This is a genomic window from Cohaesibacter marisflavi, assembly GCF_963665895.2.
GTDB lineage: Bacteria > Pseudomonadota > Alphaproteobacteria > Rhizobiales > Cohaesibacteraceae > Cohaesibacter > Cohaesibacter marisflavi.
Map to the genome: position 1 here is coordinate 57,672 of NZ_OY762534.1, position 57,671 is coordinate 115,342.

The window sequence follows — 57,671 nt, forward strand, 5'->3', positions numbered from 1 at the left end:
GACAAGATTGCGCGCAGATAAACGGGCTGTTTATTGAGACGATATGGCTATTTCATGGTTGGAAAGGGCGCTTGTCCCTTTAGCAGACGATTTGCCATTTGACAGTCCCTGCCGAATGCGGATTGGACTGGTTGATCCTTGCCACAAGACGGTCTTGCTGATCGAGGCTGACAAGGGCATGGCCATGAGCCCGGCCTGATACCATCAGTACATCTTCCTTGCGCCCGTTGCTCTCACGGGTGAGAATGATGGTTGGAGCGTGGCCCTGATGATCCTGATCGCCGAATTGGTTCATTTCCACATGAACAACAATGGTTTTGCTCACCCATTTGAGATCAAGGAGAACAATCTCCTTGTGATGCCAGTTGAGATCCCCGGACTTTTCGAATGGCATAATCAATCCTCCCCACAAGACTATTCAGAAGAAGCTATAATGGTGCAATAGTTTCTGTCGAGCTTAAAAGTGATCCAAGCGGCATTCTTTGTAAACAAGAGGGGTTTTGTGGACGGTGTCCGAATCTGTGCAAGGAGAGGGCGAAGAATCTGCAACCTTTGCTTTATGGTGTGGGCTATTCGCTCCCGAATTTTTTGATCTTTGCTGGCTTTCGACCGCTTTTTCTTTTATTTGGGGCGAAATTATACAGCGGATTTGGAAAATTCAGAGGAATCGCGGGATTCCAGTCACAGGAGTCGTTTTCCCGGTTGACAATGGCAGGCAGGAACCGTATTTTCCGCTCGAATTTGCGCGCCTCGGCGCGCTTTTTGTTTCGCAGATTTTGGCCGAGGCTTGGGACAATGAAAATCAAGAATTCACTGAAAGCACTTGCCAAGCGTCACCGTGATAACCGCATGGTTCGCCGCAAGGGTCGTGTTTACATCATCAACAAAAGAAATCCACGTTTTAAGGCTCGTCAGGGCTAATAGACGTCGGGCCACTTTTGGTTGACGAAACAACAAACGCGCTTGAGATATTATCTCAGGCGCGTTTTTTGTTGCGTTCAAATGAGTGGCTTCGTGTCTAAATTGGTTTCAATTGAAGGTTTTGAACTGAAGTAACAAATACTTTCACGATACGTTTATTTTGTTCATTGTATAATATTACATGTTTATTGGATTGGTTCTTTGTTATATTAGGGATTTTTAACTGGATTCTTATTTTCTTCTTATAAACAAGAATGAAATATCGAGATAAGTAACAAAAATATAATTATTGCATGAAATATTCACCTGAATGTTGCTGGCTTGGCTCAGCGTGAGACTTGTCTCGAAACTCGGTAGGGTGAAACATGAAACTAAAATATCGCATCTGGGGCTTATTGCTGCTTGGCTTGTTTGGTCTTGGGGTGCTTTCGGGTGCCTTCTACTGGGGGGAAAGCAGAAAAGCGCAAGTGACGCGTGCGACAATGCTCGGGGAGGAGAATGTCGCTGCTTTTAACATCGCTGAAGTGGGAATCGGTAAAGTTGCTTCTCTTTCCGAGCAATTTTTGCAGCGGGGCGATATGGCTCTTGTCGGCGCGATGGATGCTGCGGCTGAAAAAAGCCAGGCCGCGTTTGGCGAACTGGGTGATCAGAGCGCCATTCTGACGAGCCTGACGATGGATGCTCTCTCGGGAGCAAAAGAGATCGTTAAGGCGCGCACCGTCGCCGGATTGTCCGAAAATGAGGGCCTGAAGGGTGAGCTGCGGAGCGCAGTCAAGACCGTAGAGGCCAAGCTGAACGAATTGGGTGAGGCTGATGCATCCTTGTCGATCGATGCTGTCATGGTCAAGATGCTGATGCTGCGTCGTCACGAAAAGGACTATATGCTGCGCCAGCAGGACAAGTATGTTGAGAGCTTCAACGCGCGGATCAAGGAGTTCTATACCGTTCTTGCTGCCTCCAACGTGCCACAGGCTGCGCAGAAAGAGATTGTGCCGCTGATGGAAGCCTATCACGACACATTTCTCAAATGGACGGACGCCAACAGTCATGTACTGGAACTGGTTACCGCTTACCGCAACAGGGTCGAGGGTATTTCAGGAGAGCTGTCCGAGTTGAAGGACACGGCAAATGCGCAGTTGGCTGTGGCTCTAATTGAGCGTAAGGCCATTGAAGCGCAGGTGGATGCCATTGCCATTGGGACCATGATCGCGACTGCCATCATTCTTCTGGGCGGCGGAATTCTTGTCATTCGCTCTATCACACATCCGATTCAGAATGTGACAGGTGCAATGAACCAGATTGCCAAAGGTAATCTGAATACGACCATCCCCGTTAGCAAACAGGATGACGAGATCGGTGCGCTTTGCAAGATTGCGTCCTTGTTGCATCAGAATGTGAAGATGCAGAAGGAAATGGAGGCCGAGGAGCAGGCCAAGCAACAGCAGGCCGAGCGCGATAAGCGTGCGATGATGATGCAGTTGGCCGATGAGTTCGACAGTCATGTAAGTGGCATTGTGGACTCTGTTTCCCAGTCTTCTCATCAATTGTCTGCTACCGCCCGCACTATGGCCGAGGTTGCAGAGCTCACCGAGCATCAGGCAACGTCTGCGTCTGCAGCGTCTAGCCAGACCATGAGCAATGTGCAGACGATTGCCTCTGCGACCGAAGAAATGACCGCCTCGATTTCCGAGATCAGCGAACAGATCGGCGTGGCTTCCGGAGCTGCGCAAGAGGCCGTTGGCAAAGTGGGCAGTACCAATCAGCAAATGCAGACCCTTGCAGCGACAGCGAGCAAGATTGGCGAGGTGGTGGAAATGATTTCTTCCATTGCCGAGCAGACCAACCTTCTGGCCCTTAACGCCACGATTGAATCGGCGCGCGCCGGAGAGGCGGGTAAAGGATTTGCCGTTGTGGCTGGTGAGGTGAAGGCTCTGGCGGGGCAAACGAGCAAGGCGACCGAGCAAATCTCACAACAGATTGCCGAGATCCAGTCGGCAACGAGTGAGGCGACCCTGTCGATTGAAGAGGTCAGTCAGGTCATCCAGAATGTGGAAGCTATTTCTTCGGCCATCGCCGGTGCGATTGCCGAGCAGAATGCGACGGCGCAGGAGATTTCCGGCAACATTCATCAGGCTGCTCAAGGTACTGAGCAGGTGAACGAGAATGTGTCTCAGGTTTCCAGTGCTTCCAAGAATGCTGGGCGCACCTCTGACGAGGTTGTCAGTGCGGTCAAGACGCTGGGTGAGCAATCCGATCAGCTGAAGGAAAAGGTGACCAGCTTCATTGCCCGGGTTCGTGCCGTATAAGCTGACCCTTAAGGCAGATAAGCATAAAAAAGGGCCGGTTGTTGAACCGGCCCTTTTTCATTGAGATATATGCTTGGCTTAGATGCCGCCAAGACCATCGCTGCCGACAAAGGCAATGCGCAGCATGTTGGTGGCGCCCGGCGTGCCGAGTGGAACACCTGCGGTGATGATAACGCGCTGACCAGGCTTGGCCAGACCAACCTTGTAGGAGGTGCTGCAGGCACGGTCGACCATTTCATCCAAAATGCCGGTTTCTTCGGAAACCACACAATGCAAGCCCCAAACCAGCGCCAGACGGCGTGCTGTGGCAAGGATCGGGCTGATGGCCACAATCGGTGTCTGCGGACGCTCGCGAGCAGCTCTGAGGCCAGTGGTGCCCGAAGAGGTGTAGCAGACGATCGTTGCCAGATTGAGCGTTTCAGCAATCTGACGGGCTGCTGCAGAAATCGCGTCCGCACCGGTTGCTTCCGGTTCGGCGCGTTGTGCGTAGATGATGTTGGTGTAATATGGATCGCGTTCGGCTTCTTCTGCGATGCGGTTCATCATGGCGACCGCTTCGAACGGATAGTCACCAGCTGCGGACTCGGCAGACAACATCACAGCGTCAGCACCTTCAAACACGGCAGTTGCCACGTCAGAGGCTTCAGCGCGTGTCGGCATCGGCGAGTTGATCATGGATTCCAGCATCTGGGTGGCCACGACAACCGGCTTGCCTGCCTGGCGGGCGGCGCGGGTGATCTGTTTCTGGATGCCGGGAACTTTTTCCAGCGGCATTTCCACGCCAAGGTCACCACGGGCAACCATGATGGCATCGGACAGTTCGATGATCTCGTGAATGCGTTCAACAGCCTGTGGCTTCTCGATCTTGGAGAGAATGCCGGTGCGGCCACGAGACAGCTTGCGTACTTCGGCAACGTCTTCGGGGCGCTGTACGAATGAGAGGGCGATCCAGTCCACGTCGGCGTCAACTGCTGCGTCAAGGTCGGCGCGGTCTTTCGGCGTCAGGGCCGAGAAGGACAGGGTGGAGTCTGGGAAGCTGATGCCCTTGCGGTTGGAAATCGGGCCGCCGGTGACAACTTCGGTGTGGATGGAGTCAGCACTGGTGGAAATCGTTCTGAGGCGAACCTTGCCGTCGTCGAGAAGCAGGATGTCGCCTTCTTTGACGGATCCGAAAATTTCAGGGTGAGGCAACTGCACGCGGGATGTGTCGCCCGGCTTGTCGGAGCTGTCCAGAGAGAAGCGGCTGCCGTTGGTGAGCTCAACCTTGGTGTCAGCGAAAATGCCAAGGCGCAGTTTGGGGCCCTGAAGGTCGGCGAGAATACCGATCGGGCGCCCCACTTCCTTTTCAACTTCGCGGATCAATTTGACACGTGTGTTCAGCGTCTCATGATCGGAGTGGCTCATGTTGATGCGGAAAACATCGGCGCCAGCCAGGAAGAGTTGCTTGATTTGTTCCTTCTTTTCTGAAGCCGGGCCCAATGTGGCCAGGATTTTTACTTTCCGGTTGCGTCTTACAGTCACGACAGTTTCCCTATTCTTGATCGGTCAATTGAACCGTATAGTCTTGTTTCCCGGCCGTATCCACTTCGAAAAAGCCGGTGCGTTCAAATCCTCTTGCAACGCATTCCTGTGTGCCTTTGATCTTGAACTCAAGATCCTGGGTACACATGAATGAATCACCGTTCCACTGACCGCCCTTGTCGTAGTCTATAGCGTGAATGAGATAGCGGGTTTTGACGAGCAGGCCCTTGAGCACCGTCTCGCATTTTTCCGGGTCCAGATTCCACCAGCCTTCGCTGATCCATTCACCTTTTAACTCGTATCCAATAGCCAGTCCGACTGTGCTGCTTGTCTTGTTGCAAACCCGAAGGTCTGCTGCTGCATCAAGGCTGCTTGCTACCAGGAGCATCGTGGTCAGAGCCAATGTCTTGCCCTTGATAGAAGCAAGGCATCGAGCAATCGTCTTTGCTTTTTGTTTCCAGTTAAACATGGGGCTCGGTATCGTCTTTTCTTTTTTTAGGAGAGCCGCCAACTGTTTCGCGTTTCATGCATCTATTGTCAATGTATATATCCTACATTAGTAGAATTTTTTTGACATGATGGAGAGGGAGTTATCCAGCTCTTTGTCTGTTCTTTTTCTTGAGGCCTTTTTGCTTGCATATAGACAGGGGCTGAAACAGAGGCCTGCGGAAATCCGGTCTTTGCGCTTGGTCGCTCTAACGGAGATTTTCACAAGGGCCCTCGCACGAATAGCGGTGTATGTTGACGGTATTATGACCTGAACGGCAGCATTATAGTAGGGTCAAAAAGGGGTAAGCAATCTCGACCTTTCGTCTAATGCACTGACCGCTCCCAAGAGGCCAGTCTGCCTGGGGACTTTGGAGTAATTGGGGCGGTGATTTGGGATTTGCTCAAATTGATGCTTGTTCTGCACATCATGCTGGCTATTATGTGCCCCTGCGAAAGATCGCGCCCTTATGATCTTGGCGGCTCTGTCTACCATGGCTCAGGATGTCGAGCGGACCTCTTCTTAAGGTGCCAAACAGGCCCGGGGCTTTGTTCGGGCGTTCTGGCTTCATATTTCAATCCTGATGTTTTCCAGAGTTGGGGACTGGTATAGGGTCTGGATAGATGTGGCCTTGTTCTCGCCGCGATGGCGCGTGTTAATCTTGTCGCAATAGAATTTGGTTAGAGAGCGGTTAAAAGAAGCTGCTTGTGGGCCATGGCCCGGTAGCAGGCTTCAGAACCCAATATTGGAGTAGGGAATGTCAAATACTGGTGGTGTCGCCGCTGATCAGTTGCGTGCTTTTGTGGAGCGTATCGAGCGACTGGAAGAAGAAAAAAAGGCGATCTCAGACGATATCAAGGACGTGTATGCTGAAGCCAAGGGCAATGGCTATGACGTCAAGGTGATGCGGCAGGTTGTGCGCATGCGCAAACAGGATAGCAACGAGCGGCAGGAAATGGAAGCTTTGCTGGATCTGTATCTGCATGCTTTGGGTATGGCGCCAAGCGAATAATTGATCAAATTCTGTATGGCCGGTCTGTGTGGCCGGCCATATTCTTCAGAAGTCTATTCTTGTCCTGTTCTTTGGCGCCTTTCCCATGAATGATAATCAGAAACAAAAGCCGCGCGTTGCTGTGCTCAGTCTGGTGGTCAGGGGGCGTCATATTCTGCTGGTCAGACGCGCCAATCCGCCTGATGCTGGCAAATGGGGCTTTCCCGGAGGCAAGGTTGAATTCGGGGAAACTCTGGAAATGGCTGCCCAACGGGAGCTGTTTGAAGAAACCGGTATTCGTGCGCGCGCGGATCGCATTCTGACGACGCTTGAAGCTTTCTCCCGCGATCAGTCCGAGCGATTGCAATTCCATTATGTCATGGTGGCTGTTCTGTGCGAGTGGCAGGAAGGGGAGCCGGTGGCCGGGGATGATGCTCTTGAGGCTGAATGGTATCACGCCGATGATCTGCCGTGGTTTGATCTGGCCACCAGCGAAGATGTGCCTCGGGTGGCGGAAATGGCTTTTGAGGCCATGCAAAAGGCTTGATGGGGCAAGGCTCCGATGCTTGATAATCAGGTGATGGCTGATTATCCGAGCCGAAAAATCTTATCCTTCTCACTTTTGATTTTACAAAAATCTTGTTGACGATGTGTGCTTTAGACCTCTGTGCGGTCTGAAATGGTGGATAGCGCATGCCTGTCGCTCTTGTCTTTTGAATTCTTATGTCATAAAGATATCTTTATATCTTTGAGGTGCTGGCATGTTGTCATTGGATGAAATCGTTGGGTTGTTGAAAGCAAGCGGGGAGCCGACCCGTCTGCGCTTGTTGGCGTTGCTTGCTGAAGGGGATCTTTCGGTCAAGGATCTGACAGCCATCCTGCACCAGAGCCAGCCGCGCATTTCGCGCCATCTGAAGCTGCTTTATGAATCCGGATTGGTGGAGCGTTTGCCTGAAGGAGCGTGGGTTTATTATTGCCTGACGCGGGATAAAGCCAAGGGCGATCTCATTTCGGCATCCCTACGTCATCTGGATCAGCAAGACGCGATGATCCTGCGCGACAGAGACAGGCTCAGGCAAATCAAGGAAGCCAACGCCCAACAGGCTACGGACTATTTCAAGCAGAATGCCGATCGCTGGGACGAGTTGCGCGCCATGCATGTTCCTGAAAGTGCGGTTGAGCGGGCTATTCTGGAGGCCCTGGGCGATCAGGAGATCAGTCAGTTGCTTGATCTGGGTACGGGGACGGGCAGCATTCTCTCTTTGCTAGCGGATCGATGCCGCGACGGCCTTGGACTGGATTCCAACCGCTCGATGCTGGCGATCGCCCGCTCGCGGCTGGACGGGCCAAATCATGGTCATCTGCATGTTCAGCAAGGCGACTTGCTCGATCTGGCTACGCTTGATCGCAAGTTTGACCTTATTACCATTCATCAGGTCCTGCATTATCTCGATGACCCGTCGGCAGCCTTGCAGGAAGCGGGACGGGTTTTGCTACCGGGCGGGCGCATTCTCGTTGTTGACTTTGCGCCGCATGACCATGAATTCTTGAGAAAGGATCACGCGCACAGGCGATTGGGCTTCTCCCACGATGCCATGCGCCGCTGGATGCAGGAGGCCGGCTTCTCCGTGACGCTGGCCAGAGATCTTGGATATGAGGGACATGATCCGGCTTTGGCTGGAGAGGCCCTGACCGTTTCGATCTGGCTGGCTGAAAAGACCGACGGCTTGGTTGCCGCAAAAGAAACAGACTGAACAGAGCCTTCTGAAGTCCCAAAGACATTCGACAGTATGAAACAACGCGGCGCTCTGCCTCCCGGAGACAGCCAGCGTGAATGAGAGAAAAATTATGAGCCATAACGCAGAACCCAGCGGTCGCCGCAGCAAGGAAACGCACAAACTCAATGTGTCTTTCGAGTTCTTTCCTCCCAAGACCCCGAAGATGGAAGAGAGCCTGTGGGCCAGTGTCGAGCGCCTTGCTCCCTTGCAGCCGGAATTCGTTTCAGTGACTTACGGGGCCGGCGGCTCCACGCGTGAACGCACCCATGCTACCGTTAAGCGGATCATCAAGGAAGCCGGGATTCCGGCTGCTGCCCATTTGACATGCGTGAGCGCCACGCGTGAAGAAGTGGACGCCGTTGTGCGCTCCTATGCCGAAGTGGGCGTGACCCACATTGTTGCCTTGCGCGGAGATCCTGCCGCCGGAGTGGGTGAGAAATATGTGCCTCATGAGGGCGGCTATATTAATGCTGCAGACCTTGTAGCCGGGATCAAACGCGTCGGAGATTTCGAGGTGTCCGTCTCCGCCTATCCGGAAAAACATCCCGAAAGTCCGGATTTTGCGACAGACATTGAAATGCTACGCCAGAAGGTGGAAGCAGGGGCAACCCGCGCGATCACGCAATTCTTCTTTGATAATGACCATTATGAAGCCTATGTTGAGCGGGTCAGACGCGCCGGTATTTTCATTCCGATCGTGCCGGGCATTCTGCCGATCCATAACTTCGTTCAGATGGCCGGTTTTGCTTCTCGCACTGGCGCAAGTGTGCCGCAATGGTTGGCCAACCGGTTTGAAGGATTGGAAGATGATCCCGAAACCCATCGTCTGGTGGCTGCGGCTGTTGCTGCCGAGCAGGTGGAAAATCTGCGTTCTCGCGGGGTGGACGATTTCCATTTCTACACCATGAACCGGGCGAACCTGTCCTATGCGATCTGCCATATGCTCGGCATGCGTCCGGTTAAGGCATAAGACCTCAGCAATAATTCAGGACTAAGCTATCTTTGAGCTATTCGGGGACCCGTTGAGCGGACAAACCGTCCGCTCCGCCCTTTTGACGTTAAGGAAATTCGATCATGCCGATCTTGCCATTAGCCCCCTCCTATGACCAGCTGACCCAATTGGCCGCTGAGCGTATTCTCATCTTTGATGGCGCCATGGGTACTATGATCCAGCGTCTGGGCCTCACCGAAGAGGATTTCAGAGGTGAGCGTTTCAAGGACTGGAAACAGGACCTTAAGGGCAACAATGATCTGTTGTCCATCACCAAACCTGACGCCATTCGCGACATCCATCGTCAGTATTTAGAGGCGGGTGCGGATTTCGCCGGTACCAACACTTTCTCCTCTACCACCATTGCGCAGGCCGACTATGGCATGGAGCAGCTGGCCTATGAGCTGAATGTGGAGAGTGCAAAGGTGGCCAAAGAAGCTGCCGAGGATGTAGAATCGCGTTTTCCGGGCCGCAAATGCTTTGTGCTTGGGGCCATGGGGCCAACCAACCGAACGGCCTCCATCTCGCCTGACGTGAATAATCCCGGTTACAGGGCTGTCAGCTTTGATGAGCTGAAGGCTGCCTACAGGGAAGCGGCAAAGGGGCTGCTTGATGGCGGGGCGGATGCGCTGACGGTCGAGACCATTTTTGATACGCTGAATGCCAAGGCCGCGCTTTTTGCCATTGAAGAGGAATTCGAAGACCGCGGCATGCGCTGGCCGGTGATCATTTCAGGCACCATTACCGATAAATCGGGCCGCACGCTTTCCGGCCAGACGGCGGAGGCATTCTATCACTCCGTGCGTCATGTAAAGCCGTTTGCCGTGGGGCTTAACTGCGCGCTTGGAGCTGCCGAACTGCGCCAGCATATCGATGCGCTTTCCCGCGTGGCTGAAACGCGGATCTCCACTTATCCGAACGCCGGTCTGCCCAATGAATTTGGCGAGTATGACGAGAGCCCGGAACATATGGCCAGCATCATTGACGGGTTTGCCCGCGATGGTTTGATCAATATTGTCGGCGGTTGTTGTGGCACCACGCCGGACCATATTCGCGCCATTGCCGAAACGGTGAAGAAATATGACGCCCGTGCCATACCGACAATGACGCCCTATATGCGTCTGTCCGGTCTGGAACCCTTCACGCTGACGCCTGAAACCAATTTCGTCAATATTGGCGAACGGACCAATGTGACCGGTTCGGCCAAGTTCAAGCGTTTGATCAAGGAAGGTGACTTCGAAACGGCTCTTGATGTGGCACGCCAGCAGGTGGAAAACGGCGCACAGATCATCGATGTGAATATGGATGAAGGGCTTCTTGATTCAGAAGAAGCGATGGTGACCTTCCTCAATCTCATTGTGTCCGAGCCGGATATCTCCCGCGTGCCTGTGATGGTGGACAGCTCCAAATGGAGCGTGATCGAAGCGGGCCTCAAATGCTTGCAAGGCAAGTCTGTCGTCAACTCGATCTCCATGAAGGAAGGCAAAGAGGCCTTTGTTGACCATGCCAAGACCATTCTGCGCTATGGCGCGGCTGTGGTTGTCATGGCGTTTGATGAAGACGGACAGGCGGATAGCTACGAGCGCAAGATCAACATCTGCAAGAAGAGCTACGATATTCTGGTCAACGAAGTTGGGTTCCCGCCTGAAGACATCATCTTTGATCCGAACGTCTTTGCAGTCGCCACCGGTATCGAGGAACACAACAATTACGGCGTTGATTTCATCAATGCGACCAAGTGGATTCGGGAAAATCTGCCCGGCGCTCATGTGTCTGGTGGCCTGTCGAACCTTTCCTTCTCCTTCCGGGGCAATAATCTTGTCCGTGAGGCGATGCATTCGGTGTTCCTGTATCACGCCATCAAGGTCGGGCTTGATATGTCCATCGTCAATGCCGGTCAGCTGATGGTCTATGATCAGATCGACAAGGAGCTGCTGGAGCGCATTGAAGATGTCGTCATGAACCGGCGCGATGATGCGACGGATCGGCTTCTGGAGATCGCCGAGCGCTATCTCAACCAGAAGGGCGAACACAAGGTGGCTGATCTGGCCTGGCGCGAGCTGCCGGTTGAAAAGCGGCTCGAGCATGCGCTGGTCAAGGGCATCAATGATTATGTCGAGGAAGATGTCGAGGAAGCTCGCCAGAAGTCAACCCGTACGCTTGATGTGATCGAGGGGCCGCTGATGGACGGCATGAATGTGGTCGGCGATCTGTTCGGCGATGGCAAGATGTTCCTGCCGCAGGTGGTCAAGTCGGCACGTGTGATGAAGAAGGCCGTTGCCTATCTGATGCCTTACATGGAAGAAGAACAGGACGGCGATCACCAGAGCGCTGGCAAGGTGCTGATGGCGACCGTGAAGGGCGACGTGCATGACATCGGCAAGAATATCGTCGGCGTTGTGCTGCAGTGTAACGGCTATGAGGTGGTCGATTTGGGTGTCATGGTGCCTGCCAATGATATCCTTGAGGCTGCACGTCGCGAGAAGGTCGATATCATCGGCCTTTCCGGTCTGATCACGCCCTCGCTTGACGAAATGTGCCATGTGGCAGCGGAGTTGCAGCGCGAGGGCTTTGATCAGCCTTTGATGATCGGTGGCGCAACCACCTCGCAGGTGCATACGGCGGTGAAGATCGACCCCAACTATGACAATGGTCAGGCGATTTATGTCACCGATGCAAGTCGTGCGGTTGGTGTGGCCACGCGGCTCCTGTCTCGGGAAAAATCGGAATATGTGGCTGATATCAAGAATACCTATATTCAGGTACGCAGCAAACATGAGGCCGCTCAGGACAAGAAGAACCGTCTAACGATCGATAAAGCGCGTGAGAATGCCTTCAAGATCGACTGGAACACCTATAAGCCTACCAAGCCAAACTTCATTGGCACGAAACGCTTTGAAAGCTATGATCTGGCTGATCTGGTGCCCTTCATCGATTGGACCCCTTTCTTCTCCACCTGGGAGATGAAAGGGCGCTATCCGGCCATTCTCGACGATGATGTCTATGGTGAGGCTGCGACCAGCCTGTTCAGCGATGCGCAAGCCATGCTCAAGAAGATCGTTGACGAAAAATGGCTGACGGCGCGGGCCGTGATCGGGTTGTGGCCTGCCAATAGTGTGGGCGACGATATCGTTGTCTATACCGATGACAACCGGGTGCAGGAAGCGGCTCGCTTCTATGGTTTGCGTCAGCAAATGGCGGGACGGACGGCGCGTGCTCGTGTTGCCATGGGTGATTTTATCGCTCCGGCCGATAGCGGCATTGCGGATTATATCGGTGGCTTTGCCGTATCGTCAGGCTTTGGTGAGGAAGAGCACGCCAAGGCGTTTGACGCGGCGGGCGACGATTATTCCAAGATCCTGTTGCAGGCTCTGGCTGATCGTCTGGCTGAAGCCTTTGCAGAAGCGATGCATGCCAAGGTGCGTAAGGAATTCTGGGGCTATGCAAGCGATGAAAAACTCAGCAATGAGGAGATCATCGAAGAGCGCTATGATGGCATCCGTCCTGCGCCGGGCTATCCTGCCCAGCCGGATCACACTGAAAAGCGGACGCTCTTCAGCCTGCTTGATGCGGAAGCCCAGACCGGGATCAAACTGACTGAAAGCTGTGCCATGATGCCCGGTTCAGCTGTTTCAGGGATCTATATTGCGCATCCGGATAGCTACTATTTCGGCGTTGGCAAGATCGAGAAGGATCAGGTTGCCGACTATGCGGAACGCAAGGGATGGAGCTTGGAAGAAGCCGAAAAATGGCTGGCACCTATCCTGAATTACAGGACCTGATGGCAGGAGGCCTGTTCTCAATTGCAAAGGCAGGTCTCAGATAGGAAAGCGGATTTTTCGCCAAGTATTCACAAAGTAAAAAAGCCGGGCATTGCCCGGCTTTTTTACTCGCGTGCTGGCGAATAAAGTTGCGTCTTTTCAAGGGTATGAGCAAGACAGCCTCACTGCCTAGCGCAATCGTCGTTGCCTCCTCCTCAAATAATGCCAACGACAATAGCAGCGATGAATACAAAGGCCGCACAAACAAATATTATGTTCATAGATTTGACCATATAGCCTCTCCTCCTAGCCTTTCCTTCATGACGTGAAGTCTACGGCAACTTTCAGAATTCGCGAAATGAAAAAGTTGGTGCAGCGCAGAGAAGGGGGGTAACTTTGTTACCAAATTATGAATAAGTCCTTGAGGCGCCTTGGGTTCAAGTGCGACAATCATGTGACAGAAAAACAGGGGAAAGATAACAGATATTGCGCTGCAGCATGCGAAAAATCGTAAAAATTGCCCCTCGTTTTGCTGCTTAGAGAATGGCCATGTGCCTATTTTCTGTTCTTTGAATTGCCTAAATTGCATGCGCATCGGAGAGCCGAATTCGGCTCCGATCCGTTTCTAGCGGGTGATATGCGGCATAGAACTTTGGCCGTTTCGCCTCAGCCCTTTAAATGGCGCAGTATGGCGCCTTCGAGCCAATGGGCGATCTGGAGCGTTGACTGGTCTTCACCCTCCGGTCCGATCACCTGAACTCCAAGTGGCAGGCCGTTCTCTGTCTCAAGCCCGGTAACATTGACGCACGGGGTATGGAGAAGGGTCCAGATACGGTTGAATATGGGGGAGCCGGTGGAGGCTAGGCCTTCCGGAGCAGGGCCGGAAGCGGAAAGACTGAGCAATGCATCCACGTCCTCGAATTGCTCTCTTAATTCTCTTCTCGCCGTGCGGGCGCAAATCAGGGCTTCATCATAATCCGATGGCGTGATGGTCTGGGCAAAATCGAGTGTCTGCCTGAGCAGTGGGCTCAACTGGTCAGCATGGTTCACATATTCCCATGCCAGCGCTTGGGAAGCCTCGTAATCCTGAATGATCTGGTGCGCTTTGAAAGCACTGAGGAAATGCTCGCTTGGTTTCAGCTCGACAACGGGCGTTCCGAAGCGCTTGAGGCTTTCAACCATCATGTCGAAGCGGGCGACATAGTCGGTATCTGCTTCCTGCCATGTGCGGCAGCGAATGATGCCCAGCGTCGGCTGCTTGAAGGGAGCCTCGGGATCAACCTGAAGGTTGCGGCCTGTTATGGCCGAGGCGGCAAAGGCACAATCGGCCACCTTGGCCGCGAACAGCCCGGCCGTATCCAATGTCCAGGAAAAATCCTTGATGCCGACTTTGGGCATGAGGCTGTAGCTTGGCTTGTAGCCGGTAACACCGCAATAGGCAGCCGGGCGAATGATGGAGCCGCCCGTTTGTGTTCCAAAGGCCAGATGGGCCATGCCGGAGGCCACGGCCGCCGCTGAGCCGGAAGAAGAGCCTCCGGGGGTATGATCGAGATTGTGCGGGTTGCGGGTCTGGCCTGGATCCAGAAAGGCAAACTCCGTCGTTATCGACTTTCCGATCACAGTGCTGCCCGCTTTTCTTGCCATGGTCACAAGGGCTGCGTCACGCACCGGTTCGTGGCCCCGGTAGATGGGCGAGTTATATTCTGTCGCCAACGTACGGGTTTCGAAGATGTCCTTGACGGCAAGCGCGATACCGGCAAGAGGGCCTTTCGCTTCTTTCGCTTCGTTCACCGCGTGGCCGTTGATGGAGACAAAGGCGTGGATCTGCTGTTCGATGAGAGCGAGGCGCTGAAGGCAGGCTTCGATAGAGTCTGCAGGGGAGAGGGTTCCTGCGTCGATTGCCTTGAGCGTATCGAGAAGGCTGACCGGGGCGACGAGATCTTTCACTAGCGATGCTTGAACCATTGCGCTGCCTTTATGTTAACCTTTTCTCTTCAGGATGCGCTGAATTGAATGTGGCTGCAAGCGGGAATCAAAATATGATGAAGCTCACGATCACGAAACGCTCCCTTCTTGCATTGTTGGTAGCTCCGGCAACCCTGACCAGCTGCGGTGGATTTCAGGACCTTGAAGAGATTCCGCAATCGGATTTGCAGAGTGAAGCCATCTGGCCAGACAAATCCATTTCTGCTCAAAAATGTCCAATTGTTGAAAAAGGCTATGTGGATGCAAAAGCCCTGCCTGCGATCAATGGAAAGTGGGGATGTGGCAGCAAGGCGCCATTCGCTGTCTCGGCTTTGGGTGGGCGCTATCCTGTTGCGTTCAACAGGGATGCGACGACCAACTGTGTGATGACCTCGCAGCTTTATCGCTATTTTTCAGAGGTCGTTCAACCGATGGCGCGCGACACGTTGGGCCAGCCGGTTGTTGAAATCAGGGTGGCCGCATCCTATTCCTGTCGCCCGCGCAACAACAAGCGTGGGGCCAAGCTCTCCGAGCATGGACGGGCAAATGCAATTGATATCAGTGCCTTCACCCTTGAGGATGGGACGGTGCTGACCGTGGAGGATGATTGGGCCAAACGGAACCGGAAGGGAAAGTTCCTGCGCAGCATCAACCGGCAGGCTTGCCGCTATTTCACAACTGTTATCGGACCGGGCGGCGACAAGTATCACCAGAATCATATCCATCTTGATCATGGCCTGCATGGCAAGGCGGGAACCTGGCGTGTGTGTCAGTAGAACTACGCGGAGTTGCCCCTTAGGTTGAGGTTGTTGGTGTGGCTTTTGTCTCTTAAGCGGGCTTTCCCTATTCTCCTGCGCAGTTTTCGGGCACAAAGCTGCCTCATTGTGGCAAGTCGCCTTTTTTTGGCTAACAATGGCTCGTAATTCCGGCGCTTATCACATAAATTGATCGCAAGCGCAGGAATGATGCTTGCGAGGAATGGGTGTTCAGGAGATCTCATGAGCATTTGGAGCCAGATCGGCAGTTTGATTGAAGACCTCCGTCAGAGTGAAGCGATTTCTCAATTCGTGGAGAAGGTCGCTACCACCGTGCGGGGGCTTGGCAGCGGCATAGATCGCAAACAACTCACCTTTACGGTCGCTGTGATTGCTTTGTCTGCCAAAATGGCCAAGGCTGACGGGGTCGTGACGCAGGATGAAATCAATGCCTTCCAGACACTCTTTTCCATCCCTGAAGGGGAAGAGCGCAATGTGCAGCGCATGTTCAACCTGGCCAAGCAGGATGTTGCTGGTTATGAGGCCTATGCCAAGCAAATCGCCGCTCTTTATGAAGACGACATGGAGCCGCTGGCCGATATTCTGGATGGTCTGTTCATGATTGCTGGCGCTGATGGCGTCATGCACAACAGGGAAATGCTCTATCTGGAGCATGTGGCGGAAATATTCGGCATTCCCGAGCGCTGCTTCGAGCGCATCAAGATGAGCCATGTGAAGCCGGATGAACAGGACCCCTATACCATTCTGGAAGCCGAACGCTCCATGAGCGACAAGGAAATCAAAAGCCACTATCGCAAACTGGTGCGAGAGAATCACCCTGATCGGTTGATTGCCCGAGGTGTGCCCGAAGAATTTGTGCGGATCTCCACCGAAAAGCTGGCTGCCATCAATAACGCATGGTCAATGATTGAGATTGAGCGCGGCTTGCGCTAAGAAACGGTCGGTCTGACGAACCCGCTCAGATCCTTTATCCTATTTGCGGTTTCATGGAGAGTGTCATGCCGTTCGAAGCACAGACAAATTGCCCCTGCGAGGACAAACCTTCCCCCAATTTCGGTGAGCGTAAAGATGGTCGCAAGGTCGATATGCTGTTGCTCCATTATACGGGTATGGAAGATGATGCGCAGGCTCTGGACTGGCTCTGCAATCCCGAGAGTGAAGTCTCTGCCCATTATTTCCTGCATCGTGATGGCACGATTGTGCAGCTGGTTGATGAATCCAAGCGCGCCTGGCATGCCGGCGATGCCTATTGGAAGGGCGAGACAGACATAAATAGCTGCTCGATCGGTATCGAAATTGCTAATGCCGGGCATGAAGAGTTTGGTGAAAAGCAGCTCGACATCCTGCACATGCTCTGTATGGACATTATCGCGCGCAACGAGATTCCCAACTATCGCGTTCTAGGCCACTCTGATGTATCGCCGGGGCGCAAGGTTGATCCGGGCGTGAAATTCCCATGGAAGCAGCTGGCGGCAGCCGGTGCCGGACATTGGGCCGATCCCGAGGTGTCTGGCGGTGGGCGCTTCTTCCAGTTGGGCGACGAGGGGCAACCCATTCAGGCGCTGCAATCAATGTTGGCTATTTATGGCTACAACGCACCGATCACGGGTGTTTTTGATGAGCAGACCGAGAAAGTCGTGCGGGCGTTCCAGCTTCATTTCCGGCCCGAGCTGGTCGACGGCGTGGCAGATACGACCACCATTTCCACGCTTTACAAGCTAAATGCCGGACTGCCTCAACTCTGACCTTCTGGATTGGAGATGAGGGCGACAGCTTTTTGTGAAAAAGGCGCGGGCTTGGGGCTCGCGCCTTTCTTTTTCGCTTCTATTGGCAAGCCTAGATTTCGAGGATCATGTGCGGGCGACCATCAGAGGTTTTCTCTCTGGTCGTGCCATCTGGTCCGATCACCTGTGAGGTGCGGCTTCGATAGTTGCTCATGCCCTCGAAGGTGATGACATCGACCGGCTGGTCAAATTGGAATGTCAGCCGATACGTACCATCTGAGAGCTTTTTGACGGCGATGATCTCTGCTTGAAATGCCTGCGAGAGATAAAGTCCGGATACGCGATCGCCCTGTTGCCACGCGCGGGTGGGGCGGTTGCCAAAGCGGGCGAACATCGTGTTCCAGTCCCGAAAGCCATATTGCTGGGCGATCAGTTCCAGTGATTTGCTGTGTGAGATCTCCAGTCCGTCGTCCTTCAGTTTGGAGCGTAACAGTTTGGCCTGCTTTTTGGCCTCTTCAGCCGTTGTGGGACTATTGCTCATTTTTCCGTCTCCCTTGGGGTTGTGAAGAGGCCCCATCTGCGGTTTGTTCTCTGGGCTGTTTGCATGAGTAAGAGAGTTGTCGTGCCGAGCAGCAGCAATTCTGCAATAGGATTGGCAAGCCAGATACCCCGTTCTCCCAGCAGGAGCGGCAAGGCAAACAGCAGTGGCAGCATGAAGATGTATGACTTCGTCAAGCTGAGCATGGCGGCTCGTTTGGCGTCGCCAATGGCTTGAAAATAGGCCGCAACGATGCGTAGAGGCCCCGCAGCAATGATCATGAGCGTCATCAACGGCATGATCCGCCCCACCTCGGCAATCACGGCCTCTTCATTGACGAAAAGCCCGCCGATGGCTCTTGGCAGAAGCAGGAACAACAGTTCGGCGATGAGGCAATAGACGAGTGCCAACACCAATGCAATGCGCAGACTTGCATCTGACCGGTGCCACTTTTGTGCGCCGAAATTGTTGCCCGTGATGGATTGCATCGCAAAGGACAGACCGAGTAACGGCAGGAAGTAGAAGGTCATGATGCGCGTCGTTATGCCGAAGGCCGAGATTGTCACCGCATAATTGGGGCTTGCCATCCACTGGGTCGCCATGATGGTGGCTGTGGAGACAATGGACATGCCGATAAAGCTGAGGCTTTGTGGCGCGCCGAGGGCCAAAATGGCCTTCCAGTCACTCAACGGCGAATGCCTGACAATCTCCGTCGGGGTGAGTTTGCAAGCTCCCCAATGGCGATAGGCAATTACGATGACAAGGGCCAGTCCCTGCGCTGCTGCCGTGCCATAGGCCGAACCGGCAACGCCCATGTTCATGAGAGCGATCAGGACATAGTTGAACAGGATGTTGGCCAGCGTCACCAACAGGCTCATGGCGGCCATGAGAGGGGCGTGCCCTTCGTTGCGCAGGGCGTCGCCATGCAGCGCCAGAATGAAGACAATCGGAGTGGCCAGTATTGTGATGCGCAAATAGATGTGTCCCATCGTTGAGAGAGCATCATCACCGCTCGCCATGAGCATCGTGATGTGATGGCCAAACAGGAGGAACGCACCGATCAGCAGGATGCTGATAAGAAGGGCGAGCCCGTGGGAGCCGGAAAAGAGCTGTCTCGAGCGGAGCATATCGCCTGCGCCCAGATGCCGGGCAAGCAGCGAGGACATGCCGCTTGAAACCAGCGTGGAGAGCGCCACGACGAGCATATAGATGGGAAACATCAGTGTGACGGCCGCAAGGGCCTCTGCACCGACATAGACACCAAGATAAATGGCATCCACGACAGCCAGAAGACCGTTCATGCTCATCACGAAGATGATGGGTAGGGCATTTTGGGCAAAAAGCGACGCAAGGGAGCCTTGGGTAAAGGAATTGCGCGCAGTTGATTTGCGTGAGGTGTCTGATGACATCTCAGCCTCCTTTAGAACGCATTTCTTGACTTTGGACGGGGCTCGCATTGCCAACCGCATGAAATGCATGTGGGGCTGAAATAATCAGAATTTGATAACAGAGCTTCACCATGACCCGAAGGCCTGCGAGCGGCCGGTGTCTGCAACCGTCCGGGGGATATATCCCTGCACCTTGCTTTTGTCAAGCTGAGGGCGCCGCTCGCCGGGCTGTGTTATCGACGGCTGGTCAGTTTGCGTATGCTTTCGGCGACAGGAATGCCTGCCTTGAGCCGTGCATCGTCGATGGCCGGGCCAAAACTGGTGCTGATGGGAACCACGCCAGCCCAGAAATCGAGGTCATAATCTTCTTCGTCATCGATCGGCATGCCGCCACGGATCTTGGAGGCAGCCTGTTCAATCGTGACGGCAATCACGGTTGTGGCGTTGATTTCCTTCTTGGTTGTTTCCCGTGTCTCATCCCAACGGCCCGGAGCCAGATGATCGGTGATGGCGACCAACGCGTCGTATTTTTCCTTCTCGTCTTCTACCAGACGGGCGGTGCCGTGAATGTTGGCAGAGCGGAAGTTCATGGTGTGGTGAAAGGCTGCGCGACCCAGTACGAGGCCATCCACCAGCGTCACATTGAGGCAGACGGGCAGGCCTTCCTTGAGCTTCTTGAGCATGCGGGCCGCTTTTGCGCCGTGAATATAGATCTGGTCGTCAATGCGGCCATAGGCCATGGGCAGGACAATCGGCTTGTCATCCAGTACGAATCCGACTTGGGCGATGAGGCCTTCGTCCAGAATGGCAAACAGGGTGTCCCTGTCGTAATTGGCGCGCTTGGCAACCCTGATCTTGTTGGTCGGGGTGACGGGAAAACGGTCTTGTGTTGGTTCGGTCATTGGTCTGTCTTTTGATCTATCGGGCGTCTGGTCAAATAGAGCGCAGGTGTGCCTTGAACATGGATGTATAGGCGTATGGCCCATCATTTGGCTTGATTGAAAGACAGGTTTGGCTCTAAATAAAGAGCCATAGTTGTAAATTTAATGGAGCCAAATATGCTGGCGGCGCAGATAGAGCTGGATCGCAGTGACACGGATGGGCTGGCGCGGCAGCTCTTCTTGCGCATTCGGCAGTTGATTGAACAAGGGCGTTTGAAGCCGGGAACGCGCCTGCCAGCCTCACGACAGTTGGCTGCGGACTTGGCTGTCGGGCGCAATACGGTGCTGTTTGCCTATGAACAATTGGGGCTTGAAGGCTATCTGGAAGCGGACGGGCGACGTGGAACGCGCGTGAGTGAAGCATCGCGCGGGTTTCATGGTGGGCATTTTGGTGAAGGAAACGAAGAGGCGGCGCTGTCTTCTGCAAGGCTTTCCCAAAGTGCCGATCGGATGATGGCCGTGCCCCGACGTGATAAGCCCGGCTCTCTCACTTTCCTGACCGGCATGCCGGACGTGAAGGATTTCCCCCATGATGTCTGGGCGCGTTTGTTGCGCCGCGCTGCGAGGCAGGTTGCGCTGCATGAAGAGATGTTGGGCTATGCCCATTATTCCGGTTTGCCAGCGCTTAAAGAAGCGATTATCGAGCATGCCTCGGTGGCGCGCGGAGTTGTTGCGGATGCGGATCAGGTCATGATTCTTTCCTCGGCGCAGGCTGCGCAGGATCTGGTGGCGCGTCTGTTGCTCGATGAGGGGGATGTGGCATTGCATGAGGAGCCCGGCTATGCGGGCATGACGGCGGCTCTGAGCGCCGTGGGGGGCCGCTGCTTGCCCATTCGCATTGACGATGACGCTCCTTATCTGGCCCTTGCAGGCGACGCTGGTTTGTCTTCGTCCCCCCGACTTATCTACAGCTCGCCCTCACATCAGTTCCCGACGGGTCGGACCATGGCGCTGGAAGAGCGGCTGGCTCTTTTGCGCTATGCGCAGAGGAAGGAGTGCTTCATCCTTGAAGATGATTATGACAGCGAGTTTCATTTTTCCGGCGCTCCGATTTCCAGCCTGCAAGGCCTGGATCGGCGCGGTGTCGTTATCTATATGGGCACCTTTTCAAAGGCGCTTAATCCCGGCCTTCGGGTGGCCTATCTTATTGTTCCTAAGAGGCTTGTTGATCCTGTCAAACGCTGTTTGCGCAATGTTGGTGCGGTGCCTCCGGTTATCGTGCAATGGGCCTTGAGCGATTTTCTGCGCGAAGGCTATCTTCGCAGCCACATTACGCGCATGACGCGGGTTTATAAGGGCCGGCGTGATCGTCTGGTGTTGCTGTTGCAAGAGAGGGTCGGGGCATGGTTGCGGCCTGCGCTTCCTGATGGGGGCATACAGCTGCCAGCCTATTTTCATGGAAAGGCAATGGGGCTGGATGATCGCGCGCTGCTGGATGCCATGTTGACAAGGGGTATGGAGGGGGCGGCCTTGTCGTCTCTTTACTGGTCGGGCGAAACCTCGCCAAAGCCTGGCGTGCTTTTAGGCTTTGCGGCCAGTGATGAGGGGGCGCTTGCCAAGGGCGTTGATCAACTGGAACAGCTTCTTTGCCAGATGGCCCCTTGACCTTGAGCCGTTTAGGGCTTAGTTCCCATCGCACCAGTCGGTCGGGCAGCCGCACCGGTCGCGCGAAAGCAATCCGGTGAGGAAAGTCCGGGCTCCATGAAAGCACGGTGCCGGGTAACGCCCGGCGGAGGCGACTCTAGGGAAAGTGCCACAGAAAGCAAACCGCCTGACTACGGTCAGGTTAGGGTGAAAGGGTGAGGTAAGAGCTCACCGCGCCTTCAGTAATGAAGGTGGCAGGGTAAACCCCACCGGGAGCAAAACCGAATAGGAATGATGCGGGCTTCGGCCCAGCCGGCTTTCAGGCCAGTCATTCGGGTGGGTTGCTAGAGGCATTCAGCAATGGGTGCCGCAGATGAATGGTTGCCGCGCAAGGCCTCGGTCTTGCCGTACAAAACCCGGCTTACAGACCGACTGGTATTTCTTTTCTTAACAATTTGGCAACAAAAACCCTCTTTGTGGACGGCTGTCTGCTTTGCAAACCGCTGGCAGATTGATTTTTGCACTTTTCTACATGTGATTTGGAAAGCGTTAGCCAACGCTATTTGTCGTTTTAGCCAAAATACTTATCCCGATATTATTTTTGTTGCGTCTGTTTTTCTGGTTTTTCGCAACTCTTTGTTAACGTTAACTTTCTTAGACTATCTCTCTTAAGAGGTGTGTTCTGAATCCATCAGAATCCATTGACGCCCATAATATCCCATGGTATCCCATTAAGGGTGATGCTCAGACCATGTCGTTAGTAATGACCTAACAAGTAAAAAATCGGTTCAACGACTGTGTCAGCGAGCAGACAAGCGGCGGTGTAGGCTTTCTGAAGGCAGTGCGTATGGACGATTTCGTGTCCAATTATGTGAATCGGCTGGATTCAAAGGGTCGGGTGTCTATCCCGGCGCCTTATCGGCAGATTCTTGCCCGCGAAGGCACTGAAGGACTGTTTTGCAGTCCATCTATGGACCGTGCTGCTGTCGATGCTGGTGGCCATGGTTTGCGCAAGGCAATTGATGAATATCTCGAGCCTTTCGATGTTTTCACCGAAGAGCGCGAGATACTTGCAACGGCTCTGCTGGGTGAAAGCGAGAGCCTGAAGATCGACAAGGATGGACGCGTGGTATTGAGCGAGAAAATCAAGGCGCATACCGGTATCACGGACTCTGTGGTCTTCGTGGGGCATGGCTATAAGTTCCAGATTTGGCAGCCCGAAAAATATGAAGCTTTCAAGGTGGAAGCCGCCAAGGAAGCAATCGCGCTTCGCAAATCCTTGAGCGCGCGCCGTCAGGCGCTGCGGCAGGCAGGGGAAGGAGCGTAATATGACATCTTCCACACAAATGGACCCAGACGGCTCTGGCTCTGCAGCGCGCCATGTGCCTGTTCTGCTCAAGCCTGTGATTGATGCGCTTGCACCCGAGGAAGGGCAGTGGGTTCTGGATGGGACCTTCGGTTTTGGCGGCTATTCGGAAGCTATTCTCAAGTGCGGCGCCAATGTCCTTGGTGTGGATCGTGACCCGGAAGCGGCTGATCGTGCGGCTGTGCTTCAGGCGCAATATGGCGATAAATTGAAATTCGTGGCGGGATGCTTTGGCGAGCTGGCGGACATCGCCGACGAAGCAGGGTGCGCGCCGCTTGATGCTGTCGTGCTGGATATCGGCGTTTCATCCATGCAGTTGGATGAGGCTGAACGCGGCTTTTCCTTTATGAATGACGGGCCTCTGGACATGCGCATGTCCCAGAGCGGACCGACAGCGGCGGATGTCATCAACGACTATTCCGAGGCAGAGCTGGTGCGGATTTTTCGCGAGCTTGGTGAGGAAAAGCAGGCGCGCCGTATTGCTGGGTCCATTGTGGCACGTCGTGGCTCCGTTCCTTTTTTGCGCACGCTGGATCTGGCCAATGTGATCGAGCGTGTCGTGGGCCGTAAACCCCAGCAGAAAATTCACCCAGCAACCCGCGTTTTTCAGGCTCTGCGCATTTTTGTGAATGGTGAGCTGGACGAATTGGTTGATGGGCTCGTCGCCGCTGAGCGCTGCCTGAAGCCGGGCGGCAAGCTGGTTGTTGTTACCTTCCACTCTCTGGAAGACCGGATTGTGAAGCGCTTCTTTCAGGAGCGTTCGAAAACCCATGCAGGCGGATCTCGTCATATGCCGGAGCAGGATCTGGCGGCTCCCAGCTTTGACATGCTGGTGAAGGGCGGGGTTGGGCCTGATGAGGAAGAACTGGAGCGCAATCCGCGTGCACGCTCGGCCAAGATGCGAGCCGGAGTGCGGACAGGTGCGGCTCCTCATATGTTGGATGCGAGCGGGCTTGGATTGCCCCGAATGTTGGCGGAGAGCCGCTCTGGAGGCCTTTCATGAGCAGACTCATCAATTTTCTTCTCGTTCTTTTTGCTCTGATGGGAGCCTTCTGGCTCTTTCAGGTGAAGCATGAGGCCAAAGAGGAGGGGGAGAAAATCGCCATCTTGAAGGGGCAAATCCAGGATGAGAAAGACGCTCTTCTGCTGCTCAAGGCAGAGTGGAGCTATCTCAACCGCCCCCAGCGTATCCAGCGGCTGACGGATGAGTTCTCTGATCAGTTGGGGCTGAAGACGATCGAGCCCTATCAGATCGGTGATATCGGCGATGTGCCTGATCGTTCGGGCGAGGCTACGCTGCCCGGTGCCGTGGTTGATGATCTGGAAGAGCTGCTTGAGCACGCTCATCCCGCATCAGCGAAAAGGCAATAGGGGGCGGTCATGGTTGATACTTCTGGCGAATTCAACATAGCAAGCACGATCGATCACCGTTTCGATTTCGAAGGGGCGAACAAGGAACGATCACGGGCAACGCGCGGGCGTATCCTGATGGCCATGGGGGTCTTCGGTTTGTGCTTCATGGCGATGTTTGCACGTCTTGTCATGCTTGGGCTGGATAGCCCTGCAATGGCGCAAATGGGCTCTGCCCAAGGCGCAATCGCGACGTTCCGCCCTGATTTGGTCGACCGCAATGGCGAAATTCTGGCAACAGACATCAAGACTGCCTCTATTTATGCCGAGCCGAACCGTATTATTGATGTGGAAGAGGCTCTGGATGCGATTACGGGTGTGTTCCCGGATCTGGATTCCCAGTCACTGCGCCGTCGCTTGTCCAACAAGAAGCTTGGCTTTACCTGGATCAAGCGCGAGGTGACACCAAAGCAGCAGCAGGCCATTCACGAGAAGGGTATTCCGGGGCTTGGCTACAAGAGCGAGAATAAGCGCTTTTATCCCGCAGGGCCGACCGCTTCCCATATTCTGGGCATCGTCAATGTCGATAATGTCGGTATTGCCGGTATGGAAAAATATATCGACGCCGCTGGTTTGGCAAAGGCTGATGGCGGGCCTGCCGGGAGCTCGATGGAGCCTGATCCTGTCAAATTGTCCATTGATTTGCGCGTGCAGCACGCTCTGCGTGATGAATTGTACAAGAGCATGACCAAGTTCAAGTCGATTGCGGCTGCGGGCATCGTGCTTGATGTCAAGGATGGGGAAGTGCTGGGCATGGTTTCCCTGCCGGACTTCGATCCCAACAATCCGGTCGATGTCAACAAACCAGATCGTCTGAACCGCATGACCGCAGGTGTTTATGAAATGGGGTCCGTCTTCAAGACCATGACGGTGGCCATGGCGCTGGATTCCGGCTCGGTTCACCTGAATGACAGCTTTGATGCGCGCCAGCCGATCCGTGTGCGGGGCAGCACCATCAGCGACTTCCATGCTAAGAAACGGATTCTGTCGGTTCCTGAGATCTACATCTATTCATCCAACGTCGGGTCAGCCAAAATGGCGCTCAAGGTTGGCAAGGAAGGTCATCGGGACTTCCTGCGTAAAGCACATCTGCTTGATCGCGTGAGAACAGAGCTGCCCGAAACCGCAGCGCCGGTCTATCCATCGGTAAAGCGCTGGACCGATCTTTCCACCATGACGATCAGTTTCGGCCATGGCTTGCAGGTGACGCCTTTGCAGTTTGCTGCTTCTGCTGCGGCTCTTGTAAATGGTGGCTATTATGTCAAACCCACTTTCCTCAAGATGAGTGATCAGGAGAAAGCCGGCGTCGATCATTCGGACCGTGTTGTCAGTGAACAAACGAGCGCCGAGGTGCGTTATTTGATGCGTCTTAATGCGGTCAAGGGATCTGGCAAGCGCAGCCGTGTTGATGGCTATCTGGTTGGTGGCAAAACGGGCACCGCCGAGAAGGTGGTTGACGGCAAGTATGACAATCATAAATTACGCAACTCATTTCTGGCTGCTTTCCCGATCGACAATCCGCGTTACATCGTTCTGGTGATGCTCGATGAGCCCAAAGGCCTCAAGGAAACCTACGGCTATGCGACCGCTGGTGTGAATGCCGCGCCCACTGCAGGGGCAGTTATCCGCAGAGTGGGCTCTATTTTGGGGGTTAAACCACGATTTGGACAAAAGATAGTTCCAACCGTCGAGGCATCCTTTTAAACCTTGGGGTAAGGTTGTCGTGAATCGGGCCGGAGTGCTGTTGGATGAAAGTGGTGGAATTGCTGGGCGGACTTGAAGAGCCCATTGCGGATTTTCTTTTGGTGAATTTGGGCGAGAAGGATGTAACCGGTATTACCGGAGACAGTCGTCTCGTTGAAAAAGGGTTTATCTTTGTCGGGGTGCCTGGCTCGCAGGTCGATGGGGCGCAATTTGTTCCCAAGGCTCTGGAGCAGGGTGCCATATTGGCGATCATCTCTGATCAATCCGCGTTGCCTCGTGATTTTGACCCTAGCGGTAAGCCTATTTTCCGTCTGCAAGATCCGCATCTGGCTCTGGCCAATCTGGCTGGGTCATTCTACAAGGTGGCGCTTGAAAAGGTTGCCGCTGTAACCGGCACCAACGGTAAAACCTCCATCGCTTCCTTCTTGCGTCAGATCTGGGCGGCCAGTGGCCAATGCGCGGCCAATATTGGCACGATCGGCATTGAAGGCCCTTCGGGCAGTTCCTATGGTGGCCTGACGACCCCGGATCCCGTTGGCATGATGCAGAGTGTGAGCGCTCTGGTAGACGAAGGGGTGACCCATCTAGCTCTTGAAGCGTCCAGCCATGGTCTGGAACAAAAGCGCCTTGATTGCCTGCCGGTCGATATCGGCGCTTTCACAAACCTTACCCGCGACCATCTGGACTATCACGGTACCCTTGAGAATTACCGCGATGCCAAAAGTCAGCTCTTTTCCCGTTTGGTCAAAGCTGATGGAACGGCGATCATCAATCTTGATGATGCCAGCGGCGCTCATTTTCTGGCCGTGGCCAAAAAGAGGGGGCTGACATGCCTCACGGTTGGCCATGACAGCAAGGCCGATCTGGTCATTCAGTCCATCTTTGTTGAGGGGCTCGATCAGATTGTCACGCTTTCCGGGCTCTGGGGAGATGTTTCTTGCAAGGTGCCGTTGGTCGGGGCCTTTCAGGTTTCCAACGTGTTGGTTGCCGGCCTGATGGCTCATGCCAGCGGCGTTGAAGCCGCTGATATCCTCAAGGCAATTCCGGAGCTCAAGGGGGCTTGCGGCCGCATGGAGCTGGTTGCTCATGCGGGCGAAGACACCGCCATCTATGTTGATTATTCCCACACGCCGGATTCTCTGGAAGTTGCGCTCAAGGCGTTGCGGCCTTTCGTCAAGGGGCGTTTGATTGTTGTCTTTGGCGCAGGTGGTGATCGGGATACGGGCAAGCGTCCGATGATGGGACAGGTGGCTAATGATTTCGCCGACTATGCCATTGTTACCGACGACAATCCGCGTTCGGAAGATCCTGCCTTTATCCGTGCTGCCGTCATGGAACCCGTTGAAAACGGGGTCGAAATCGGCGGTCGTCAGGATGCCATTTCCTATGGTGTCGACATGATGAAGCCGGGTGACATTCTGCTGGTTGCCGGCAAGGGCCATGAGCGCGGGCAGACCGTTCTGGGCGAAACGCTTCCTTTCTCCGATCATGAGGCCGTTGCCAAGGCTTTGGCAGAGAGTGGCAAGGGAGAGATGGTGTGACTGCACTTTGGGCATCGGGGGAATTTGTTCAGGCCATTGCGCCGCTCGGTCAGCCCGGGGCGATTGACGATGTGTCGGGGATTTCTATCGATAGCCGCACAGTGGGCGCTGGCGATGCCTTCTTTGCCATTAAGGGTGATCGCTTTGACGGGCATGCCTTTGCGCGCGCGGCTCTTGATGGCGGAGCTGCTGTGGTCGTGCTGGAAGAGGCACAAAAGAGCGATTTTTCAGATCTCACTGAACGGGTCTTGTTCGTGGATGATGTGCTCAAGGCGTTGGAGCGCCTTGGTTGCGCTGCGCGGGCGCGTGTGGCTGGCAAGGTTATTGCCATTACCGGCAGTGTGGGTAAGACGAGCACGAAAGATGCTTTGTGGGCTGCCTTGAAGCCGAGCGGCAAGGTGCATGCTGCCGTATCGTCTTTCAATAATCACTGGGGCGTTCCCCTTACGCTTGCGCGCATGCCTCGCGATACAGAATTCGGCATTTTTGAAGTGGGGATGAATCATCCCGGTGAGATTCGTCATCTTATCGGAATGGTGCAACCGGATCTGGCGGTGATCACCACCATCGTTGCTGCGCATATTGGAAACTTTTCCAGCATCGATGACATTGCAGCAGCAAAGGCGGAAATATTCGAGGGCGTGGTTCCCGGCGGAGCTGCGCTTTTTAATGGCGATATTGCGTTTGCCGACTTCCTTGCAGAACGGGCAAAGGCTGAGGGCGTTGCCCATATTTACCGCTTTGGACGGACTGCGGGCGCAGATGTGCAGCTTTCTGCGCTTGATCTTCAGGCGGATGGTTCAGATGTATCTGTTGATCTGCTCGGTAAGATGGTGCAGTGCCATATCGGCGCTCCGGGTGAGCATTTGGCGCATAATGCGCTGGCTGTTCTGGGGGCTGTGTCCTTGGTGGGGGGGGATGTGAAGGCTGCGTCTGAAGCGCTGGCTGGCCATGGGGCCAGCAAGGGGCGCGGGCAGCGTCATACCCTCTGTGTGGAAGGGGGCGACTTGCTTGTAATCGATGAGAGTTACAACGCCAACCCATCCTCTATTGCCGCAGCCCTTGCTGCGCTGGGGCTGATAACGACGTCTGGTCGCAAGATCGCCGTATTGGGCGATATGCTTGAGCTTGGTGACGACAGCAAGGCCATGCATGAAGGTGTGCTTGAGCCTTTGTTGGCCGCAGATGTTGATCTTGTTTTTCTGTGCGGGCCAGAGATGGCCCATCTTTGGGAAAAACTACCTATGACACGGCGCGGTGCCTATGCTAAAGCGTCGGCTGACCTGATTTCCCCTGTTCTTGCTGCTGTCAAAGCAGGGGATTCAGTCATGGTCAAAGGCTCCCTTGGCTCCAGAATGGCCCCGATTGTGGCGGCTTTGTTGGAAGAATTTAAGAAATAAACCGGAAGCTTGAACCGGTAGCGTATGTGAAAGGCCTGTATCTAAGATGCTGATGTATCTTGTCGAAATATCCGATCAGATTTCCGGATTCAACGTGTTCCGCTATCTCACGTTTCGAACCGCCGGTGCCATTATCACTGCGCTTTTGTTCGTGTTTTTGTTTGGCCCGGCCATTATTCGGGGCCTGAGGGTGCGTCAGGGTAAAGGGCAGCCCATTCGTGAGGATGGACCACAAAGCCATCTGTTGACGAAAAAAGGTACGCCGACCATGGGCGGTTTGATGATCCTTACGGGGATGATCATGGCGACCTTGCTTTGGGCAAACTGGGCCAACCCTTATGTCTGGATCGTGCTGTTCGTTACGGTCGGCTTCGCGCTGATCGGCTTTTATGATGACTATCTCAAGGTGTCCCGTTCCTCGCATAAGGGCTTTTCCAGCCGGATGCGGCTGGCGATCGAGGCGGTGATTGCCGGTGTTGCCTGCTTTGCTGTTGCCCAGCTTGGCGAGGATGCTTTCTCCACCTCGGTTACCTTCCCCTTCTTCAAGGATATCCTGCTGGATCTGGGTTGGTTCTTTGTTCCTTTCGGCATGTTCGTGATTGTGGGGGCGGGCAATGCGGTCAACCTTACGGATGGTCTTGATGGGCTGGCCATTGTGCCGGTTATGATTGCCAGCGCCACCTTCGGTGTGATCGCCTATCTTTCCGGTAACGAGATTTTCGCTGAGTATCTGCAGATCCACTATGTGCCGGGCACTGGTGAGTTGCTGGTGCTTTGCGGCGCCATGGTTGGGGCCGGGCTCGGCTTCCTGTGGTTCAATGCGCCTCCGGCTGCCATTTTCATGGGGGATACCGGTTCGCTGGCGCTTGGCGGAATGCTGGGCTCGATTTCCGTTGTCACCAAGCACGAGCTGGTGCTGGCCATTGTTGGCGGTCTGTTCGTTCTGGAAGCTGTGTCCGTGATCATTCAGGTGGCTTCCTTCAAGTTGACCGGCCGACGCGTGTTCCGTATGGCGCCAATTCATCACCATTTTGAGCACAAGGGATGGACAGAAGCCCAGGTGGTGATCCGGTTCTGGATCATTGCTGTTGTGCTGGCCCTGATTGGCCTGTCTACGCTCAAGTTGCGCTAATCAGGCAACGAGCAAATGCGGGGCCCACGCCCCGACTATGATGACGGCATTGGTGCATTCACTCTGTGAGGGAAAGAGACATGATCCCGATTACCATATTTGAAGGCAAAAAAGTTGCGGTATTCGGGCTCGGCGGAAGCGGGTTGGTAACGCTGGAAGCGTTGACGGCTGGCGGCGCAGAGGTCTTTGCCTATGATGACAAGGAAGCCAGTCGCGACAAAGCTGCCCTGATCAAGGGCGTCAAGATTTGCGATCTGCAAATGGCTGACTGGTCAGACTTTGCCGCGCTGGTGCTGGCGCCCGGTGTTCCGCTTACCCATCCCGAACCTCATTGGAGCGTTAAAAAGGCCGAGGCCGCTGGTGTGGAAGTTATCGGTGACATTGAGTTGTTCTGTCGTCAGCGCAGGGCAAGCGGCATTGATGCGCCTTTTATTGCCATCACGGGGACCAACGGCAAGTCGACCACTACGGCGCTGATTTCCCATTTGCTCTCTGTCGAGGGGCTTGATGTGCAGATGGGCGGCAATATCGGCACGCCCATTCTGGCGCTTGACCCCATCGCACCGGATCGCATCTATGTGATCGAGGTCTCCTCCTATCAGATCGATCTTGCGCCAAGCATCGATCCGTCTATCGGGGTGCTGCTGAATATCTCTGCCGATCATCTGGATCGTCATGGGGATCTTCTCAATTATGCCCGCATCAAAAGCCGCATGGTGACGGCGGCGGAACTTTCAGTTGTGGCGCTGGATGATCGTCTCTGCGCCAATGTGGCCTCGAATCTGCGCTTGAAGGGACATCCTGTCGTTACCGTTTCCGGCTTTGGCAATGAACGCGCGATGGTTTCTGCCCCCGATGGCGTGCTGCAAAGCATGGAAGGGGATTTTCTTTTCAATCTGGATCAGGCACGCGCCTTGCGCGGCACACACAATGCGCAGAATGCAGCGGCTGCTGTGGCTGTTGCGCGCCAATTGGATCTTCCGCCTTCGGTTCTTGTGGCTGGACTTAAGTCCTTCGGCGGACTTGAGCATCGTATGGAAGAGGTCGGCGCTGCGGATGGGCTGCTGTTCATCAACGATTCAAAGGCGACCAATGCGGATGCGACCTCGCGCGCGCTGGCGTCTTTTCCCAAGGTGCACTGGATTTTGGGAGGCCTTCCGAAGGCGGGGGGTATCACCTCGCTGGTGGATTATTTCGATCGCATTGAACATGCCTATCTCATCGGTAAAGCCTCGGAAGAATTCGCCGCCACCCTTTCCAAACACGGGGTTGCCTTCAGCTTTTGTGGTCATATGGATGTTGCGCTGGAGCGTGCAGTGGCGGCTAGCAAGGAAAGCGTCGCCAAGGGCAATAAGGCAGAGCAGGTCATTCTGCTGTCACCTGCCTGTGCATCCTTTGATCAGTTCCCCAACTTTACGACGCGGGGCGATGTATTCCGCGATGCTGTGCATCACTACCTCGAAACGGGGCATGTGTCGGTCGATGCTGCGCATGTTGCCGATCAGGACACGGTTTCAGACACTCTGGTTAGTGAGGGGCATTGATGCACCGAACACGGAAAAATATGCTGACAGAATGGTGGTGGACAATCGACCGCCCGATGCTTGTTGCGCTTATTCTGCTGTTGTTCTTCGGTCTGGTGCTTTCCATGGCGGCCAGTCCGGCCATTGCCATGAAGCTCAATCTTGATGCCTTCCATTTTGTCAAACGTCACGCGATGTTCGTTCCCGTGGCATTGGGCATCATGATCGGGGTTACCTTCTTAAGTCCGCGAGGCGCAAGGAGGCTGGCGCTATTCGTGTTGGTCTGCGCATTTTTTGGAATGGTGCTAACGCTTCTGGTGGGCGGCTCGGTGAAAGGAGCGCAACGCTGGATTTCCATCGCCGGATTTTCCCTGCAGCCATCGGAATTCATGAAGCCAGCCTTCGTGGTGATCGTTGCGTGGCTCTTTGCCGAGAATGACCGCAGGCCAGAGATACCGGGAAACCTCTTTTCCATCGTCATCTTCATGATCGCTGTGGCGCTTCTGGTTGCCCAGCCTGATATCGGGCAGACTGTGCTGCTGGCCATGGTCTGGTCGGGGCTGTTCTTTATGGCGGGCATGCCGATTTTCTGGATCTTCCTTTTGATGGGGCTCGGGGTTGGCGGCTTGACGATGGCCTATTTCTTCGTTCCGCACGTAACCGGTCGTATCAACCGCTTTCTCGACCCTGCGTCGGGGGACACCTTTCAGGTGGATACGGCGATGGATGCGATTATCCGTGGTGGCTGGCTGGGCGTCGGTCCGGGTGAGGGGACGGTCAAGCGCACATTGCCTGACTCTCATACGGACTTTATCTTTGCCGTGCTGGCCGAGGAATTCGGCATCATCGCCTGCATGGTGTTGATTTCGGTGTATCTGTTTATCGTGGTGCGGGCTCTGAAGCTGGCGCTGCAAACGCAGGATCTGTTTAAGAGGCTTGCCATTTCCGGTCTAGCGCTGTTGTTTGGGCTGCAGGCTGTTATCAATATTGCGGTGAACCTGAAGCTGATGCCTGCCAAGGGCATGACCTTGCCCTTCATTTCCTATGGTGGATCGTCGCTTCTCTCCGTTGCCCTGACCATGGGGCTGCTTTTGGCCCTGACGCGCAAGCGCCCCGAAATCGGGATGGAAAAAAGGCAGTTTTTCAAACCCTACGATTGAGGTAAGCCTTCTCAAAGTTGACAGACTTTGCGGATAGGACTATGCGGAAGACCCCGCAAAGAGCAGGTATCAGTCCTGCCGGATTTGCCCTGAAGCTGCCTTTGTGCAGCGGCAAGCAAGGAGCCACCCAAGGGGTGGATGAATGAATGACGAAAACTGTTTTGCTTACGGCAGGTGGAACCGGCGGTCATCTGTTTCCGGCCCAGGCTTTGGCCCATGCGCTGATCGCGCGCGGCTGGACGGTGCATCTGGCAACCGATGGACGGGCGACGCGCTATGGGCAGGACTTCCCGGCCGAAAGCATACAGATCATTCCCTCTGCGACGCCATCGGTGAAAAATCCGGTCAAGATGGCCAAGGCCGCGCTCAAGCTGGCCAAAGGCTATATGGCAGCGCGCAAGGTCATCAAGACGCTGAAGCCTGATGTTGTGGTTGGCTTTGGGGGATATCCCACCGTGCCGCCAATGCTCGCTGCCCGCTCACTGGGCGTGCCGACCTGTCTGCATGAGCAGAACGGGGTTATGGGGCGGGCGAACCGCTTTCTGGGCAAGGGGGCAAGTGCCATTGCTGCAAGCTTCCCGATCCTCAAGGGGATTGAGGGGCTTGAGAATAAGGTCGCCTTGTCGGGCAATCCGGTGCGGCCTGCCGTGGCGCTGGCCGCTGAAACGGCTTACACGCCATTTGGTGCGGAAGGTGAATTCCGGCTGGTGGTGTTTGGTGGTTCGCAGGGCGCGCGCTTCTTTTCTGAATATATGCCCGGTGCACTGGGGCGCTTGCCTCAGGAAATCCGTGAACGCATTGTCCTTGTGCAGCAATGCCGCCCTGAAGACCTGATGAAGGTCAAGGTCGGCTATCGTGAGCTCGGGCTTAAAGCCGAGCTGGCGCCCTTCTTCTCTGATATGCCCGCCGAGATTGCCAAGGCGCATCTGGTGATTTGCCGCTCTGGGGCTTCCTCTGTCAGCGAGCTGGCGGCCATTGGTCGCCCTTCTGTTCTCGTGCCGCTGCCCGGTACGCTCGATCAGGACCAGCATGCAAACGCCAAGGTACTGGAAGAGGCGGGCGGCGCTTGGGTCTTGCAACAGCGCGGTATGCGTCCGAATGATATTTCCGATTTGCTTGAAGATTTGATTGCCAATCCCGAAAAGCTCACTGCAGCAGCCGAGGCTGCGCGTGGGCAGGGCAAACTGGACGCTGCCGACAGGCTGGCTGATCTGGTGGAAAAACTGGCAGGTGATACAGGAGTTGCCAAATGAAGATGCCTCAGAATATTGGTCCGGTCCATTTTGTCGGGATCGGCGGGATCGGCATGTCCGGTATTGCCGAAGTGTTGCTCAAACTCGGCTATACGGTGCAGGGCAGTGACATTGCCGAAGGGGCCAATGTGGTGCGTTTGCGCGAGAAGGGCATCAAGGTCATGGTCGGGCATGCCGCCGAGAATATCGGTGATGCGCAGGTGATTGTCGTGTCTTCGGCGATCCAGCCTGATAATCCCGAACTCAAGGAAGCCCGTGCGCGGCTTCTGCCCGTTGTGCGCCGCGCAGAAATGCTGGCCGAGCTGATGCGCTTCAAATCGGCTATTGCTGTTGGCGGCACCCATGGAAAAACGACCACCACCTCGCTGGTTGCGGCTCTGCTTGATGCGGGGGGCATGGACCCGACGGTTATCAATGGCGGCATCATCAATGCTTATGGCACCAACGCCCGCATGGGCGACGGTGACTGGATGGTGGTGGAAGCGGATGAGTCTGACGGTACCTTCGTCAAGCTGCCGGCCGACATTGCCATCGTGACCAATATCGATGCAGAGCATCTGGACCATTATCACACCTATGATGCGGTGAAGGATGCCTTCCGGGCGTTCGTTGAAAATGTGCCTTTCTATGGCTTTGCGGCCATGTGTCTTGATCACCCGGTGGTGCAGACCTTGGTTGGGCAGATTGAAGACCGGCGCATCGTGACCTACGGCACCAACCCGCAGGCGGATGTGCGCTATAAGGATTTGCGCTCTGATGGAGGGATTAGCCGTTTCACCGTCGAGATCCGAGATCGCCGTAGTGGGGCGGTAGAAGAGATTTCCGGTCTCACGCTGCCCATGCCCGGTGAGCATAATGTTGCCAATGCGACAGCGGCGATTGCTGTGGCCCATGAGCTGGAAATTCCAGCTGATGCCATCCGCAAGGGGCTTTCGGCCTTTGGTGGGGTCAAGCGTCGCTTTACCCGTGTCGGCAGCTGGAACGGCATCGAGATTATCGACGATTATGCGCACCACCCGGTGGAAATCGGCGCGGTTATGCGTGCCGCCCGGCAGGCTTCTCAAGGCAAGGTGATTGCTGTCATGCAACCGCATCGCTATTCGCGCCTGCAAAATCATTTCGAAGATTTCTGCACCTGCATGAATATCGCCGACCATGTGTTGGTGGCTGATGTTTATCCGGCAGGGGAAAAGCCCATCGAAGGGGTCAATGCCGAGGCGCTGGTCGAAGGCTTGAAGAGCCATGGCCATCGCGGCGCAGCTTTGCTTGGTCCGTCAGACGGGCTGGCCCAGCGTGTTAAAGATCTGGCTGAGCCTGGCGACTATGTGGTTTGCCTTGGTGCTGGGAGCATCACGACATGGGCCAACGGTCTTGCCGATGCGCTCAAGGCTCTGGCAGGAGAGTAGGCTGTAGGATGTTCAAGGATCTGCTAGAAGAGCTGGGAGGCTGGACGGACAAGGTGCGCGGGCGCCTTTCCAGCAATTTCGATGTCGCGAGCTTCACCTGGTTTCGGGTAGGGGGGCCGGCGCAGCTATTCTTCAATCCGGCCGATGAAGCAGATCTGTCCTATTTTCTCAGAAACCTGCCCGAAGATGTTCCTGTTACCACCATCGGCCTTGGCTCGAACCTGCTGGTGCGGGATGGGGGCATCGAAGGCGTTGTCATTCGGCTTTCCGGGCGGGCTTTCAGCTCTGTTGAGGTTGATGACAATTATGTCGTCAAGGTCGGTGCAGCGATGCCGGACATGCGCTTTGCCCAGCAGATGGCGCGGCAAGGCGTGGCTGGCTTCGCCTTTTATAAGGGCATTCCCGGCTCGATTGGTGGCGCCTTACGCATGAATGCGGGCGCTCATGGGGATGAAACCAAGAGGCGTTTGCTCGGTGCGCGTGCGATGGACCGACAGGGCACTATTCACAAGCTGACCCCGGCAGATCTAGGGCATGGCTATCGCTCTTGTTCCGTGCCGTCGGACTATATCTTCACCGAAGCGACCTATCAGGGCGAGGCGGGTGATCCGGAGGCTCTGAAGGCCGAGATGGATGACGTGTCTGCCTATCGTGAAGAGAACCAGCCAACCAAAGAACGGACCGGCGGCTCCACTTTCCGAAATCCCGAAGGGATGAGTGCGTGGAAGCTGGTGGACGAGGCCGGTTTCAGGGGCTTCAAGCTCGGAGGGGCGCAGGTTTCGCCCAAGCACACCAATTTCCTAATCAATACCGGGGAGGCCTCTGCCGAGGATATCGAGCGGCTCGGCGAGAAGATCCGTGGCAAAGTGCGGGATATGACCGGCCTTGAATTGCATTGGGAAATCAAACGCATTGGCTCCTTTGTTGAAGGCACTCGCGTCGACCCTTTCCAGCAGGACTGATTTGCTCGCTCGTGTTCGCATCTTCTTCATCTAATATTTTTCCGCCTCACGCTTGACGATTTTGCAGGCGGTGTTCTTTTGCACAAAAAATCTGACTGAGAGAGCGCTCTTTTTATGGACGCTGCGGGGGAATAACTTTGTTAACATTTCCCCCCGGAAATTGCCTGCGCTGAGCGGATTCCTGCCCTTTCAAAATGCGAATTTACGCGTCTCGCGCTCCGCTTTGCGTCTGCCAGAAACAAATAAGTGATTTCCGCTTATCATTTGTTAGGAATTTTTAACCATAAATAGATGGATCAAGTGCAAATTGCATGACCTGCAAGAGTGCCAAGCTTTGGCCTCGCTGTCATGCAAGGGTCCAAACCAGAGTAAATACGGCCCTTTAGGCTTTCATTCTGGTAGGAAAGGTGTGGTTAATGACAAAGCATGTAGCAGTGTTGATGGGAGGCTGGTCCTCCGAGCGTCCTGTGTCGCTGAGTTCTGGTAAGGACTGTGCAGATGCATTGGAAGCATCCGGATACAAGGTGACGCGTGTTGATGTGCAAAGAGACATATCCACTGTTTTGTCAGAGCTGAAACCGGACGTCGCCTTCAATGCCTTGCATGGCCCGTTTGGCGAGGATGGATGCATTCAGGGCGTGCTTGAATTTCTCGGAATTCCCTATACACACAGCGGTGTGCTGGCGTCTTCCCTTGCCATGAATAAGGAAAAAGCCAAGGAAATCATGCAGGCTGCGGGCATCCCGGTGGCTGAATCCCGCGTGGTTCACAGGCTGGAAGCAGCCAAGGCGCATGTATTGCCGCCACCCTATGTTATCAAGCCTGTGAATGAAGGATCCAGCTTTGGCGTGCTGATCGTCACAGCAGACCAGCAGCACCCGCCGCAAGAGCTCTATTCGGCAGATTGGCCCTATGGCGACATCGTCATGGTGGAACGCTATGTGGCTGGACGTGAGCTTACCTGCGCCGCAATGGGCGATAAGGCCCTCGATATCATCGATATCGTTTCCAACAACGATACCTTCTATGACTTTGATGCAAAATATGCACCGGGTGGCTCAACCCATATTTTACCGGCAGATCTTAAACCGAATATTTACCAATATATTCAATCGTTAACCATAAAGGCTCATCAAGCACTCGGCTGCAAGGGAATCTCCCGCGCTGATTTCCGCTTTGACGAGACTGCCGGAGAGGATGGCGACCTGATCTGTCTGGAGGTGAATACCCAGCCGGGCATGACGCCGACCTCATTGGTTCCCGATATGGCAAGACATGCGGGCATTGAATTCGAACAACTGGTTAGTTGGATGGTGGAGGACGCTTCGTGCGACCGATAAAGGGCAAAGCAAAGGATAGCAAGAAGGCCGGTGCAGGCAAACGCAGCAAGAAAGCTGCGCTTGATCCGCGCGCCTATGCCTACGAGCAGCGTCGTCTGCCGCTATACCGCCGGATCATTCCTCTCGCAGAGGCATGGATACCGCGTGGTTTCGGCTGGGGCTTGTCCGTTGGCTTTCTTGGTATCACTATCCTTTATGGCGCCTCGATTGGTGGTGAGAACCAGACAACGCTGGAAAAGGCGTCTTCTGTCTTCGGTCTCAAAGTCGAAGCCGTATTGATTTCCGGACAGAAGGAAGTCTCCGAGACAGATATCCTGCGCGTGCTCGGCATCAACGAAGACAGCTCTCTTCTAACCTTTAATGCTTATGATGCCCGCAAGAAACTTGAGAGCATGAGCTGGATCGAAGAAGCGACAGTCCAGAAACTCTATCCGAACAAGCTGCAGGTGGTTATTCGCGAGCAGAAGCCTTTTGCCCTGTGGCAGCGCGGGGAATTTGTGTCTGTCATTTCTTATGATGGCTCTGTGCTGACCGATCACATCACGCCGGAATTTGCCAAACTGCCTCTGGTTGTCGGCCATGGTGCGCAGCGTCAGGCTGCGTCCATGTTCGAGCTATTGGCGCAGTTCCCCTCTATCGCGCGCAAGACACGGGCCGTGGTCTATGTTTCCGAACGCCGCTGGGATCTGTATTTCAAGAATGGCGTGCAGGCCAAACTGCCTGAAGTCGGTGTGGTTGATGCACTGGACAAGCTGCTGGCCTTTGATGAAAAAGGCGCGCTTTCCCGCAAGGATATTACAACTGTCGATATGCGGCTCGCCGACAGGACCTTTGTTCGCATGAGCAAGGATGCCGCAGCCAAAAGGCGCGCAACGCTTAGAACGCTGGGCGCAGATATACCTCAAGAGGTGGAAACATGATGGGTTCTTCCTGGGGTAAACGTGATGCCCGTGGTCTCATTCACAAACGCTCGCAGATCGTGACGATCCTTGATGTTGGGTCGACCAAGATTTGCTGCATGATTGCGCGGCTCGTGCCGCGTCCGCAGAGCGAGGCTCTGCCGCATCGCACCCATACCGTTCAGGTGCTCGGGTTCGGATTGCATCAGGCCCGTGGCATCAAGTCCGGTGTTGTTGTGGATCTTGATCAGGCCGAGAATTCCATTCGTCTGGCCGTTGGTGCTGCTGAAACACAGGCTGACATGACGGTGCAGTCGCTGGTGGTCAATGTGTCCTGTGGGCGCATCAAAAGCGATACGTTGAGTGCTTCGGTGTCTCTCAGTGGACATGAGGTGGATGAGGTCGATATTCGTCGGGTGTTGCAGGCCGGTGCCAGCCATCTGCTGACGATCGACCGCACGGTGGTTCACTCCATGCCGATTGGCTACTCGCTGGATGGCGGCAAGGGTATTCATGACCCGCGCGGCATGGTTGGAGATGATCTGGCCGTCGATATGCATGTGGTGACTGCGCAGACCGCGCCGCTAAAGAATCTGGAGCTTTGCATCAATCGCTGTCATCTGGATGTGGCGGCGATGGTGGCAACGCCATATGCCTCGGGGCTTTCCTGCCTCGTCGATGATGAATCCGAGCTCGGGGTCGCCTGTGTCGATCTGGGTGGCGGAACCACGTCGATTTCGATTTTCGTCAACGGGCAGTTCGTGCATTCGGACGCCGTGGCGATGGGGGGGCATCACGTCACCATGGATCTGGCGCGCGGCCTTTCAACTCGGTTGGCCGACGCAGAGCGGATCAAGACCCTTTATGGCAGTGCGCTTCTGTCCCTGTCTGATGATCAGGAGCTGGTTGCGGTGCCGCCGGTTGGCGATGATGACCGCGATTTGCTCAATCAGGTGCCCAAGGCATCCCTCACGCGCATTATCAAGCCGCGTGTTGAAGAAATTCTGGAAGTCGTTCGGGATCGGATCGAAGCATCCGGTTTCTCCGGTCATGTCGGACGGCGCGTGGTGCTGACCGGCGGGGGAAGCCAGCTTACGGGCATGGCGGAGACCGCAAGACGTGTCATGGGACGCAACGTAAGGCTTGGCCGACCACTTGGCGTGGCCGGTTTGCCCGATATTGGCAAGGGGCCCGCTTTCGCTACAGCAGTTGGCCTGATGATTTATCCGCAGGTTGCCCAGATCGAGCAATTTGAAAAAGTACCGGTCAAACCAAAACTGACCGGAACCGACGGCTATCTGTCCCGAATGGGGCAGTGGTTGAAGGAGAGTTTCTGATTTCGATGGATAGTTGCGTGAAACACGCGTGAATCGTTGATCGGAATCAAGGGGTTGAGGTATATTGGATGAATGATTCGTCTGACTGCCTCGCTTGAGAGAAAAAGACAAGTAATTGGAGCAGTATGGGAATGCGTTGCTCCACAGTTTGACGGATTGAGATCGGTAGCAATTCGATCCATGCAGTGAGATGAGGGTACTATGACCATCAATTTGAAGATGCCCGATATTACCGAATTGAAACCGAGAATCACGGTCTTCGGTGTCGGTGGTGCTGGCGGTAACGCAGTAAACAACATGATTGACACCGGTTTGATGGGCGTCGATTTCGTGGTGGCCAATACGGATGCGCAGGCTTTGAGCCTTTCCAGGGCTGAACGTCTCGTTCAGATGGGCGTGGCCGTAACCGAAGGGCTCGGCGCTGGATCACAGCCCGAAGTCGGACGCGCTGCTGCCGAAGAAGTGATCGATGAAATCAACGACCACCTTGACGGTTCGCACATGGTCTTCATCACTGCCGGCATGGGCGGTGGTACTGGTACCGGTGCTGCTCCTGTGATCGCACGCGCTGCTCGCGAGCAGGGTATACTTACGGTAGGTGTGGTTACCAAGCCGTTCCATTTCGAAGGTCAGCGCCGTATGCGTCTCGCAGAGAGTGGCATCGAGGATCTTCAGAAAAATGTCGATACACTGATCGTCATTCCGAACCAGAATCTGTTCCGTATTGCAAACGAGAAAACGACCTTCGCCGATGCCTTCTCCATGGCCGACGAAGTGCTTTATTCCGGTGTTGCCTGCATTACCGATTTGATGGTCAAGGAAGGTCTCATCAACCTCGATTTTGCTGATGTGCGCTCGGTCATGCGTGCAATGGGCAAAGCGATGATGGGAACCGGCGAAGCCTCTGGCGAAGGCCGTGCATTGGCTGCTGCCGAAGCTGCGATTGCCAACCCGCTTCTGGACGATATCTCCATGAAAGGGGCACAGGGCCTGTTGATCTCCATCACTGGTGGCAAGGATCTCACTCTGTTTGAAGTGGACGAAGCTGCAACCCGTATTCGTGAAGAAGTGGACGAAGACGCCAACATTATTCTTGGTGCGACGTTCGACGAGAATATGGAAGGCATGATCCGCGTATCCGTCGTTGCCACCGGCATCGACCAGCTCCTGACCGAGACGGTTGTGCCTGCTGACCAGCGCATGAAAGAACTCTCAGATCGGTTGCGCACGGCAAATAATCCGGCTCAGTTCGAAGCTGCCCAGCAGGAAGAACAGCAGTACGAGGAACTGCCGGTTGAAGCATTGTCTGCTCCTGAGGCACAGAAGCCGGAAATGCTGTCAACCGAGTTCGAGATGCATGAACAGTCTTACGCGCGTCCTTCCGAGCAGGACCCAGCTGTTTCCATTGCTCCTTTCAAGCCGGAAGCTGCACGTGATCCGGTTATCGAAGAAGAATTTGATGCGCCCAAGGCTGTGGTTGAAGAAACCGTGGATGCTGCAACGCCTTTCATTCCGCCGGCAGCTGAGGTGCCTGAAAATCTGCATCGTCCAATGCCAAATGTCGACGAACTGCCTCCAATGATCCAGCGCGAACTGGCAGCCCTGCGCAACCGTGAAGAAGGCATCGAGCATCATGACGATGACAATCGTCCGATGAGCCTTCTGAAGCGTCTGGCGGCTGTTGGTCTTGGTCGTCGCGAAGACGAGCTGGACGGAGAGCATTACCATGAAGGTCATCATGCTCAGCCCGCTCAGCAGCAGGCGCCACAGCAAGCACGTATGGCTCCTCAACAGCAAGCTCCCCAGCAGCAGATGCATGCGCCTGAAGCGCCTGTCATGCCGCGCATGAGCGCTCCTGCAGCGCCTCAGGCTCCGATGTCTTCAGGGCAGGGCATGCCAGCATCCGGTTCACCGCTGAATGAGTTTGCCCCTCGGCCACAGCAGCAGCGTCCGATGCCGAATGCCGGTTATCAGCCGCAGCAGGGCCAGCTGGATGCACAGGGTCGCGCTGTTCCAAATCAGGGTCAGCAGGCTCCGAGAATCAGCGAAGAAGACCAGGTTGAAATTCCTGCATTTCTGCGCCGCCAGTCTCGGTAACACTTTGTTACAAAGACAGGAATTGTGAATTGATCAAAAGGCCGATACCTTCAGGGTATCGGCCTTAAGTATATGTAATATTGAGATTTATTAAAGTGGAGGAAATTGCGCCTTCCCTGTGCGTTAAGCGTAACAATGGGTAAGAAAGCGTGATTTGGTAAACGGAACCCTGCCAAGTTATGTTGACATCGAAATAAAAGCAAAGCGTACCGGTATTTGCCGGGCGGGCGAAGCGCAAGAGCGCACAGTAGCCGCCAAATCTGGCAATAAGATGGATACGATTAGGGGCAATATAAATGGCCAAACTGCTAAACGCCAAGCAAACCACTCTGAAAGAACGCGTTGTGGTTTCCGGTGTCGGTGTGCATAGCGGCAAACCTGTCGAAATGATCTTGCATCCTGCTGACGCAAACTCTGGCATAACCTTCCTTCGCGTTGATCGCGAAAAGAAGACCGAGTTTGAGATCAAGGGGGACTATTCTTCTGTCATCGACACAAGACTTTGCACCATCGTAGGTCATCCCGAAAAGGGCATGGTAGCGACCATCGAACATCTCATGGCGGCATTCCGCGGGTATGGTGTTGATAATGTGATGGTCGAGATTGATGGCGACGAAGTGCCCGTCATGGACGGTAGCGCGCGGGCCTATATTGATGCGATTGATCAGGTGGGCTTGAAAGAGCTGCCTTTCTCGCGTCGCTACATTCGTGTGCTCAAGCCGGTTCGTGTGCAGAATGGTGATTCTGTTGGAGAGCTTCTGCCTTACGAAGGACAGCGCTTTGACGTGACCATCGACTTCGAGAGCGACGCTATCGGTGTACAGCATTTCGATGATGAGATGACGCCGGATGTCTTCAAGCGCGATATCAGCCTTGCCCGTACCTTTGGCTTCATGTCTGATGTCGAACGCCTTTGGGCGGCTGGTTATGCGCTGGGCTCTTCCCTTGAGAATTCCGTTGTCATCAATGATGAACAGAAAATCGTCAATCCGGACGGTCTGCGCTATAAAGACGAATTCGTCCGTCACAAGACACTGGATGCGGTTGGCGATCTGTCGCTGGCTGGTGCTCCGTTGTTGGCGCATTATCGCTCCTTCAAAGGCGGCCACAAACTCAACTTCAACATGCTTGAAGCCTTGTTCGCGGATGACAGCAATTGGGAGTGGGTAGAAGCCGTGCCAGCCCTTCGCAATGCAGCTCGCGTTGGCTCTGCCGTAGACGCCGCGTCTGTGCGGATCGCATTGGGGCCAGAAACCAGCTAGGTCGCCATGTATGATGGATGAGAAACAGGGTGGCGGTGGTCACCCTTTTTTGTGTCTGCGTTGGGCCTGATTATTTGATTGATCGCGGATTTGCTTGCATTGGCATGTTTGCTGTGTAGATTTGGGTAGGCAATTGGCATTCAGACACAATTTTTCCCCAATTGTGATTTCTGTGATGGTAAGGACGCGCGCTTTATTGTTAAGACAGGGAATTCAACTAGGTTAAACCGGTTCGCTGATTGGATGAACGGTTTGGCTTTGCTGATCATATCGTAAAGTGCTGCTCTGTGATCAGAGTAGAGCTGGTTGTTCGGGGCAATCAGGCAGTGAGTGCCGATAGAGATTTGTTCCAGTTAAAGGATAGTAGTATCGATGGATTTTCTTTTCGCGAAACGGATCTGGTTCGGGCTCGCTCTCATTGCATTGTCCGGTTTGGGCGCATGCGCCAGCAAGGATCCATCGGATCTGGCCTTTGAGGAAGTTCCTGCAGAGAAACTCTATGCCGAAGGGCTCCTCGCGATGGAAAATGGCGATCGCAAGGAAGCGAAGAAGAAGTTTGATGAGTTGGATCGTCAGCATCCCTATTCAAACTATGCACGCCGTTCGATGATCCTGAATGCCTATTCTCAATATAAAAGCGGTCAATATACCGAATGTATCTCTTCGGCCAAGCGCTTTATCACGCTGTTTCCCGGCGACGAAGATGTGCCATATGCCTACTATCTGATTGGCCAATCCTATTTCAATCAGATTCCGGACGTGACCCGCGATCAGGACACGACCAAAAAAGCCCTGCAGGCAATGAACGAACTGATTCAGAACTATCCTGATTCTGAATATACCAGCGATGCGCGCCGCAAAGTTCGTGTGACCATGGATCAACTGGCCGGTAAGGAAATGCAGGTTGGCCGTTATTATCTAGAGCGCAAGGAATATATTGCAGCCATCAACCGGTTCAAGGTTGTTGTGACGGATTATCAGACAACGCGTCAGGTGGAAGAAGCCCTGATGCGTCTGGCTGAAGCCTATCTTGCTCTTGGAATTACCCATGAGGCACAAACCGCCGTTGCCGTTCTGGGCCATAACTATCCTGATAGCAAGTGGTACAAGATGTCCTACAACATGCTGAACAAGGATGGCTATGAACCTGAGATCAACAAAGGTTCCTGGATGGCCAAAATTCTGGGCTAAGGGCTGGCTATTCCTGCCTTGCTGTCTATATTCCTGTTGAAATGATCATGTTTTGTTCATGCCAACCATGCATTGCCCGATTGCTTTTGATGAGGCAATTGGCATAGCATGGCGCGCAAATCGAGTCAGCTTTGCGATTGCCTGATGCTGTCTGCTCTTATGAGGAAACCATGCTCGCCTCGCTTTCAATTCGCGATATTGTTCTGATTGATCGACTGGATCTTGAATTCGGTGACGGTATGACCGTTTTGACCGGGGAGACCGGTGCTGGTAAGTCGATCTTGCTGGATTCCCTCTCGCTGGCTCTTGGCGGGCGTGGAGATGGCAGCTTGGTGCGCGCCGGTCAGAAGCAGGGGCAGATCGTGGCCATGTTTGACATTGCGCCCAGCCATCCTGTGTTTGCCTTTCTGGAAGAGCAGGGGCTTGATCATGATGGCGATCTCATCCTGCGTCGCGTTCAGAATGCTGACGGCAGAACCCGCGCTTATGTGAATGATCAGCCGGTCAGCGCGGGGATGCTGCGCAGGGTTGGCGAAGGGCTCGTCGAAATCCATGGCCAGCATGACGATCGTGCCCTGGTGGATGCGTCAGAGCATCGGGTGCTGCTGGATGCCTTCGGCAGCTTGCAGAGCGAGCTTGAGGGCGTACGCAAGCGCTATAAGGCTTGGCGCAAGGCAGAGCGCGATCTGGCCACCCTGGAAAAGACCATCGAAGAAGCCCGCAAGGAAGCGGACTATCTGACCGCGTCTGTTGAAGAGCTGGGAAGCTTCAATCCCATTGAAGGTGAAGAAGAAGAGCTTGCTGCCAAGCGCACCACGATGATGCAGTCGGAGAAAATTGCGACCGATCTTAATGAGGCTTATGAGGTTCTGGACGGGAATGGCTCGCCCATCCCATCGCTTGCCAGCATGATGCGTAGGTTGGAGCGCAAGACCGAGCAGATGCCGGGCTTGCTAGAACCTACCTTGTCTCATCTGACAATCGCCCTGAATGAACTGGAAGACGCTCGCAGCAGTCTTGAAGAGGCGCAGCGTCAGACCGATTTTGATCCACGTGAGTTGGAGCAGATCGAAGAACGGTTGTTTGCTTTGCGTGCTCTCTGCCGCAAGCACAAGGTGACCGGCGATGAACTGGTTGGCCTGCTCGATCGGATGCGTTCCGAGCTGGATGCGCTGGACCATGGCGAGGAGCGGCTTGTTGCGCTGCATGCAGCAGCGTCCGAGACCAAGGCATCTTATGACAAGGCTGCAGAGTCTCTGAGCCGCAAGCGGGCCAAAGTCGCCAAGGATCTGATCAAGAAGGTGATGGTAGAGCTGCCATCCCTGAAGCTTGAAACAGCCCAGTTCCTTGTCAACCAGACAAGCGACGCTGAGGCACGCAGCGAAGAGGGCATCGACCAGATCGAATTCTGGGTGCAGACCAACCCGGGGACACATCCTGGCCCGATGATGAAAGTTGCGTCCGGCGGTGAACTGTCGCGCTTTCTACTGGCCTTGAAGGTGGCTATGGCGGACAAGGGGTCGGCCCCGACGCTGGTCTTTGACGAAATTGATACAGGCGTTGGTGGTGCTGTGGCAGATGCCATTGGGCGGCGCCTTGCGCGGTTGGCAGAGAATGTTCAGGTGCTCTCGGTCACCCACGCGCCGCAGGTGGCCTCGCGAGCCAACGCCCACATGCGCATTGCCAAGAATGCCGTCAAAGGCGAAGATCGCGTGGCGACGGGCGTGACGGTGATCGATGGGGACCATCGGGAAGAAGAGATTGCCCGCATGTTGGCTGGCGAAGTGATATCGGATGAGGCACGGGCTGCGGCGCGGCATCTCATTTCCGGTAAGACAACAGGAGCATAAGGCGTGGATCGGATTAGTTTGCGCGAGAAGCCGGTTGATCAATTGGAGGCCGACGAGGCGAAGGCGGAGCTTACCTACCTCGCCGAAGAAATTGCCGAGGCCGATAGGCTCTATCACCGCGAAGACGCGCCGGTTCTGACCGATGGGCAATATGATGCTCTGCGCAGGCGCAACAGCGCCCTTGAGCTGCGTTTCCCCACGTTGCGCCGGGAAGACAGCCCGACCTTCCGCGTCGGGGCTGCTCCTTCTGAAAAATTTGCCAAGATCACGCACGTCGTGCCGATGCTGTCGCTGGATAATGCTTTCAGCGATGAGGATGTCTCCGAGTTTGGTGCCCGCGTGCGGCGCTTTCTGGGCCTTGGGCGTGAGGCTGCGCTGTCGATCACGGCAGAGCCGAAGATTGATGGGCTGTCTGCATCCATTCGCTATGAAAATGGCGAACTGGTCTACGGTGTCACCCGTGGCGATGGCACTGTGGGCGAAGACATTACGGCCAATATCAAGACCATTGCCTCCATACCCAATCGCCTCAAGGGTGATAACATTCCTGACGTGGTGGAAGTGCGGGGCGAGGTTTATTTCCCGCGGTCGGAATTTCTGGCGCTGAACGAGCGACAGGCCGAAAGCGGCGGCAAGACCTTTGCCAACCCGCGCAACGCGGCGGCCGGTTCTCTGCGCCAGCTCGACGCCGAGATTACGCGCTCGCGCAATCTGGCCTTCTTTGCCTATGCCTGGGGGGAAGTGAGCGAGCCCTTGGCCGAGACCCAATATGAGGCCGTGCAGCGGATCGGCTCATGGGGCTTCACCGTCAACCCATTGATGCAACGCCATGACAGCATCGAGGGCCTGATCGAGCATTATCATGCCATCGAAGCTCAGCGGTCGGCCCTTGATTATGATATCGACGGGGTGGTCTACAAGGTGGACCGGCTTGATCTTCAGGGGCGGCTGGGCTTTGTTTCGCGGGCGCCTCGCTGGGCCATTGCGCACAAGTTTCCTGCCGAAAAGGCAATCACCCGCTTGCTCGAGATCGACATTCAGGTGGGCCGTACGGGCGCTCTGACGCCGGTTGCCAAACTGGAGCCGGTAACCGTGGGCGGTGTGGTCGTTTCCAACGCGACGTTGCATAACGAGGATGAGATTGTCCGCAAGGATGTGCGGGTGGGCGATATGGTCACCGTGCAGCGGGCAGGGGATGTCATCCCGCAGATTCTCGGGCCGGTACTGGACGAGAATTCAGAGCGCGGCGAGGCTTATGTGTTCCCCACTGTCTGTCCTGTCTGTGGCTCTCATGCGGTACGCGAAAAGAAGGAAAATGGCGAGCTGGATGCTATTCGTCGCTGCACGGGCGGTCTTGTCTGTCGAGCGCAGGCGGTGGAGCAGCTCAAGCATTTCGTTTCGCGCAATGCCATGGATATTGATGGTCTGGGTGAAAAACAGGTCACGGCCTTCTTCGAGCAGGGCATGATACGCAATGCAGCCGATATCTTCCATCTTAGCGAGATGGATGCACAGAAGGGCCGTGGTGAACGGCTGCGTGATATGGATGGCTGGGGGCCGACCTCGGCGCGGAACCTGTTTGCAGCCATTGATGAGCGTCGCGATGTAGAGTTGCATCGGTTCATCTTTGCGCTGGGTATCCGCCATGTAGGTGAGACGACAGCCAAGCTGCTTGGGCGTTATTATGGCAGCTTCGCGGCTCTGAGAGAAGCCATGAAGGCGGCTGGCGACGCGAACAGTGATGCTTGGCAGGACCTCCTCGGTATCGACGGGATCGGGGCGATTGTGGCGCGCAGCATCGTGGAATTCTTCAATGAAGAACATAATGAAGAAGTCATTGATGCGCTCTTGCAAGAGGTGACGCCGCAGGAAGCCGAAGCGGTACAAACCGACAGTTCCGTTTCCGGCAAGACGGTGGTCTTTACCGGCAGCCTTGAACGGCTTTCCCGAACCGAAGCAAAAAATCAGGCCGAAAGCCTCGGTGCCAAGGTGTCTGGCTCGGTTTCCAAGAAGACAGATATTCTGGTGGCTGGGCCGGGCGCAGGCTCCAAGCTGAAGAAGGCGCAGGAGCTGGAGATCACCATCATGACGGAAGATGAGTGGATCGCGCTGATCGGGGGCTAGCCCCCTCTGCGGCCTGCCATGATTGGATCGAATGAAAAAGCCAGCCTCTTCATCAACAGGCTGGCTTTTTCTTTTTTATTAGCGTTCGTCGTTAAGGCGTGTCTTAGGCTGCGTGGATCGGCTTTGTGGCCTGCGCCAGCCACGCGCGGACATCCTCGGGGAGTTCGGCTGACAATTCAGCAAAAACCTGCTCGTGATAGTCATTGAGCCAGCCGATTTCTCTCTCGTCAAGCAGAGACACATCAATCAGGCGCTGATCGATGGGGCAGAGCGTGAGGGTTTCAAAGCCATGAATCGGAAGCTCTCCTCCTGCGATGGTTTCAGCCTTGGTGACGGTGATCAGGTTTTCAATCCGGATACCCCACGCTCCGGTCTTGTAATAGCCCGGCTCGTTTGAAAGCACGTTGCCTTCTTCCAGCGCCACGCCACCGCGCTTGGAAATGCTTTGCGGGCCTTCATGACAGCAGAGATAGGAGCCTACGCCATGGCCTGTGCCGTGGGCATAGTCGAGACCAACCTCCCAGAGTGGCTGGCGGGCTAGAGTGTCCAGCTGAATGCCCTTGGTATCGGCAGGGAAGCGGGCCAGCGTCAAGGCAATCATGCCTTTGAGAACGCGGGTGAAGCGATCCTTCATTTCCGCATCTGGTGTGCCGATGGCGATGGTGCGGGTGATGTCCGTGGTGCCATCAGGATATTGCCCGCCGGAATCAATGAGGAATAGCGAATTCTGATCGAACTTGCGGTTGGTCGCCTCCGTTACCCGATAGTGCACGATTGCCCCGTTGGGGCCGGCTCCGGCGATTGTGTCAAAGGAAATGTCCTTGAGGCACCCGGTGGATGCCCGGAACTCTTCCAGAGCCTTTGTGGCTGCGATTTCGTCCAGAGTATCGGTCGGCGCCATGGTGTCCAGCCAGTGCAGGAACTGGCACATGGCCAGACCATCGCGATGATGGGCTTTGCGCATGCCTTCCAGCTCTGCGGCATTCTTGATGGCCTTGGGCTTGAGGCATGGGTCGGCTGCCTTGATGATGGGGGAGCCTGCATCCTCGATCATGGTCTTGATCGCAAAGGGAACAATGGTTTCGTCCAGCATCCAGCTTTTGTCAGGGCCGGATAACGCAGCGATGATGGCTGGCAGATCCTCAAACGGTGCGATGGTGACTTGAGTGGGCAAATGAGCGCGGGTTTCATCGGGCAGCTTGGCAAGGTCCGTGAAGAGATAGGCTGTGGCATCCGCGCGCACGATGGCGAAGGCAAGGGGCAGAGGCGCGCAAGCCACGTCACTACCACGGATGTTGAACAGCCAGGCGATGCTGTCGCCCTGCGTGATGAAGGTGGCGTGAGCCTTGGAGGCGAAGCCTTTGGCGATCTTGCCAAGCTTGTCTTCCGAGGGTTCGCCTGCCAGCTCCATTGGGTGGGGCACAATGGGGTTTTGCGGGCGGATCGGGTGGTCCGTCCATATCGCATCCACCGGGTTGGTCTCGCAGACAACAAGGGTTGCTCCCTTTTCTTCGCATGTCTTGCGGAACCGATCGACTGCACTCTGGGTGTAGAGCCAAGGGTCAAAGCCGATGGTTTCTCCACCTTCCAGTGTTCCGGAAAGCCACTGGGAGACCGATTTTTCCAAAATAGCGACAGGCGTCAGCAGCTTGGTATCAACCTGATCTTGCACTTGCAGGGTATAACGACCGTCCACAAAGATGGCGGCGGATTTTTCTAGGATGACAGCACTCCCGGCAGATCCTGTGAAACCAGTTAGCCATTCAAGGCGTTCCGCATACGGGGCTATGTTTTCGCCGCCGAACTCGTCCGCGCGGGACATGATGAAGCCATCAAGGCCCTGTGTCTTGAGCTGCTCGCGCAACAAAGGGATGCGGAGGCGTCCCTGATCAGGGTTTGCCGTATCACTAAAATCTTGAAACATATTGATTTTCCTGAGAGATGCGGGGTTGGGACTTCGGGTCCGCTCCCTGTATAGACAAGGATTTTCGCCTTCACAGTGCCAAATTTCAGCAGGTCGAGCAAGGGCGGTAAGGCCTGCGAGAGGGAAGTTTTTATCATGCATAAAAACTGAATATTTGCGAAAATGGACTAGCTAAAATTTTCGTTATGCATATTGCGCATCGCTGTTTTGAGTTATTGGGTCTTTTTGAATGGAGGGGGATAGCCCATATTCCATGATGTAAGTCAAACAGACAATCACCATACAGAAGAAAGGTTATTATCATGAACTTCTTTAACCGCGCTCTTGAAAAAGTTATCACGGCTCGTGAAGAGCAGGCTCAGCGTTTTGTAGACGAATATATGTCTGACCGTGGCCTCGACTCTATCATCGACATGACCAACGATCCTCGCGGCTAATCGCCGTGAGGCTTCCTGGATGATTTAAGCGTGAAGACAAATTGCCGATCAGGCAGACATCCAGAGAAGCGTCCGGACGGGAGGAGCAAAGCCGTCCAAAAACAAACTCCACTAAAACAAGCGGGCTTAGGCCCGCTTTTTTTATTTATGCTCTCTCATTTTAGTGGCCTGATCGCCTTATCCCTAAAGATGCGTGAATGTGAATGACATAGCTGGATAGATTGCTATGCAGAATTAGTGTGGCTGACTTGAGAAACTGTGTATTTTTGTTTCCAAGGCAGTCTGCTATATAACTTTGGTATAAGGAAGCGGTCAAAAAATTGACCGAAGATCGAAAGGAAAACCAAATGTCCATTCTTAGCAACGCTTTTGAACGCCTGATCGCAGCCCGTGAAGCTGAAGCTCGTTCTTACATCGAACTTTACTCCGCTGACTTCGAAAATTCTGTATCTGCTCGCGACGACAACGACAAATAAGATCCTTGAACTTCCCCTTCAAGGGAAGCTCAAGGGTACCCCCGCATATATGAGGCATGTGGCCTTTATATGCCTGGCTCTGAGAGGAGCTTCCGGGCGGATGCCCGGAAAGCAAATGACTTTCAGATGCAACAAAGCAGGAAAACTGGTCGATCCTGATGGATCTCTGCTTATCTCTCGAGGACCAGAACAAGCCAACCGTCTTCTTTGACTGTTCTGATATGCCGGAAGCCTTGCTGGCGATAGGCTGAAAGAACGCGCGCGCGCTGATGCGGCAGCAGGCCGGAGAGGATGACACGTCCGCCAAGGGCGAGATTGTTTGCCAGATCTGGCGCCATTTTGCACAGTGGCCCGGCCAGAATGTTGGCAACGATCAGATCAAATGGCCCTTTTTCCTTGAAAACCGGATGACTGAAGCCTGCGGCCACCGCTGTGGTGACAAAGGGATGCACTTCGTTGATGCGGATATTGTCCTTGGCCGTTTCGATCGAAACCGGGTCGATATCCGTTGCCACAATTTCCTGTTTCAACATCTTGGCGAGCCCGATGGCCAGTACGGCCGAGCCTGTGCCCAGATCGAGAATGCGTAGCGGATGCGTGCGGCGTAGCTCGTCGCTCAGTACTTTCAGGCAGCCTGCCGTTGTGCCGTGATGGCCGGTGCCAAAAGCCTGACCCGCATTGATCTGCACCGGAATGCGCCCATGCGTATCCATGCCCTTGTCGTGGGAACCGTGGATAATGAAGCGGCCAGCTTCGACCGGCACAAGGCCTTCAAGGCTCTTTGACACCCAGTCAACGTCTCCCAGATCTTCCACCGCGAGCGGAAGCGCGATGTTGAGGCCAGCCAGCTCTGAGAGCGCCTTTTTGTGTGCGTCCTTGATTGCCTCTTCTGAAGGGTAGAGGGAGAGGGCCCAGATGCCATTATCCTCATCAATTTCGAAATTCGAGATGGCAAAGCCGTCCTCTTCGAAGATGACTTCAAGATGCTTGGCGGCAGCCTGAATGTCTTTTGCAGAGCCTTCGGCATAAAGATAATGGGCCATGGTTTCCTCTTGTAAAGCTGATCTGGACAGTCGATAGACCTTCGAAGCCTTAAAGGCAAGCGTGAAGGATCAATGTTTCTCCACGAAACTGTCAAGGACGCGCTTTTGGCCCGTCTGGAACTGGATCGTCAGCTTGTTGCCTTCTATGGACTTGATTTCTCCATAGCCGAATTTGAGATGGAAAACCCGTTCGCCAATGGCGAATTTGGACGGGCTATCGGAAACACTCTTTGCGACCAGTTCGCCTTCGATTGTCGTGGTAGCCCGTTTCGCCTTGGGCGTGGACGACTTGCCCCTGCTGGCCTTGTTGGCCTGTGCCCGTTTCCAGCCCGGCGTGTCATAGCTATTCTCGAAGGGATCGGATGTGTCAAACCGGCTCTTGCCATAGATGGAGCCGCCCACACCGGATGCGCCATAGCCGCCATAGGTAGACTGGCTTTCCTCTATCTCCACATGTTTGGAGGGAAGTTCATCAAGGAAGCGTGATGGAATGGAATTTTGCCAAAGGCCGTGAATGCGCCGGTTTGAGGCAACATAGATCTTGGCCCGCTTCTTGGCGCGCGTGATGCCCACATAGGCAAGGCGGCGTTCTTCTTCCAGCCCTTTGGTGCCGGATTCATCCAGAGCGCGCTGGTGGGGGAACAGGCCTTCTTCCCAACCGGGCAGGAAGACGGTGTCAAATTCCAGCCCTTTGGCCGAATGCAGGGTCATGATCGAGACGGCATCGTTGGTCTCGGCGGAATCCCGATCCATGACCAGCGCGATATGTTCAAGGAAGCTGGGTAGGGAGTCGAACTCCTCCATGGAACGGATCAATTCCTTGAGGTTCTCAAGCCGACCCGGTGCGTCTGGCGACTTGTCCTTCTGCCACATTTCCGTGTAGCCGGATTCATCAAGGATGATTTCGGCGAGTTCTGTATGCTTCATTGTGGCAAGCATGGTGCGCCAATGATTGAACTGGCCCAGAAGGCTTTTTAGCGAATTGCGTGGCTTGGGCTTCAATTCCTCTGAATCGACAATCTCGGTTGCCGCTTCCATCAGTGGGATTTCCTCGGCGCGCGCCAGATTGTGGATCTGCTGGACTGTCGCATTGCCCAAACCCCGGCGCGGAGTGTTGACAATGCGCTCGAAGGCCAGATCGTCCGCAGGCTGTACCATGGCTCGGAAATAGGCCAATGCATCGCGAATTTCTGCCCGTTCATAGAAGCGAGGGCCGCCGATGACGCGATAATTGAGTCCCATGGTGATAAAGCGGTCTTCAAATTCGCGCATCTGGAAGGACGCGCGCACCAGAATGGCCATGTCATTCAGTTCATGCCCGTTGCGCTGGTAGGATTCGATCTGGTCGCCAATGGTGCGGGCTTCCTCTTCGGAATCCCAGATAGACGCAACGGTGACCTTCTCTGCTTCATCATCCTCGATTTGCGGATGCAAGGTCTTGCCAAGCCGTCCGGCATTGTAGGTGATGAGATGGGAGGCTGCTGCCAGAATATGAGCCGTGGAGCGGTAGTTGCGCTCAAGGCGGATGACCTTGGCGCCGGGGAAATCCTCTTCAAAACGCAGGATATTGTCCACTTCGGCGCCGCGCCAGCCATAGATCGACTGGTCATCGTCGCCCACACAGCAGATATTGTGGCTCGATTGGGCCAGCAGACGCAGCCAGAGATATTGCGCCACGTTGGTGTCTTGATACTCGTCCACCAGAATATAGCGGAATTTCTGATGATAGGCCGCCAGCACGTCAGGATTCTCGCGGAACAGGCGGATGCATTCGAGCAGCAGATCGCCAAAGTCGCAGGCATTGAGAATTTTCAGGCGATCCTGATAGGCTTTGTAAAGGGCGATGCCCTTGCCTTGCGCAAACAGGAAGGCTTCATCCTGCGGCACCTGATCAGGTGAAAGACCGCGGTTTTTCCAGCTATCGATCAGGGTTGCCAACTGGCGTGCAGGCCAGCGCTTTTCTTCAATGGCATTGGCCTGAATGAGCTGCTTGAGCAGGCGGAGCTGATCGTCCGCATCAAGGATCGTGAAATTGGACTTGAGGCCGACCAATTCGGCATGGCGACGCAGGATCTTGACGCCGATGGAGTGGAATGTGCCCAGCCACTGCATGCCTTCCACCGAGCCGCCAATGAGTGAGCCGATACGCTCCTTCATCTCGCGGGCAGCTTTGTTGGTGAAGGTCACCGACAGGATCTGCCAGGGAGTGGCGCGGCGGGTGGCTAGAATGTGACCAATGCGGGTGGTCAACACGCGGGTCTTGCCTGTGCCTGCACCAGCCAAGACCAGCAAAGGTCCGTCAAGGCTTTCCACTGCATCACGCTGTTCAGGGTTGAGCCCGTTCAGATAAGGCGTGGGGTGCATGCGGGCCAGCTTGGCGCGTATGCCTTCCTGATCTTCCTCCTGCATCTCGTTATGCGGAGAGATTGGCGATGGTGCAAAAAGATCAGACATAGAGGCTACCGGGTCCAACTGTGTTCGGTTTTAAGAGCGCTGATCGATGGCTTTGATCGGCTCGTGCGCTCATGCATTGGTTCAAACGCTATTCATATTCAAGACCGGCTCGGATCGTGTGTGAATAGCTCTGGGTTTGGATTGTTTAATGGCCTTGCTTCTGGTTTGCAAAGGGCAAAAGCGCAAGAAGGGATCCATGCATCGAATCCAAACAAGAACATTATAGCAACAAATGTGGTTTGTCAGGGGCAAATTTGCCCTTTTGGTGATCTTTTCGCCTCAGATCGCTTCCGACTGCCCGGATGGCTGTTTTCTTCTCTCTATCGGAAAGCAGGCGATTGAAAGGCCTTGGCCCTCTAGCGATGTTCTTCGACCTGTGTGTTGATCAACACGGCGTTGAAATGGCGAAGGGCATCCACCTGCCGGGCCCAGCCCAGAATACGGCCCGGATTGTCCGGATCAAGCACGGCGAGATTGCTGCCGCCATTGTCATCAAATTTCTTGAGCGCCAGTTCCAGTGTGTCCTGCAGCTTGATCGGTTCCATATTATGCTCAAGTACGGTGTCTTCAATGGGAATGTCTGCCGCTAGGGGAGTGTAAAAGTCCGCAATCGTGGTGTTTTTCACGACATAGCGATGGGAGCCTTCATGCAGGAAGATGCCGCGCATGCCCAATTGCCAGTGGAAGTAGGAGCGCCCGCTGAGCGCCACGGCGAGGCCGTTGGAGATGGAGACCGTCACCAAGAGGGCGATAGAGAGTGCATACCCACCGGTCAATTCAAAGACGATCATGGTCGTGGATATGGGCGCGCCGAGCATGGCCGAAGCCACGGCCCCCATGCCCAGTAGCGCATAAAGGCCATGAGTGGAGGCGATTTCGGGCAGCAAGGGTTGCGCTATGAGGCCGAAGGTGCCTCCGACCATGGCGCCGATATAAAGCGAGGGCGAGAAGATTCCGCCGCCAAAGCGCGAGGCCAGTGTTATGGATGTTGCCAGTGCTTTGGCGACAATGAGCGAGAGCAGCATCGTCAGGGGAAGCTGTTGCTTGAGCGCAAGGTCGGTCGCTTCATAGCCAACGCCCAGCACCTCAGGAAAAGCCAGAGCAATAAGGCCAACGAGAAAGCCGCCAATGATCGGGCGGTATATGAGCGGCATCTTGATGTGGCGCGCGATCCAGTCTGTGCCGAGCAACGAGGTTTGGAACAGCACCGCAACAATGGCGCAGACGATGCCCAGAAGGGCAAAGGACGGCAGCTCCCAGTAAGAGGTGATCTGGTAGTCGGGGATGATGAAAGAGGCTACATCGCCAAAAAAGAGGCGCGAGAATGTGGTGCCTACCGCAGACGCCAACACGATGGGCACGAAGGCGGACATGGCATAGTGGCCCAGAATGACCTCATGGGCAAAGAGCACCCCTGCGATGGGCGCGTTGAACGAGGCCGAAACTGCACTGGCCACTCCGCAGGCGAGCAGCACTCTTTGTGATGCAGCCGGTATGGCGAGCCTACGGCCAAGAGATCTGGCCAGACTGGCGCCCAGATGCACGATGGGGCCTTCGCGGCCTGCACTTGCGCCAGCCCCAAGGGAGATGATGGTCACCGTTGCGCTATCCAGCGCTTGCCAGAAGCGTAGCCCTCTGCCGCCGCGCGCTCGCGCTTCGATGACATCGGCCACGCCTTCAGCGCGTTTGATGGGGTGGACATATTGCAGAAAGGCTCCAACAAAGACGCCGCCAAGGGTGGGAGCTGCAACCACAAGCCAGGATGGAGCCTCTCGCAGAGCCGCAATGACATTCTCTGCGCTTGTGCCCAGCCAGAACCATTGCACGCCGCCAATGCCGAGCCGAAACAGAATGGCGGCCAGAGAGACCATAAATCCGATCAGAATGGAAAAAAGCCAAAGCTTGGGCTGCTGGGTCGAAATATAGATCGACCAGTTCGGTTCTATCCAGCTTCGTATCAGTTTGATCGGGTTGGTCCTGATCATGGTCGGCAAACTCTTGTCGCTGAGCCGCTGTAAAGGGAGAGGAGCCGTTGATCGGTTTCACCCCGTTTTCATTGCAAAGCTTTGAAATTTTTGCCTCAAACGTCAAGCCTAACCTTCGGCAGAATAGGGGGAAAAGCAAAAAGCCGCCTTGTGGGGCGGCTTTTGGGTTTTTATGTCTGTCATTTGCGCAGATGAGCGTGTGCCAAGGCTAGCTCTTGGGGGCGGGAGGTGCCTGCTCCGAATCGCGCTGGCGGGCAAAATCGTAGAACTTGCCCGATTGCAGGTGATAGACCCCTTCCTTGCAGAAGACCTTGGAAGCGGCATTGGCGATCAGGGCGCAGGCCATGAGCGGCAGCATCATCTGGTGGTTATCGGTCATTTCCATGACGATGACGAATGAGGTGATGGGGGCCTGCACCACGCCGGTGAAGTAAGACACCATGCCCAAAAGCACGATGGCGCCGACGGGAACCTTGGGGAAGAAGCCTGCAAGGTCAGCTCCGAGGCCGGCTCCGACTGACAAGGACGGGGAGAAAATGCCGCCCGGCAGGCCGCTGATGGATGAGGCGATGGTGGCCAGCAGTTTGAGCGGTGCATATTCAAGGCGCAGATCGGTTTCGCCATGCAGCACATCGCGGGCTGCTTCATAGCCCGAACCGTTGACCGCGCCATCGGTATAAAGACCGGCAAGGGCAACAAACAGGCCGCACAGGATTGCGAAGG

At 55.0% G+C, this 57,671-nt stretch carries 46 protein-coding genes and 1 other RNA gene (1 of these 47 only partly in view); 35 read left to right on the forward strand and 12 right to left on the reverse strand.

Annotated elements, in window-relative coordinates; translation table 11 throughout:
- Positions 1–79: 79 nt before the first annotated feature.
- Positions 80–394 (reverse strand): hypothetical protein, encoded by a 315-nt coding sequence (locus ACKPCT_RS01290; protein ID WP_090074179.1) that lies wholly within the window; start codon positions 392–394, stop codon positions 80–82.
- A gap of 115 nt (positions 395–509) precedes the next feature.
- Between ACKPCT_RS01290 and ACKPCT_RS01295 the strand changes: the two genes are divergently transcribed.
- The 3 genes from ACKPCT_RS01295 to ACKPCT_RS01305 all read left to right on the forward strand — a co-directional run bounded on the left by ACKPCT_RS01295 (position 510) and on the right by ACKPCT_RS01305 (position 3,227).
- Complete coding sequence (locus tag ACKPCT_RS01295) at positions 510–842, forward strand: hypothetical protein (protein ID WP_175528121.1); 333 nt, start codon at positions 510–512, stop codon at positions 840–842.
- On the forward strand, positions 796–921 hold the full coding sequence (gene ykgO / locus ACKPCT_RS01300; protein WP_090074422.1) for a type B 50S ribosomal protein L36: 126 nt from the start codon (positions 796–798) through the stop codon (positions 919–921). Before ACKPCT_RS01295 ends, ykgO begins: the two co-directional genes overlap by 47 nt.
- Positions 922–1,286: 365 nt before the next feature.
- Positions 1,287–3,227 (forward strand): methyl-accepting chemotaxis protein, encoded by a 1,941-nt coding sequence (locus ACKPCT_RS01305; protein ID WP_319568158.1) that lies wholly within the window; start codon positions 1,287–1,289, stop codon positions 3,225–3,227.
- A gap of 78 nt (positions 3,228–3,305) precedes the next feature.
- On the opposite strand, the gene pyk is transcribed toward ACKPCT_RS01305, so the two are convergent.
- Positions 3,306–4,748, reverse strand: a complete 1,443-nt coding sequence (gene pyk, locus ACKPCT_RS01310; RefSeq protein WP_090074182.1) for a pyruvate kinase — start codon at positions 4,746–4,748, stop codon at positions 3,306–3,308.
- A 10-nt stretch (positions 4,749–4,758) separates the two neighbouring features.
- Positions 4,759–5,217: a DUF1036 domain-containing protein gene (locus ACKPCT_RS01315; RefSeq protein WP_175528123.1), complete on the reverse strand. Its 459-nt coding sequence runs from the start codon at positions 5,215–5,217 to the stop codon at positions 4,759–4,761.
- A gap of 775 nt (positions 5,218–5,992) precedes the next feature.
- On the opposite strand from ACKPCT_RS01315, the gene ACKPCT_RS01320 reads away from it, so the two are divergent.
- The 5 genes from ACKPCT_RS01320 to metH all read left to right on the forward strand — a co-directional run bounded on the left by ACKPCT_RS01320 (position 5,993) and on the right by metH (position 12,777).
- Positions 5,993–6,247, forward strand: coding sequence for a DUF2312 domain-containing protein (locus ACKPCT_RS01320; protein ID WP_090074184.1), 255 nt, complete (start codon positions 5,993–5,995; stop codon positions 6,245–6,247).
- An 85-nt stretch (positions 6,248–6,332) separates the two neighbouring features.
- Positions 6,333–6,773 (forward strand): NUDIX hydrolase, encoded by a 441-nt coding sequence (locus ACKPCT_RS01325; RefSeq protein ID WP_319568159.1) that lies wholly within the window; start codon positions 6,333–6,335, stop codon positions 6,771–6,773.
- A 214-nt stretch (positions 6,774–6,987) separates the two neighbouring features.
- The gene (locus ACKPCT_RS01330) at positions 6,988–7,980 is read left to right on the forward strand and encodes an ArsR/SmtB family transcription factor (RefSeq protein ID WP_319568160.1); all 993 of its coding nucleotides are present in this window, start codon (positions 6,988–6,990) and stop codon (positions 7,978–7,980) included.
- Between the two features lie 94 nt (positions 7,981–8,074).
- On the forward strand, positions 8,075–8,974 hold the full coding sequence (gene metF / locus ACKPCT_RS01335) for a methylenetetrahydrofolate reductase [NAD(P)H] (RefSeq protein WP_090074188.1): 900 nt from the start codon (positions 8,075–8,077) through the stop codon (positions 8,972–8,974).
- Between the two features lie 104 nt (positions 8,975–9,078).
- The gene (gene metH / locus ACKPCT_RS01340; protein ID WP_319568161.1) at positions 9,079–12,777 is read left to right on the forward strand and encodes a methionine synthase; all 3,699 of its coding nucleotides are present in this window, start codon (positions 9,079–9,081) and stop codon (positions 12,775–12,777) included.
- 645 nt (positions 12,778–13,422) lie between these two features.
- Here the strand turns inward: metH and ACKPCT_RS01345 are convergent.
- Positions 13,423–14,721, reverse strand: coding sequence for an amidase (locus ACKPCT_RS01345; RefSeq protein ID WP_319568162.1), 1,299 nt, complete (start codon positions 14,719–14,721; stop codon positions 13,423–13,425).
- A 74-nt stretch (positions 14,722–14,795) separates the two neighbouring features.
- Between ACKPCT_RS01345 and ACKPCT_RS01350 the strand changes: the two genes are divergently transcribed.
- The 3 genes from ACKPCT_RS01350 (at position 14,796) to ACKPCT_RS01360 (ending at position 17,242) form a co-directional block, all read left to right on the forward strand.
- Complete coding sequence (locus ACKPCT_RS01350) at positions 14,796–15,497, forward strand: extensin-like domain-containing protein (RefSeq protein WP_319568163.1); 702 nt, start codon at positions 14,796–14,798, stop codon at positions 15,495–15,497.
- Between the two features lie 222 nt (positions 15,498–15,719).
- Positions 15,720–16,430, forward strand: a complete 711-nt coding sequence (locus ACKPCT_RS01355; protein WP_090074194.1) for a TerB family tellurite resistance protein — start codon at positions 15,720–15,722, stop codon at positions 16,428–16,430.
- Positions 16,431–16,495: 65 nt separating this feature from the next.
- Positions 16,496–17,242, forward strand: a complete 747-nt coding sequence (locus ACKPCT_RS01360; protein WP_319568164.1) for an N-acetylmuramoyl-L-alanine amidase — start codon at positions 16,496–16,498, stop codon at positions 17,240–17,242.
- 91 nt (positions 17,243–17,333) lie between these two features.
- Here the strand turns inward: ACKPCT_RS01360 and ACKPCT_RS01365 are convergent, their stop codons facing one another.
- From ACKPCT_RS01365 to ACKPCT_RS01375, 3 genes are all read right to left on the reverse strand, one after another.
- Positions 17,334–17,762: a glyoxalase superfamily protein gene (locus ACKPCT_RS01365; RefSeq protein WP_319568165.1), complete on the reverse strand. Its 429-nt coding sequence runs from the start codon at positions 17,760–17,762 to the stop codon at positions 17,334–17,336.
- Positions 17,759–19,168 (reverse strand): MATE family efflux transporter, encoded by a 1,410-nt coding sequence (locus ACKPCT_RS01370; protein ID WP_319568166.1) that lies wholly within the window; start codon positions 19,166–19,168, stop codon positions 17,759–17,761. Before ACKPCT_RS01370 ends, ACKPCT_RS01365 begins: the two co-directional genes overlap by 4 nt.
- A 212-nt stretch (positions 19,169–19,380) precedes the next feature.
- Positions 19,381–20,049 carry a pyridoxamine 5'-phosphate oxidase family protein gene (locus tag ACKPCT_RS01375; RefSeq protein WP_319568167.1) on the reverse strand — a complete coding sequence of 223 codons (669 nt, stop codon included), beginning with the start codon at positions 20,047–20,049 and terminating at the stop codon, positions 19,381–19,383.
- Between the two features lie 156 nt (positions 20,050–20,205).
- Between ACKPCT_RS01375 and pdxR the strand changes: the two genes are divergently transcribed.
- The 22 genes from pdxR to ligA all read left to right on the forward strand — a co-directional run bounded on the left by pdxR (position 20,206) and on the right by ligA (position 48,629).
- Positions 20,206–21,693, forward strand: coding sequence for a MocR-like pyridoxine biosynthesis transcription factor PdxR (pdxR, locus tag ACKPCT_RS01380; protein WP_319568168.1), 1,488 nt, complete (start codon positions 20,206–20,208; stop codon positions 21,691–21,693).
- A gap of 33 nt (positions 21,694–21,726) precedes the next feature.
- Positions 21,727–22,112: RNase P RNA component class A (gene rnpB, locus ACKPCT_RS01385), an RNA gene on the forward strand.
- 407 nt (positions 22,113–22,519) lie between these two features.
- Positions 22,520–22,999 (forward strand): division/cell wall cluster transcriptional repressor MraZ, encoded by a 480-nt coding sequence (locus ACKPCT_RS01390; RefSeq protein ID WP_090074203.1) that lies wholly within the window; start codon positions 22,520–22,522, stop codon positions 22,997–22,999.
- 1 nt (position 23,000) lies between these two features.
- Positions 23,001–24,041, forward strand: coding sequence for a 16S rRNA (cytosine(1402)-N(4))-methyltransferase RsmH (gene rsmH, locus ACKPCT_RS01395; protein WP_319568169.1), 1,041 nt, complete (start codon positions 23,001–23,003; stop codon positions 24,039–24,041).
- Positions 24,038–24,409 carry a cell division protein FtsL gene (gene ftsL / locus ACKPCT_RS01400; RefSeq protein ID WP_090074206.1) on the forward strand — a complete coding sequence of 124 codons (372 nt, stop codon included), beginning with the start codon at positions 24,038–24,040 and terminating at the stop codon, positions 24,407–24,409. The genes rsmH and ftsL overlap by 4 nt, the downstream gene beginning before the upstream one ends.
- A 9-nt stretch (positions 24,410–24,418) precedes the next feature.
- Positions 24,419–26,152: a peptidoglycan D,D-transpeptidase FtsI family protein gene (locus tag ACKPCT_RS01405; protein WP_090074207.1), complete on the forward strand. Its 1,734-nt coding sequence runs from the start codon at positions 24,419–24,421 to the stop codon at positions 26,150–26,152.
- Between the two features lie 44 nt (positions 26,153–26,196).
- A complete protein-coding gene (locus tag ACKPCT_RS01410; protein ID WP_090074210.1) occupies positions 26,197–27,693 on the forward strand; it encodes a UDP-N-acetylmuramoyl-L-alanyl-D-glutamate--2,6-diaminopimelate ligase in 1,497 nt (498 codons plus the stop codon).
- The gene (locus ACKPCT_RS01415) at positions 27,690–29,093 is read left to right on the forward strand and encodes a UDP-N-acetylmuramoylalanyl-D-glutamyl-2,6-diaminopimelate--D-alanyl-D-alanine ligase (RefSeq protein WP_319568170.1); all 1,404 of its coding nucleotides are present in this window, start codon (positions 27,690–27,692) and stop codon (positions 29,091–29,093) included. Before ACKPCT_RS01410 ends, ACKPCT_RS01415 begins: the two co-directional genes overlap by 4 nt.
- A 46-nt stretch (positions 29,094–29,139) precedes the next feature.
- Entirely contained in the window at positions 29,140–30,225 is a 1,086-nt protein-coding gene (gene mraY / locus ACKPCT_RS01420) for a phospho-N-acetylmuramoyl-pentapeptide-transferase (protein WP_090074214.1), read from the forward strand.
- Positions 30,226–30,305: 80 nt separating this feature from the next.
- Positions 30,306–31,769, forward strand: coding sequence for a UDP-N-acetylmuramoyl-L-alanine--D-glutamate ligase (gene murD, locus ACKPCT_RS01425; RefSeq protein WP_319568171.1), 1,464 nt, complete (start codon positions 30,306–30,308; stop codon positions 31,767–31,769).
- Positions 31,766–32,908, forward strand: coding sequence for a putative lipid II flippase FtsW (gene ftsW, locus ACKPCT_RS01430; protein ID WP_090074217.1), 1,143 nt, complete (start codon positions 31,766–31,768; stop codon positions 32,906–32,908). The genes murD and ftsW overlap by 4 nt, the downstream gene beginning before the upstream one ends.
- Positions 32,909–33,054: 146 nt before the next feature.
- The gene (murG, locus tag ACKPCT_RS01435; protein ID WP_319568172.1) at positions 33,055–34,161 is read left to right on the forward strand and encodes an undecaprenyldiphospho-muramoylpentapeptide beta-N-acetylglucosaminyltransferase; all 1,107 of its coding nucleotides are present in this window, start codon (positions 33,055–33,057) and stop codon (positions 34,159–34,161) included.
- Positions 34,158–35,567 carry a UDP-N-acetylmuramate--L-alanine ligase gene (gene murC, locus ACKPCT_RS01440; RefSeq protein WP_090074221.1) on the forward strand — a complete coding sequence of 470 codons (1,410 nt, stop codon included), beginning with the start codon at positions 34,158–34,160 and terminating at the stop codon, positions 35,565–35,567. Before murG ends, murC begins: the two co-directional genes overlap by 4 nt.
- 8 nt (positions 35,568–35,575) lie before the next feature.
- Positions 35,576–36,529 (forward strand): UDP-N-acetylmuramate dehydrogenase, encoded by a 954-nt coding sequence (gene murB / locus ACKPCT_RS01445; RefSeq protein ID WP_090074223.1) that lies wholly within the window; start codon positions 35,576–35,578, stop codon positions 36,527–36,529.
- 416 nt (positions 36,530–36,945) lie between these two features.
- Positions 36,946–37,869 (forward strand): D-alanine--D-alanine ligase, encoded by a 924-nt coding sequence (locus ACKPCT_RS01450; RefSeq protein ID WP_319568173.1) that lies wholly within the window; start codon positions 36,946–36,948, stop codon positions 37,867–37,869.
- Positions 37,857–38,789: a cell division protein FtsQ/DivIB gene (locus ACKPCT_RS01455; RefSeq protein WP_175528127.1), complete on the forward strand. Its 933-nt coding sequence runs from the start codon at positions 37,857–37,859 to the stop codon at positions 38,787–38,789. Before ACKPCT_RS01450 ends, ACKPCT_RS01455 begins: the two co-directional genes overlap by 13 nt.
- On the forward strand, positions 38,786–40,105 hold the full coding sequence (gene ftsA, locus ACKPCT_RS01460; protein ID WP_090074230.1) for a cell division protein FtsA: 1,320 nt from the start codon (positions 38,786–38,788) through the stop codon (positions 40,103–40,105). The genes ACKPCT_RS01455 and ftsA overlap by 4 nt, the downstream gene beginning before the upstream one ends.
- A 201-nt stretch (positions 40,106–40,306) precedes the next feature.
- Entirely contained in the window at positions 40,307–42,202 is a 1,896-nt protein-coding gene (ftsZ, locus tag ACKPCT_RS01465) for a cell division protein FtsZ (RefSeq protein ID WP_319568174.1), read from the forward strand.
- Between the two features lie 296 nt (positions 42,203–42,498).
- Positions 42,499–43,464, forward strand: coding sequence for a UDP-3-O-acyl-N-acetylglucosamine deacetylase (lpxC, locus tag ACKPCT_RS01470; protein WP_319568175.1), 966 nt, complete (start codon positions 42,499–42,501; stop codon positions 43,462–43,464).
- A 372-nt stretch (positions 43,465–43,836) separates the two neighbouring features.
- On the forward strand, positions 43,837–44,655 hold the full coding sequence (locus tag ACKPCT_RS01475; protein WP_090074233.1) for an outer membrane protein assembly factor BamD: 819 nt from the start codon (positions 43,837–43,839) through the stop codon (positions 44,653–44,655).
- Positions 44,656–44,825: 170 nt separating this feature from the next.
- Positions 44,826–46,505, forward strand: coding sequence for a DNA repair protein RecN (gene recN, locus ACKPCT_RS01480; protein ID WP_319568176.1), 1,680 nt, complete (start codon positions 44,826–44,828; stop codon positions 46,503–46,505).
- Between the two features lie 3 nt (positions 46,506–46,508).
- On the forward strand, positions 46,509–48,629 hold the full coding sequence (ligA, locus tag ACKPCT_RS01485; RefSeq protein ID WP_319568177.1) for an NAD-dependent DNA ligase LigA: 2,121 nt from the start codon (positions 46,509–46,511) through the stop codon (positions 48,627–48,629).
- Positions 48,630–48,732: 103 nt separating this feature from the next.
- Here the strand turns inward: ligA and ACKPCT_RS01490 are convergent, their stop codons facing one another.
- Positions 48,733–50,553 (reverse strand): aminopeptidase P family protein, encoded by a 1,821-nt coding sequence (locus ACKPCT_RS01490; protein WP_319568178.1) that lies wholly within the window; start codon positions 50,551–50,553, stop codon positions 48,733–48,735.
- Positions 50,554–50,855: 302 nt separating this feature from the next.
- Here ACKPCT_RS01490 and ACKPCT_RS01495 point away from each other — a divergent pair, with 302 nt between their 5' ends.
- A complete protein-coding gene (locus ACKPCT_RS01495; protein ID WP_280141781.1) occupies positions 50,856–50,990 on the forward strand; it encodes a hypothetical protein in 135 nt (44 codons plus the stop codon).
- Between the two features lie 347 nt (positions 50,991–51,337).
- Positions 51,338–51,466, forward strand: a complete 129-nt coding sequence (locus ACKPCT_RS01500; protein ID WP_280141782.1) for a hypothetical protein — start codon at positions 51,338–51,340, stop codon at positions 51,464–51,466.
- A 170-nt stretch (positions 51,467–51,636) separates the two neighbouring features.
- On the opposite strand, the gene ACKPCT_RS01505 is transcribed toward ACKPCT_RS01500, so the two are convergent.
- The 4 genes from ACKPCT_RS01505 to ACKPCT_RS01520 all read right to left on the reverse strand — a co-directional run.
- Entirely contained in the window at positions 51,637–52,509 is an 873-nt protein-coding gene (locus tag ACKPCT_RS01505) for a 50S ribosomal protein L11 methyltransferase (RefSeq protein WP_407652451.1), read from the reverse strand.
- 69 nt (positions 52,510–52,578) lie between these two features.
- Positions 52,579–54,918, reverse strand: a complete 2,340-nt coding sequence (locus ACKPCT_RS01510) for an ATP-dependent helicase (protein ID WP_244544750.1) — start codon at positions 54,916–54,918, stop codon at positions 52,579–52,581.
- 401 nt (positions 54,919–55,319) lie between these two features.
- Entirely contained in the window at positions 55,320–56,948 is a 1,629-nt protein-coding gene (locus tag ACKPCT_RS01515) for a chloride channel protein (RefSeq protein ID WP_090074243.1), read from the reverse strand.
- 208 nt (positions 56,949–57,156) lie between these two features.
- A protein-coding gene (locus ACKPCT_RS01520; protein WP_244544740.1) for a chloride channel protein crosses the window boundary here: on the reverse strand, positions 57,157–57,671 show its end. The gene runs 766 nt beyond the window's last position; only the last 515 of its 1,281 coding nucleotides appear in the window; its start codon lies off the right edge, out of view; the stop codon is at positions 57,157–57,159.

Excerpts from the sequence above, each read along its gene's own strand:
- murC (WP_090074221.1), top strand. The coding sequence starts at position 34,158 with ATGAAGATGCCTCAGAATATTGGTCCGGTCCATTTTGTCGGGATCGGC.
- ACKPCT_RS01360 (WP_319568164.1), top strand. The coding sequence starts at position 16,496 with ATGCCGTTCGAAGCACAGACAAATTGCCCCTGCGAGGACAAACCTTCC.
- ACKPCT_RS01365 (WP_319568165.1), bottom strand. The coding sequence starts at position 17,762 with ATGAGCAATAGTCCCACAACGGCTGAAGAGGCCAAAAAGCAGGCCAAA.
- ACKPCT_RS01500 (WP_280141782.1), top strand. The coding sequence starts at position 51,338 with ATGTCCATTCTTAGCAACGCTTTTGAACGCCTGATCGCAGCCCGTGAA.
- metH (WP_319568161.1), top strand. The coding sequence starts at position 9,079 with ATGCCGATCTTGCCATTAGCCCCCTCCTATGACCAGCTGACCCAATTG.
- recN (WP_319568176.1), top strand. The coding sequence starts at position 44,826 with ATGCTCGCCTCGCTTTCAATTCGCGATATTGTTCTGATTGATCGACTG.
- ACKPCT_RS01490 (WP_319568178.1), bottom strand. The coding sequence starts at position 50,553 with ATGTTTCAAGATTTTAGTGATACGGCAAACCCTGATCAGGGACGCCTC.
- ACKPCT_RS01450 (WP_319568173.1), top strand. The coding sequence starts at position 36,946 with ATGACAAAGCATGTAGCAGTGTTGATGGGAGGCTGGTCCTCCGAGCGT.
- ACKPCT_RS01345 (WP_319568162.1), bottom strand. The coding sequence starts at position 14,721 with ATGGTTCAAGCATCGCTAGTGAAAGATCTCGTCGCCCCGGTCAGCCTT.
- ACKPCT_RS01495 (WP_280141781.1), top strand. The coding sequence starts at position 50,856 with ATGAACTTCTTTAACCGCGCTCTTGAAAAAGTTATCACGGCTCGTGAA.
- rsmH (WP_319568169.1), top strand. The coding sequence starts at position 23,001 with ATGACATCTTCCACACAAATGGACCCAGACGGCTCTGGCTCTGCAGCG.
- ykgO (WP_090074422.1), top strand. The coding sequence starts at position 796 with ATGAAAATCAAGAATTCACTGAAAGCACTTGCCAAGCGTCACCGTGAT.
- ACKPCT_RS01315 (WP_175528123.1), bottom strand. The coding sequence starts at position 5,217 with ATGTTTAACTGGAAACAAAAAGCAAAGACGATTGCTCGATGCCTTGCT.
- ACKPCT_RS01370 (WP_319568166.1), bottom strand. The coding sequence starts at position 19,168 with ATGTCATCAGACACCTCACGCAAATCAACTGCGCGCAATTCCTTTACC.
- ftsZ (WP_319568174.1), top strand. The coding sequence starts at position 40,307 with ATGACCATCAATTTGAAGATGCCCGATATTACCGAATTGAAACCGAGA.
- murD (WP_319568171.1), top strand. The coding sequence starts at position 30,306 with ATGATCCCGATTACCATATTTGAAGGCAAAAAAGTTGCGGTATTCGGG.
- ACKPCT_RS01305 (WP_319568158.1), top strand. The coding sequence starts at position 1,287 with ATGAAACTAAAATATCGCATCTGGGGCTTATTGCTGCTTGGCTTGTTT.
- ACKPCT_RS01375 (WP_319568167.1), bottom strand. The coding sequence starts at position 20,049 with ATGACCGAACCAACACAAGACCGTTTTCCCGTCACCCCGACCAACAAG.
- ACKPCT_RS01475 (WP_090074233.1), top strand. The coding sequence starts at position 43,837 with ATGGATTTTCTTTTCGCGAAACGGATCTGGTTCGGGCTCGCTCTCATT.
- murG (WP_319568172.1), top strand. The coding sequence starts at position 33,055 with ATGACGAAAACTGTTTTGCTTACGGCAGGTGGAACCGGCGGTCATCTG.
- murB (WP_090074223.1), top strand. The coding sequence starts at position 35,576 with ATGTTCAAGGATCTGCTAGAAGAGCTGGGAGGCTGGACGGACAAGGTG.
- ACKPCT_RS01390 (WP_090074203.1), top strand. The coding sequence starts at position 22,520 with ATGGACGATTTCGTGTCCAATTATGTGAATCGGCTGGATTCAAAGGGT.
- ACKPCT_RS01405 (WP_090074207.1), top strand. The coding sequence starts at position 24,419 with ATGGTTGATACTTCTGGCGAATTCAACATAGCAAGCACGATCGATCAC.
- ACKPCT_RS01515 (WP_090074243.1), bottom strand. The coding sequence starts at position 56,948 with ATGATCAGGACCAACCCGATCAAACTGATACGAAGCTGGATAGAACCG.
- ACKPCT_RS01410 (WP_090074210.1), top strand. The coding sequence starts at position 26,197 with ATGAAAGTGGTGGAATTGCTGGGCGGACTTGAAGAGCCCATTGCGGAT.
- ACKPCT_RS01330 (WP_319568160.1), top strand. The coding sequence starts at position 6,988 with ATGTTGTCATTGGATGAAATCGTTGGGTTGTTGAAAGCAAGCGGGGAG.
- ftsL (WP_090074206.1), top strand. The coding sequence starts at position 24,038 with ATGAGCAGACTCATCAATTTTCTTCTCGTTCTTTTTGCTCTGATGGGA.
- mraY (WP_090074214.1), top strand. The coding sequence starts at position 29,140 with ATGCTGATGTATCTTGTCGAAATATCCGATCAGATTTCCGGATTCAAC.
- pdxR (WP_319568168.1), top strand. The coding sequence starts at position 20,206 with ATGCTGGCGGCGCAGATAGAGCTGGATCGCAGTGACACGGATGGGCTG.
- ACKPCT_RS01320 (WP_090074184.1), top strand. The coding sequence starts at position 5,993 with ATGTCAAATACTGGTGGTGTCGCCGCTGATCAGTTGCGTGCTTTTGTG.
- lpxC (WP_319568175.1), top strand. The coding sequence starts at position 42,499 with ATGGCCAAACTGCTAAACGCCAAGCAAACCACTCTGAAAGAACGCGTT.
- ACKPCT_RS01355 (WP_090074194.1), top strand. The coding sequence starts at position 15,720 with ATGAGCATTTGGAGCCAGATCGGCAGTTTGATTGAAGACCTCCGTCAG.
- metF (WP_090074188.1), top strand. The coding sequence starts at position 8,075 with ATGAGCCATAACGCAGAACCCAGCGGTCGCCGCAGCAAGGAAACGCAC.
- ftsA (WP_090074230.1), top strand. The coding sequence starts at position 38,786 with ATGATGGGTTCTTCCTGGGGTAAACGTGATGCCCGTGGTCTCATTCAC.
- ACKPCT_RS01350 (WP_319568163.1), top strand. The coding sequence starts at position 14,796 with ATGATGAAGCTCACGATCACGAAACGCTCCCTTCTTGCATTGTTGGTA.
- ACKPCT_RS01505 (WP_407652451.1), bottom strand. The coding sequence starts at position 52,509 with ATGGCCCATTATCTTTATGCCGAAGGCTCTGCAAAAGACATTCAGGCT.
- ACKPCT_RS01325 (WP_319568159.1), top strand. The coding sequence starts at position 6,333 with ATGAATGATAATCAGAAACAAAAGCCGCGCGTTGCTGTGCTCAGTCTG.
- ACKPCT_RS01290 (WP_090074179.1), bottom strand. The coding sequence starts at position 394 with ATGCCATTCGAAAAGTCCGGGGATCTCAACTGGCATCACAAGGAGATT.
- ACKPCT_RS01510 (WP_244544750.1), bottom strand. The coding sequence starts at position 54,918 with ATGCAGGAGGAAGATCAGGAAGGCATACGCGCCAAGCTGGCCCGCATG.